Genomic DNA, 57,671 nt, shown 5'->3' with positions numbered 1-57,671 from the left:
CAGCTTTGTTCATGCGGTGTTGCAGAGCATGCAGGCCGGCACGGTATTGTCATCCGACGGTGGCGAGATCCGTTTCGAGCCCACCGACGCCCTGACCAGGCTTGGCCTGACCGCCGAGTCGGAGGTGCGCTATTTGTCCGCCGAGCAATCCAACAGTTCAGTGGTGATCGGCGGCAGCCTGGTACTCAAGCTGATCCGCAAGGTCGCGCCAGGGGTGCACCCGGAACTGGAAATGAGTGCGTACCTGACCCATGCCGGTTTCCAGAATATTTCGCCGCTGCTGGGCGCGGTGACCCGTCGCAACGCGGCAGGCGAGGACACGCTGCTGATGATCGCCCAAGGTTACTTGAGCAATCAGGGCGACGCGTGGGAGTGGACCCAGAACAACCTCGAACGGGCGCTTCGCGACGAGCTCGCCGATGCCGTCTCGGAACAGGAACAGCATTACAACGCCCTCGGCGAGCTGAAAGATTTCGCCGGCATGCTCGGCCAGCGCCTGGGGGAAATGCATCAAGTGTTGGCAGCCCCGAGCGCCAACCCGGACTTCGCACCACAAATCACCACCCAGAAAGATGCCCTCGCCTCGGCCAAGGATGTGGCGGCGCAGCTGGAACATGCCCTGAAGTTGCTCAAGCAGCATCAAACTGACCTGAGCTCCGCGGATCAGGCATTGGTCAGTCGTTTGCTGGACAACAAAAGAACCATCCTCAGCCATGTTCAGGAATTGGGCAAAAAAGCGGCTGGTGGCCTGCGCATTCGCGTCCATGGCGACTTGCACCTGGGGCAAGTGCTGGTGATCAAGGGCGATGCCTACCTGATCGATTTCGAAGGTGAACCGGCACGGGGCCTGCATGAACGCCGAGGCAAACACAGCCCCTATAAAGATGTCAGCGGCGTGTTGCGCTCCTTCGATTACGCGGCGGCGATGACGCTCAACGTGCATAACGTCGATAACACCGCCGAGGCCCAGGCCGCGCGGCAACGGGTCGCCGATCGTTATCTGAAAGAAGCGCGGCATGCATTTGTCGACGCTTATCGGCTGGCGGCAGCTAGTCTTGCTCATGCATGGCAAGATCCTGAAGGCGAGGACGCCGCGCTGGCGTTGTTCGGTCTGGAGAAGGCGGCTTATGAAGTGGCCTATGAGGCTGAAAATCGACCCACCTGGCTGCCCGTGCCGTTGCACGGTCTACACGGTTTATTGAGTGGGCTCAAACCCTTTTCCGATCTTGGTGGAGAGTAGTCATGAGTATCTCGAACAAGGAACAGGGGCACGTTGAACAGGCGCTGCTGCCCAGGGCGCGGGATATCGATGCGTTGGTACGCGCCGAGCACCAAGACCCCTTTGCAATTCTGGGCCCGCATAGCGATGGCGCTGGCGGGCAATTCATTCGCGCCTATCTGCCGGATGCCTTGAGTGTGCAAGTGGTGGACAAGGAATCCGGGGAAGAGCTCGGCAGCCTTGAGGCCACGCAAACCCCGGGGCTGTTCGTCGGGCACTTCGAGCGGGCTCGGCCCTATTTGTTGCGAACCCGTTGGGCGGGTGGCGAGCAACTTGCCGAGGACCCTTACAGCTTTGGTCCGTTACTCGGCGAGATGGATTTGTACCTGTTCGCCGAGGGCAATCACCGGGACTTGAGCAGTTGCCTCGGCGCGCAGCTGAAGACGGTCGATGGTGTAGAGGGTGTGCGCTTCGCCGTGTGGGCGCCGAATGCCAGAAGGGTTTCGGTGGTTGGCGATTTCAACGTCTGGGACGGTCGCCGCCATCCGATGCGATTGCGCCATCCTTCCGGGGTCTGGGAGTTGTTCATTCCGCGCTTGCAAGCGGGGGAAGCCTACAAATACGAGATCCTCGGTGCCCACGGCATTCTGCCGCTCAAGGCCGACCCAATGGCCCTCGCCACCGCACTGCCACCGGACACCGCATCGAAAGTCGCCTCGCCGCTGAAAATCGACTGGAAGGATCACGACTGGATGCAGTCGCGGGGCGAGCGTCAGCGAACCAGCGCACCGTTGTCGATCTATGAGTTGCACGCCGGTTCCTGGCAATGCGAACTGGATGACCTGGGCGAAGTCGCCCGTCAGTACACCTGGCCCGAATTGGCCGAGCGGCTGATTCCTTATGTGAAGGAGCTGGGTTTCACTCACATCGAACTGATGCCGATCATGGAGCATCCCTTCGGTGGCTCCTGGGGTTATCAATTGCTGTCGCAATTCGCCCCAAGCGCCCGTTACGGCACGCCGGATGAGTTCGCCGCGTTCGTCAATGCCTGTCACCAGGCCGAGATCGGTGTGATCCTCGATTGGGTGCCGGCGCATTTCCCCACCGATACCCACGGCCTGGCGCAGTTCGACGGCACGGCGTTGTATGAGTACGGTAACCCGCAGGAAGGTTTTCACCAGGACTGGGACACGCTGATCTACAACCTGGGCCGCACCGAGGTGCACGGCTACATGCTGGCGTCGGCGCTGCACTGGCTCAAGCATTTCCACGTCGATGGCCTGCGCGTGGATGCGGTGGCGTCGATGCTGTATCGCGATTACTCGCGCAAGGCCGGTGAGTGGGTGCCCAACCGTCACGGCGGTCGGGAGAATCTGGAGGCCATTGATTTTCTGCGTCATCTCAATGACGTGGTGGCTCTGGAAACACCGGGCGCGCTGGTGATTGCCGAAGAATCCACGGCGTGGCCGGGCGTCAGCCAGAGCACGCAACAGGGTGGGTTGGGTTTTGCCTATAAATGGAACATGGGCTGGATGCACGATTCGCTGCATTACATCCAGCAGGACCCGGTGTACCGCGCCCATCATCACAACGAGCTGAGTTTCGGTCTGATGTATGCCTGGTCCGAACGCTTCATCCTGCCGATTTCTCACGATGAAGTGGTGCATGGCAAGCATTCGCTGATCGACAAGATGCCCGGCGACCGCTGGCAGAAGTTTGCCAACTTGCGGGCTTACCTGAGTTTCATGTGGACGCATCCGGGCAAGAAACTGTTGTTCATGGGCTGCGAATTCGGCCAGTGGCGGGAATGGAATCACGATCAGCAACTGGACTGGTATTTGCTGCAATACCCGGAACATCAAGGGGTGCGCAAACTGGTCGGTGACCTCAATCGGTTGTATCGCGAAGAACCGGCGCTGCATGACCAGGATGACGCCCCGCAAGGCTTCCAGTGGTTGATCGGCGACGATGCGACCAACAGCGTCTACGCCTGGCTGCGCTGGAGCAAGGACGGGCGGCCTGTGCTGGTGGTGGCGAATTTTACCCCGGTGCCGCGACAGTCTTATCGCATCGGTGTGCCCTTCGCCGGGCGTTGGGTCGAGTTGATCAACAGCGATGCCGACACTTATGCCGGGTCCAATTACGGTAACGGCGGCGGGGTATCCACCGACGAACAACCGAGCCATGGCCAGGCGCTTTCCCTGGATTTGAACCTGCCGCCGTTGGCGGTGTTGATTTTGCGTCCGCAGGGTTGATCCAAAATCGCGTCCTGATCGTTCCCACGCTCTGCGTGGGAATGCAGCCCGGGACGCTCCGCGTCCCAAGAGCGGACGCAGAGCGTCCATTGAGGCATTCCCACGCGCAGCGTCGGAACGATCATCGGCCAGGCTTCACCACCGCATCCGCACCCCAAGGCTGCCAATCAACCCGTTCAAATCATTGTCATCCACATCGCTGCTGTAATCGGCGCTGATGTACAGGCTGACCAAAGGCGTGACTCTGGCGACCAGTCCCAAACCCACATCCACCGTCGAGGATTTGCGGCTGCTGCTGATTTTGTCGACCTGATCCAGGCTCACGGTATTGCCGGTGTATACCGTGTGCCACACGTTGGTGCGCACATAGGGTTCGACCGGCAGGCCATTGATATCGTAACTACCTTTCAAGCGGGCACCGACCCGGCCGCTCCAGGACGACATGTCGCTGGAGGAGCCGTTAGCGGAGCCGGCATAGGGCTTATCCAGCGTAATACGTTGATTGATCAACTGCGCCTGGGGTTCGATCACCCAGTTATCACCCAAGCCAATCGGGAAACCGCCTTCCACCGACAGCGTCACCGCGCTGCCTTCGGCGGCTTGTCGCGCGCCTTGGTCATTGCGGCTGTAACCGTTGACCCGGCCGCCGCTGGCGCTCAAGTCTACGTGCCAGCCTTGTGGGCCGGTCAGGCTCCAGTAGGCGCCGAGACTCTGGCCTTGAAGATTGAGGGTGTCATGGTCGGGATCGGCGAGGGCGCGACTGGTCAGCAGACCGTTGTCATTGCCCTGAAATTGAGTGGTGCCGCCGATCAATCCGACCCGCTGGGTATGGCCGCTGTTGCTTTGGACGGTCAACAGCGCCGGGCTTTTGAATTCGCTGGCGCCAGGGATGGAATCGCCCAGGGCCTGATAGTCGGTTTGGGCTTGCCGTGAGGTCTTTCCATAGACATGGTCCCAGGCCGAAGGCGCGGCGTTTTCGACCGTCAGGCGTGAGCTTTGTACATCTGGATTGACACGTGAATGGCCGGGATACGTGGCCAAGCCGGCGGGCAAGGTAAGGGTCGGCAGTGCCTGGTTATACCAAAGCGTTGATTCATCCTCGGCAGACGAGGCCTGCACCTCCATGGATGAGCACAGCAGGAGTGAACTCGTGACGGTGCAGAAAGTGATTTTGATCTCTTGTGGGGTGAGTGAAGTCTTCATGGAGGTCTACCTTGCAGTTGCATGCGTATCTCGCTTTGGCGTCTCTCCTACCCCGAATGAGGGGCGACCGAATGGATTAGGGCAAGGTCAGACCCGCCTTTTCTTACAGGAGTCTGGTGGCTGGCCCCTGATAAATTTCCGGGGGTAGTAAGCACTAGCTAAGAAGACTGCAGGCGCTGCGTCAAGAAAGTGGCCGATAAGCGGTATGGCTATTTTATGTGTTGTAAGTGACTGATTATTGGCGCGTATCTAAGTTGTTGTTTGTGCAAAAAATCATCCAGAAAGGCGCGGGCCAGACACGTTTGGTAGGGCGCTATCAGTTGTTTGACCGAAGGTCGAGCGCAGGAGAAACCAACGACGTCGGTGTGCCATTACTGTCATTTTTTCTGTCATGGAGGGGATGACTGGCGACTGTCTCTTGACGGTGTTACAGGCGCACTTCCACCGCCAGCGGCAAATGGTCCGACAAATGCGTCCAGGGTTTGTGGCCAAGTATGCGCGGTTCATGACTGCTGGCATTACGCAGGTAGATCCGGTCCAGGCGCAGGAGGGGAAAACGTGCCGGGTACGTTTTTGCCGGACGGCCATGATGGCGTTCAAAGGCTTCATGCAAGTAATGGCGCCGGGCGAGGGCGGCATTGCCTTGCAACTGCCAGTCGTTGAAATCGCCGGCAATAATCACTGGGGCATCATCGGGCAACGATTCGAGCAACAGGCAGAGCAATTGCAGCTGCAGTTGTCGATGGCTTTCCAGCAGGCTCAGGTGCACGCAAATGGCATGCACTTCGGCATGCCCCGGCACATCCAGCACGCAATGCAACAACCCGCGCCGCTCGGGGCCGGTGATCGAGACATCGAGGTTGCGAAATTCGCGGATCGGGTATTTCGAGAGCAGGGCATTGCCATGATGGCCATCAGGGTAGACCGCGTTGCGACCGTAAGCGAAATCACTCCACATGCTGTCGGCCAGGAACTCGTATTGCGAGGTTTGTGGCCAATCGTTGTAACGGAAAGAATGCCGGTCATGCTCACCGACCACTTCCTGCAAAAACACCAGGTCTGCCGACGTGCTGCGTACCGCTTCTCGCAACTCCGGAAGGATAAAACGCCGGTTGAGGGCGGTGAAGCCTTTATGGGTATTGACCGTCAGCACTCTGAGTCGATGAACCGCCGCAGGCGTGTCCGAGGGTATGGATTCGATGGCTTGTCGTTCGGCATCACTGGTCACGTTTACTCCTCTTAATCAAGGCTGATGTATGCATGCGACTGGTGCAGGGGGCGAGCAGTTCAGCGTGATTGACAGCAAAGGAATTTTTGCCGCGAGGGCTTCCCTGCGGCGAGGGGACTTCTGTAACTGGGGAAGCTCTGTGGAACGAGGCTTTTGTGGCGTGGGGGCTTGCCCCCGTTGGGTCGCGAAGCGGCCCCAAAAGCTTTTGCGACTGCTTCGCAGCCGAACGGGGGCAAGCCCCCTCGCCACAAAAGCCCATCCACCACAGAAGCCCCTCACCAAAACATTCCCCGCATGATTCAGACAAACACCATTTCATACGGCAGTCGCATGCGCTCCAGAAGCACCCGGGGCAGTGATGGGGCGGCACCGATCATCGGCTCACCGTCAAGTTGGCTGGCGTAGGCATAGGTGGCGTGGCTTTTACGCGCCACGGCCCAGGGGTCCAGGCGTACCTTGCGTGCTCGATGCCAGGGGATCAGCGCGTGATCGCGTGAGGGCCAGTGCCAGGCCCAAACCGGTATTTCGTTGAGTGTTGCACCAACCAGCGCCGCGGCCCTGGCGCTGGCACGGCCAACGGCGTCGTGATCGACGTTGCCGTCTTCGCGCCAGGTGGTGAACACCACATCGCCTGGGCGCAGGTAGCGGATGATGAACCGGGTCAGTTCAGACTCTCTTTCGGTCAGCCCACTGTCAGGGAAGCCGGCGCGAATCCACTTAAGGCTGTGCATCGGCAACCCGAGTCGGCGCAACGCTTCAACGCTTTCCTGGGGGCGAATTACGCTCAGGCGTTTCTGTGACCACTGTGGTGAACCAAAATGGCTGTAGCTACCGTCGGTGATCGAGATCAATTGCAGAGGATGGTCAAGGGCGCACAACTGTTGCAGAAGGCCGCCGCAGGTCAACACTTCATCGCCTGGATGCGGTGCGATCACCACTGCGCGAGCACCGGCCGGGACCAGGGTTTCTGTATTGATGAAAGGGATGTCGTCCAGTTGCCGGGCGCTGTTCCAGATTTGCGCGGGCAGACCATTTTCGCTGATGGACACTGTATTCATAGGCACTACGTCCTTGTTCTGTCTGGCCCTCAGTCGTGCGCAATGCTTGCGAGGGCGCAAGCCTGGCAGACCCGTGAAGGCGGGGTAAATAGCAATTTGCAGCGCTCCGAACCCTGGATAGCCGCGGGCAGAGTATTGCTCATGGATCGCTATTCGTCGCCTCAGTCTTTGGTCTGATACGATTTTTTTAACCCAGGCTATGTCAGGTTTGGCAAATAATCAGCGAAACCGTCCCTACGGATTTCATGACGGCTTGCCCCCGAGGGCCCTGTTCACTCTTCTTCTTCGCGCTGCAATTCGAACAGCAGCAGCGAGCGGCCCGTGACGGAATATTCGTGACCGAACCCGAAGCGTTCCTGGCCACGAATCGAGGGTTGATTGGTATCGATCATGCAAGTCCAGAAAGCGCCGTCGGGCACTTCCGGGAGCAGGAAATTGACGACGTCATGGTGGGCGTTGACCACCAGCAGCAGGGTCGCGTCGGCGCCTTTGCGGCGAATGCCGGTTTCCTGGGCGCGGCCATCGAGCAACATGCCCAGGCAACGACCGTGGCTTTCTTCCCATTGTTCGGTGGACATTTCGCTGCCGTCCGGGGCCAGCCAGGTCACGTCCTTGACGCCGATGTCTTCATTGTAGTTGCCCACCAGGAAGCGCCCCCGACGCAGAATCGGATAGGCCAGGCGCAATTTGATCAGGCGTTTGACGAACTTGAGCAGGGCCTTGCCGTCTTCGCTCAGGTCCCAATTGACCCAACCGATCTCGCTGTCCTGGCAATAGGCATTGTTATTACCGTTCTGGGTGCGCGCGAACTCATCGCCGGCCACCAGCATTGGCGTGCCTTGGGCCAGCAGCAATGTGGCAAAGAAGTTACGCATCTGTCGTTGGCGCAGCGCATTGATCTCGGGATCGTCGGTGGGGCCTTCGACACCGTGGTTCCAGGACAGGTTGTTGTTGCTGCCGTCCTCATTGTTCTCGTCGTTGGCTTCGTTGTGCTTGTCGTTGTACGACACCAGATCGTTGAGCGTGAAACCGTCATGGGCGGTAATAAAATTCAGCGAGGCATATGGTCGGCGTCCACGCTGGTTGAACATCTCACCGGAGGCAGTCATGCGGCTGGCGAAGTCGGCGAGTTGGCCGTCGTCGCCTTTCCAGAACCCACGCACGGTGTCGCGGAATTTGTCATTCCATTCGACCCACCCCGGCGGGAAATTCCCGACCTGATAACCACCAGGGCCACAGTCCCAGGGTTCGGAAATCATCTTCACCTGGCGCAGCACCGGATCTTGTCGGCAGGCCACGAGAAAGCTGTGACGCTCGTCGAAGCCGTCGTGATAACGGCCAAGAATGGTCGCCAGGTCGAAACGGAAACCGTCCACGTGCATTTCCGTGGCCCAGTAACGCAGAGAATCGGTGACCATTTGCAGCACGCACGGGTGACTCAGGTCCAGGGTATTGCCGGTCCCCGAATCGTTGATGTAGTAGCGCTTGTCGTCGGGCATCAACCGGTAGTAAGAGGCGTTGTCGATGCCGCGCATCGACAGGGTCGGGCCTTGTTCGTTGCCCTCGGCGGTGTGGTTGTAGACCACGTCGAGGATCACTTCCAGATTGGCCTCGTGCAGGTGCGCGACCATCTCTTTGAACTCGGCGATCTTGCCGCTGGCCAGGTAGCGCGGGTCCGGGGCAAAGAAGGCAATGCTGTTGTAACCCCAGTAGTTGGTCATGCCTTTGTGCAGCAGATGCTGATCATTGACGAAGGCATGAATCGGCAGCAGTTCCACGCTCGACACGCCGAGCTTGCGGATGTGTTCGAGCACGTCATCGACCATCAACCCGGCGAAGGTGCCGCGCAAGTTTTCGGGGACGGCGGGGTGACGCATGCTGAAACCGCGGACGTGTGTTTCATAAATGATCGTTTTGTCCCACGGCACGCTGACCCGATGGTCATGGCCCCAGGTGTGCGCCGGGTCGATCACTTTGCATTTGGGCACGAAGGGCGCGCTGTCCCGTTCATCGAAACTGAGGTCCGCGTCCGGGTGGCCGATGGTGTAGCCGAACAACGCTTCGGACCATTTCAACCGACCGACCAATTGCTTGGCGTAGGGATCGATCAGCAGCTTGTTGGGGTTGAAGCGATGACCGTTGGCCGGGTCGTAAGGACCGTACACGCGATAACCATAGATCAGCCCCGGATGGGCGTCGGGCAGGTAGCCGTGGTAGATCTCGTCGGTGTATTCCGGTAACTCGATACGCTCCAGTTCCACCTCGCCGGAATCGTCGAAAATGCACAGTTCAACCTTGGTCGCGTGAGCCGAAAACAGCGCGAAATTGACCCCCAGGCCATCCCAGGTCGCGCCTAGCGGGAAGGGCAAGCCTTCACGGATTCGCGAGGCCTCGGCACGAGGTTCGGGCGCGGTTTTCTTTGGACTGCTCATAGTTGCTCCTGCATGGGGTGACGGCTCTCGACTGCGAACCCTGGCTCTGGTTTTTTTCGAGGGCGAGCGCGCCCTCGGTGGCGAAAGACACGCCACAAATCAAGCGAGGCGAGGCGATAAACGCGTCAGGTCGTTGGCGGTTTGCGCGCAGCGCGTGGCTTTTTTTCGACGCTCTTTTCGCCAAGCGGGGTCATTGTCGAAGCAGCGGGTTTGGCTTTGGTCCTGGCTTTGGGTTCAGCGCCTTTGGCACTGAGTTTGCCGTCGGGCTTGCCGGTCGCGGACTTGGCGCCGAGGCTTTTGCTGCCAGTCGTTTTTGCTGACTTGCCGGGTGCCAGCGCTTTGGCTTGGGCTTCAGCGTCGGCCAGTTTGCGAGCCATCTCCCAATGGCGCTCTTCCTGGCCCTCGGGCTTTCCTTCGGATTCCCAGATTTGATAGGCAAATTCGCGGATGCGTTTATCGTCGATACTCATCGCAATGCTCCTGAACTGAACTCAAGCTTGGGTAGTTTGGATAAAGAGATTGACCGGGAAATCCCCCAGCGCGGCACTGACCATCAGTTCCCTGTGTTTTGTGACTACGACGCTCGCAAAAAGTCCCTTCAGATTTTCTTCAGGCGTCGCAAACGGTAATTTGACCCGTGTATCGCTCCACAGTGGCGCTTCAATCTGTGGTTCGGCACTGTTTTCCAGCAGCTCGGCACAGCGTATCGGTACTATCACGATAGCCCGCTCTCCCTGCCATTCGCGAACAAATGCCAGTACCCGGTGAGCCTGGCTGCCGAGCACTTCCAGGGCTTGATACGTCCCTCTTTGAAACAGTCCGGCAAACTCGGTACGTCTTTGTAATGTTCGGGCGATCAGGATTTGCTTGATGCGCCCGTCCCGCCAGTTCGCCAGCAGATCGGGCAGATCCAGCCGTAGATGCATCGCCTGCTGACGACTGATGTAATCCACGGGGCGACGGTTGTCCGGATCGACCAGCGTGAAGTCCCAGAATTCGTTGCCCTGATAAAGGTCCGGTACTCCCGGTACGGTCATTCGCAGCAAGGTTTGCGCCAAGCCATTCAATGCACCCGGGGCGGCGATGCTCTGCGCCGCCGCACCGATGGCCGCGCGCAGTCGTTCGCCTTCGGGGCTGAGCAGCAGGCGTTCGAGAAATCCATGGGTCGCCTGTTCATATCCCTCGTTTGGCGCGCTCCAGTTGCTTTGCAACTTGGCTTCGCGCAGGGCTTTCTGTTGCCACTGCCAGAGGCGTTTGGCGTAGTCCTGGAGGGCCGCCTGATCATTGCTGCGCAGCTTCAGGGGCCAACTGCCGAGCATCACTTGATACAGAATCAGCTCGTCCCCGGCCGAGGGCGCGCCGGGTTCAATGCGCAGTTCATCGGCCAGGTTTCGCCAGTGCTCGACCTGGTCGGCGTACCAGGTGCTGCGCTCGCTCAACACTGCCAGCCGCGCGCGGGTGTCTTCGCCGCGTTTGTGATCGTGGGTCGCGGTGGTCAGCAGGTTGTCGGGGAACTCGGCCAGGCGATTGACGCAGGCAGCATGGAAGTCGGTCACCGGGGCACTGAACTGCTCGGTGTTGTAGCCGACATCGTTGCGCGACAGCAGCACGGCCGAGCGATAAAGCGCGGTGTCTTCCACCGCTTTGGCCGCCGCCGGTGAAGTCAGTTGCTGGAAACGCACGCAGGCATGCTTGAGCAATTTGCGTGAGCGGCCTGGCGGGTGCTTGCGCCAGGGTTGGCCACCAAGCCAGCCGGCCAGGCAATCGAGCACAGGCCAGTCGGTCTCGCCAAGGGTTTGCCGGGCGCCGTCCATGGCTTGCTGGAAAAACATTTCGTCTTGGGCGGCGCGGCCCAACGGGCTGATATAAGTGCGATACACCGGGAAGTGTACGATCAGTTCCTGCAAGGCCCGACGGATTGCGCCGAGGGTCAGGTCCCGGGTCATCAAGTCATCCCGGGCCACTTGCAACAGGGCGTGGGCGACACTTTCGAAATCTCCGGCAAGGGAACCGTTGAGAATCTGCTGGCGCGCCAGTTGCGCTTCCTGACGGAAATCGGCGGGCCGTTCGCTGTGACGGCTCCAGAGTTCACCCAAGGTCCGGGCGCCTTCAGGGGCGTGTTGCAGCAATGACAACTGGTTCATGAATTCGTAACCGGTGCTGCCATCGACAGACCAGTCACGGTGCAAGGTTTCGCCCTCGCCGAGGATTTTCTCGACGTAGATCGGCAGGTGCCGCTGCGGTGCCAGGCGATCGACTCTGCGCCGCAGTTTGCGGCAATAACCACGCGGGTCGGCGAGGCCATCGATGTGATCGACGCGCAGCCCGTCGACAAGACCTTCGGCCACCAGCTCGAAGATTTTTGCATGGGTGGCCTCGAACACCGCCGGACGTTCGACACGCAGGCCGCCCAGTTCATTGATATCGAAAAAGCGCCGCCAGTTGATGTCGTCCGCCGCCGTGCGCCAACTGGCCAGCCGATAACTCTGGCGCTCCAGCAGGTTATGCAGGCGCTCGAAACCCTGGGCCGTGAGCGAGTCGTAGGCGCCGAGCGTGTGCTCGATGGCGCGAAGAATGGCAGGATCGCTGGCCAGTTCGTGCAGTTCGGTTTTCAGCGCACTCGCCAGGTTGTACGCGTCAGTCTGGTAGCTCAAGGTACTGAAGCGGTCTGCCAGGGATTTGAGCTGTTCGGCCTGCTCGGCATTCAAGTGATCATCGGCCTTGAGCAGCTCGCCGTAATCTGATGGGGAAATGGGGAAGTGATGTTCGTAGTGCTCGACATGAAAGGCGCCGCTCCGGGCATCGAAACGCAAGGGCAGGGTGCCGTGCTGCAAGGCGATGCCGTAATCACTGCCCAAGAAAGGCAGCAGCAATTGGCCTTCCATCAACGGGTCGGGCGAGTGCCATTGGATGTCGAAGAACTCGCCGTAAGGGCTCAGTCGCCCCCACTCCAGCAAATCGAGCCACCAGGGGTTATCGCCACCGCCGACGGCCATATGATTGGAGACAATGTCGAGGATCAGCCCCATGTTCTGCGCGCGCAATGCAGCGACTAAACGGCGCAACGCAGCCTCGCCGCCCAGTTCAGGGTTGACCCTGGTCGGGTCCACCACGTCGTAGCCATGCATGGACCCCGCGCGGGCGGCGAGCAGCGGCGAAGCATAGACATGGCTGATGCCCAGGCTGGCAAAGTACGGCACCAGCGGCACCGCCTGATCCAGGGTGAAACCTTTATGAAATTGCAGCCGCAGGGTGGCTCGCGGCGGTGGGGTGAGCGAATGATTCATTGGTCACGCTCGGCCGCCTGAAGTCGCGCACAGGCGAGCAGTTCCAGGCGTCGGGCGGCGTCCGGATCATCGAGCAGGGTCTCGCTGTCGCCAGGCAACCTGCGCGACCAGTTGGGATGGGTGTCGGTGGTGCCGGGCAGGTTGGCCTGCTGTTCGATGCCCAAGGCATCTTCCATCGGCAGCAAGACCAGCGGCGCGCGGGTATGACCAAGGAAGCGGATGGCGGCGTCGAGCACCTGATCGGTTTCGTGGGACTCTTCGCGGAAATTCTGTGGGTCCTCGCTCAGCACCCGACGCAAGCCTTCACGCTCGCGCTCACGGTGTTGGCGCCATTCGATTTCCCCCGGGGCGTCGACCAGATTCAAGCGCGCGCTCCAGTCGATATCGCGGCCATGCCACCAGCCATTGAGCGTCGGCAGGTCATGGGTGCTGGTGGTTGCCAGGGCGTTGTCCGGCCAGTCGAGGATCGGCTTGAAGTGAGTATTGTCCTGTTCGAACAGCAGCACGCGCATGCCGAGAATTGAGCGCGCGATGAGTTTTTCGCGCAAGCCCTCGGGCACGGTGCCGAGGTCTTCGCCGAGCACGATGGCCTGATGTCGATGGGATTCGAGGGTCAGCAGGCGCAGCAGGTCATCCACCGGATAATAAAGGTAGGCCCCGTCGCTGGGTGGCGCGTCATTGGGGATCACCCACAATCGTTGCAGGCCCATGACGTGATCGATGCGCAGGCCGCCGGCATGGGCGAAGTTGGCCCGCAGCATTTCGATGAACGCGCGAAAGCCGTTGCGCACCAGACCTTCGGGGGAAAACGCGGAAATGCCCCAGCCTTGGCCGGAACGGTTGAGGATGTCCGGCGGCGCACCCACGGTCAGTGAGGCGAGCAGTTCGTCTTGACGACTCCAGGCCTGGCTGCCGCCGCCGTCGGCGCCCACCGCCAGGTCCGCAATCAGGCCGATGCCCATGCCGGCACTGCGGGCGGCGGTCTGGGCGCGTTCCAGGCAGCGTGCGATCAGCCACTGGCAGAACGCGTAATAGCCGATGCGGGCCGAATGTTCTTCGGCGAAATGCGCCAGAGCGGTGCTGCGCGGATCACGCCATTGTTCGGGCCACTCGCGCCAGTCGAGGCTTTCACCACGCCGTGCACGGGCTTCCTGGATCGCTTCGAAGCGGCAATGATTTTCCAGCGCTTCGCCACCGGCATGGCGGAAGCTGCTGAAATCCGGGTGCAAAGGGTGTTCGCCGTGGGTGAAGCCTTCGTACAAGGCTTCGAGCAAACGGTGCTTGGCTTCGGCGGCGGTGGGCCAGTCGATCAGCGGCAACGCTTCGAGGTGCTTGAGCTCAGCGGCAAGACCGGTGGCGTCGATAGCAGTGCGCAGGGCACGCTCACCGAGAATGGCACCGGGCGCCGCGTACAGGCTGTTGAGAAACAAACGGCTGGACGGCGAGTAAGGACTGTAACGCTGGGTGTCGCGGCTGAACATCGCATGCAGCGGACTGATCGCCAATGCTTCGGCGCCTCGTTCGCCCGCCACCCGGGCCAGATCTTCGAGGGCCTGGGTATCGCCGAAACCGCCATCGCCGGGACGGCGCAGCGAATACAACTGCACGCTCAGGCCCCAGGTGCGCGGGTGTTGACTGCCAACGGCATCGCCCACGCTGTAGCAGCGCAGGGGGGCTACCGCCAGGGTGAAAGATTGATCGTCGATGCTGACGTGCTGATAACCCACCGGCACCAGCCCGGGCAACACAGCGTTGTCATCGAGCTTCAAGTTGATCCGCGAGCCGTCTTCGAGATGGATTTCACACGGGGTCTGCGGTTCGAAATAGCGGGACAGATCAAGGCCGGCACCCACGTCGCAGGTCAGCAGCGGTGGCAGGTGCCGGGTTTGTTGCACCTCTTGCAACTGCAGCAGGCTGGCGTCGATCTCCTGGGCCGTACTGGCGGGATGGCCAAGCCCACTGAGCACCGAACGCAACACCGCCGGAGCCACTTTCTGCGGACGGCCATTGGCATCGATCCAATCGACGGCCAGGCCTGCTCGGCTGGCCAGTATTTCCAGTTGCGCATTGCTCATGGGCGCTCTCCATCCGGGGGTAGCAAAGGGGCTGCGGCCGTGAGGCTGACTAGCGCGCAATAGGGGGCAAGTGTGCCCTGATTCAACAGACTGGCCGATTGTGGCGGGTGTTCGAACAGCAATGTCGCGTCGGACTGTGGGGTGTGGACCACAGGCGCCTCGCTGAGGTTCAGGTCAATGCGCAACTGACTGCCATCGCCCAGCCGCCAGCGCGCCGTCACCGCGCCCTGGGCCAGGACCTGCGCACCCAGCGCCTGGGCGCCGGGCAAGTGCGGGATGATGTGTCGGTGGCGGATTTGCAGCAGTTGGCGATACAGCTCATAAACCGGCGATTGGTGGCTGGCGGTCAGCTTCGGCCGTGAAGCTTCGAAGGTCTGCGTCGCGTTCGGGTCGGGAATCTGCTCGCGTTTGTGCGGATCGGCAAAAGCGCTGAACGCCGCGAATTCATTGCGTCGCCCTTCGCGCACCAATTGCGCCAATTCGCCATGGTGGCTGGTGAAGAACAGGAACGGTTGTTCGGCGGCGAATTCGTCGCCCATGAACATCAGCGGGATCATCGGTGACAACAGCAGCAACGCGGTGGCGGCGTAAAGGGCATCAGGATGGGCCAGCTGATGCAGACGCTCGCCAAAGGCGCGATTGCCGATCTGGTCGTGGTTTTGAAGAAATAGCACGAAAGCCGTGGGCGGCAAGTGACCGCTCGGCTCACCGCGCGCCGTACCGTGGCGGGTGATGTGGCCCTGAAACACGAAGCCCTGGCTCAGGCAGCGGGCGAGTTGTTCGGTGGGCTGTTGGGCATAGTCGGCGTAATAGGCATCGGTTTCACCCGTGAGCAGAACGTGCAGGGCGTTATGGCCGTCGTCGTTCCATTGCGCGTCGAAACCTTGCTCCAGCAGGCTGGCCTGGTTGTGCTCGTTTTCCGCCATCAGCCACACGTGCCGCGCCGGATCGGTTTGCTGGCGCACCCGTTGCGCCAGCTCCTGAAGGAAGTCCGGATCGTCGATGGCATGCACCGCGTCCAGGCGCAGGCCGTCGAAGCGGTACTCCAGCAACCACATCAGCGCGTTGTCGATGAAGAAGTCGCGCACCTCGCGCCGCCTGAAGTCGATCGCCGCGCCCCATGGGGTGTGTTTGTCTTCGCGGAAAAAGCCTTTGGCGTAGCGATGCAGGTAATTGCCGTCGGGGCCGAAATGGTTGTAGACCACGTCGAGAATCACCGCCAGGCCGTGGCCGTGGGCCGTGTCGATCAGGTGTTTGAGTTGTTCGGGCGAGCCGTAGGAGGCTTGAGGCGCGTAAAGCAGAACCCCGTCATAGCCCCAGTTACGTTCGCCGGGAAACTGCGCCAGCGGCATCAGTTCGATAGCGGTAATACCCAGCTCAACCAGGTGGGCCAGGTGTTGCTCAACCTGGCTGAAACCACCGAGTGCACCGACGTGCAGTTCGTAGATCACCGCTTCATTCCACGGTCGGCCCCGCCAGGCAGTGTGTTGCCACCGATAGGCGAGCGGATCGACCACCACGCTGTGGCTGTCGATATCGCCCGCCTGGGCGCGGGAGGCCGGGTCCGGCACTTCCAGCTCGCCATCGATGTTGTAGCGGTAGCGGGTACCCGCGGGACAGCGGGTCTTGATCACAAACCAGCCATCGGCCTGAGGCAATAACGGCAGGGATTGTCCATCTTCCAGTTCGAGACTGACAAAAAACGCATCGGGCGCCCACAAGGCAAAACGCGTGTGTTCTGCGTCCAGCATGATTGCGCCGTGGGGCCAGGTCTCAAGGGTCCGTAACGGCATCGTTGAAAGCCTCTTACTGTTTGCCCGATTTTCCCAGCGCTTTAGCCACCAGTTGTTCGTAGAGTTCGGCGTAGGGTTCGACTGCCTTGCACCAGTTGAAAGGCGCCGCCATGGCTCGGCAACGCATCGCGTTGAGCAAGCCGGGGAAGGCGAACACCTTGAACGCGCGGCTCAGGGCTTCGCGATAACTTTCCACCGTGGATTCGTCGAAGAGGAAACCGGTCACGCCGTTTTCAATGGTGTCGGCCAGGCCGCCGGTATTGCGGGCCACCGGCAATGAACCGAAACGCTGGGCGTACATCTGGCTCAGGCCGCAGGGTTCATAACGCGAAGGCATCAGCAGGAAATCACTGCCGGCAAACATCCGGCGAGCGTCGGTTTCATTGAAACCGATGTGCACGCCGATTTTCCCGGGGAAGCGCAACGCCAGTTCACGCATGGCTTGCTCTTCTTCCGGTTCGCCACGACCGATGATCGCGATCTGCCCGCCGTTGGCGACAATGTATTCGGCCACCGCTTCAGTCAGGTCCAGGCCTTTCTGGTAGACCAGCCGCGAGACCACGGCGAACAACGGACCTTCAGAGTCGTCGAGGTCGAACAACCGGCGAACATGCGCCGCGTTGATCGCTTTACCTTCCCAGTCGCCGATGCCGAACGGGTGGAACAGGTGCGGATCGGTGGCCGCGTCCCAGCTTTCATCGATGCCATTGGGGATCCCGCTGAGCAAGCCTTGCTGAGTCTTGGCGGCGAGAAAACCATCGAGGCCGCAGCCGAAGGCCGGCGTGGTGATTTCCTGGGCATAGGTCGCGCTGACGGTGGTGATGTGGCTCGAGTAGGCCATGCCGGCCTTGAGGAACGACATCTTGCCGTAAAACTCCATGCCTTCCTGTTGCAAGGCATGCATGGGAATACCGAGTTCCGGGCAGGAACCGAGGCTGATGACGCCCTGGTACGCCAGGTTGTGAATGGTGAAAAGGGTCGGGGTGCGTTGACCACGCCAGTGCATATAGGCCGGCGCCAGGCCTGCGGGCCAGTCATGGGCGTGCACCAGGTCCGGGCACCAGTGAATCTGGGCAAGGTTGGCGGCGATATCGGCTGCGGCGAGGCCGAGCCGGGCGAAACGGATATGGTTGTCCGGCCAGTCGCGGCCGTTGTTGGCGCCGTAGGGTGAACCTTCGCGCTCGTACAATTCAGGGCAGATCAACACGTAAATGACCAGGCCGTCGGGCATGTCCATGCGCCCGATCTTGCAGGGCGGCAATGCGGCGTGCCCGCCCAGTTCACCGATGATATGAATCGGGTTTTCGCTATTCATCACTTGCGGATAACCGGGAATCAGCACACGGACATCATGCAGATGCGCCATGGCCCGCGGCAGTGCGGCGGAAACGTCACCAAGACCTCCGGTCTTCACCAGATCGGCAATTTCTGAGGTAACGAACAGGACTTTCTTTTTGTTGGGATTCTGGCTGACTACCGGTACCAGTGTCTTGGGGATCGGCATATTCACCGATTTGGCACTGAGGACACCGACGGTGCTCGTTTCCCCGACCTGCTGATGAGCACGTTCTCCCTGGATATCTAAAGCCGCACTAATCATATGAATCTCCCGTGTTGTTGATCTAATTCTAGGCCTGGCACAAACGGTATTCGTGGCCAAATCCTGTGGCCGGGCGCAAACGCGCTACGCATCGGTGAGCAAGTGCTGCCCATGCGTTGAAGCAGAATGGGGTGAAGTGGCTGTTGCAAGGAATGCACCAGTCGCTGTGGCCCTACCTTTAACCTGACACGAGGCCAATACCAAAAGTTTCGATTATTTTCACCGAATGACCAGCCGGTTTTACTCCGCGAAAAGGAGTCTAGGCCAGAACCTGAAGGGGGATGGTCGAGGGTCGGAATTGTTCGACAACCGGTTGGCCTGCGCCCACAAACACGAGGCTTCGCGGGGAAGATTGCACCGACGAAGGGCTGGTTGTGTTTGGCCCTGGGTCAAATCGAGACCAGGAAGTCACGATAATCGGGCGCGATGGAGGGTGGGTTGCACCATTGCGGTGCGCAGGGTTTGGGAGGTTTAGTGGATTTCAGGGCCTCTTCGCGGGCAAGCCTCGCTCCCACATTAGGTTTGGCGTCGTGCTTGTTGCGGCGTCCAACACAAATCCTGTGGGAGCGAGCGGTGCGGCGATCCGACTTGCCCGCGAAGAACGATAACGCGGTCTCAGCTCAGAATCCGAATCGGCTTCCCCGCCGTCCAGGCCTGTATGTCCTCGATCATCTGTGAAAAGAACAGCTGGTAATTCTGCCGGCTGACGTACCCGACATGCGGCGTGGCCAGCACATTGTCCAGCGTTCTGAAAGGATGATGGCGGGGCAACGGTTCATGCTCGAACACATCCAGCGCCGCGCCCGCCAGGCGTTTTTTTTGAAGAACCTTGATCAGCGCGGATTCATCGACAATCGGCCCGCGGGCGGTGTTGACCAACCATGCCGTGGGTTTCATCCAGTCCAGTGCCTGAGCGTCCACCAGCCCTCGGCTGCGCTCGCTTAGCACCAGATGGATCGACAACACATCGGCCTGCTCGAACAGTTCCTGCTTGCTGACATAGGTGACGTCGACCTCGGCAGCCCGTTCGGCGGTCAGGTTCTCGCTCCAGGCAATCACCCGCATGCCGAACACCTGCCCGAACCTGGCTACCCGTTGACCAATGCTGCCCAGGCCGAGAATCGCCAAGGTCTTGCCCTGCAGGTCGCCGCCCAACCCTTGTTGCCAATAACCTGCGCGCAAGGCATTGGCTTCGGCCACCAGATTGCGGGTCGCGGCCATGATCAGTGCCCAGGTCAGTTCAGGGGCGGCATGTTTGTAGCTGTCGGTGCCACACACCTGAATGCCCAGCGCAGCGGCGGCTTTCAGATCCAGGGCCGCGTTGCGCATGCCGCCGGTAACCAGCAGTTTGAGTGCGGGCAAGCGGCGCAGCAGGTCTTCGTCGAACCGGGTGCGCTCGCGCATCACGCAGATCACCTCGAATGCGCCAAGTCGTTCGGCCAGGGTTTCGTTGTCGGCAGGGTAGTCATGGATAAAACTCACCTGACCGATGCTCTCCAGCACCGACCAGTCCACCACGTCGCGAGCCACGTCCTGCCAGTCATCGATCACCGCAATCTGCATCAGCCTTTACCTCATCAAGGAACGGTATTGGTTTGGTTCAGCCAGCCGAGCAACGCCTGATGGAATTTCGCCGGTTCTTCCATTTGGGGGGCGTGGCCAAGGCCCGGGAATTCAATCAATGTCGACCGGGGAATCAGTGTCGCCACTTGCTTGCCGAGTACGTCGTAATGACCGATTTTCGCCTTGACCTCGGGCGGTGCGATGTCTTTGTTGATGGCCGTGGTGTCGCGGGTGCCAATCAGCAGCAGGGTCGGTACTTTCAGGTCCTTGAACTCGTAGTACACCGGTTGGGTGAAGATCATGTCGTAGATCAGGGCCGAATTCCACGCCACCGCTGTTTTGCCTGGCCCTTTGGCCAGGCCTGCGTACATGTTCACCCAACGATCAAACTCCGGCTCCCAGCGCCCATCGTAATAGGTGCTGCGTTGGTAGTCGTAGATACCTTGCGCCGTGACTTTCAGCTCACGTTCGTACCATTGATCAACCGTGCGATACGGTACGCCGAGGGCTTTCCAGTCTTCCAGGCCGATCGGATTGACCAGCGCCAGTTGTTCGACTTGATCGGGGTATTGCAAGGCATAACGAGTGGCAAGCATGCCGCCGGTGGAGTGGCCGAGCAAAGTCGCCTTCTGGATGCCCAGGGTTTTGAGCAGTTGCTGGGTGTTGGCTGCCAGTTGCTGGAAACTGTATTGATAGTGCTCCGGTTTGCTGGAGGTACAAAAGCCGATCTGGTCCGGCGCGATGACCCGGTAACCGGCCTCGCTCAGCGCCTTGATCGAGCTGTCCCAAGTGGCGCCGCAGAAATTCTTGCCATGCATCAGCACCACGCTGCGCCCATTGACCTTGCCTTGGGCAGCAACGTCCATGTAACCCATCTGCAGGGATTTGCCCTGGGATTCAAAGGCGAAGTGCTTGACCGTGTAGGGGTACTCGAAGCCCTGAAGCTGCGGGCCGTATTCCGGCGTTTCGGCCTGGTTCTGGTTCTGGTCTTGGGCGTAGGCGAGAACGGGGAGGGCTGCTGTCAGCAGCAAGCCGGGTAACCAGCGGGAGAGGATGGGCGACATGGGGGGAACTCCACAGGAAATCCGCCGATGCTGGATCGGCATGATTAGGGCGACATTAAACATAGGCCATCGCCCTGCATGATCGTTCAACCCATCCAGCCTCGCGTAGCAAGGACCCACACACTTTAGAATGAAATCAGCTTTCCACCGGCTTGTCGTAGCGACGCCTTGCCAGTGCAAGGCGCCGAGATGAACCGCTTAGAACCAATAATTCAGGCCGAGCATTAATGACTGGGCGCTGTATTCAGTGCGCACATCGCCTTGGGGCAGGCCTTGAATGTCACCGAAGTGCGCCTCGCGAGTCTTGAGGTATCGATAATCCAGGGACATGGACCATTGATCGGTGAGCTCGAAACTTACCCCAGCGCCGAGTTGATAGGCCGATACATCATCGCGATGAGTATCGCCGAACTGCACGCCCCCGGCTTCCAGGCCACTGACCGACAGGGTGGTGTAGCCCAGGCCGCCGCCAATGTAGGGAGTGAACCGACTGAAAGGGGCTGGCAGGTTCAAGACGTCATACCAGAGGTTGGCCATCAGGCTGGTGGCTTCCTCTTCGCCTTTGCCGTCAATACTCCCGCCGCCTTCGTAGACCCGGTTATTGAACTGGGTCAGGGAGTTTTTGCGATAGCTGAGTTCCACTTCAGGTCTGAGCCCGATGGGAAATCGCCAGCCCAATGCCAGTCCGGTGGCGTAGCCGGAGTGTAACGGTTGGTTGAACTCCATCTCGACGAAATCAAGGTTGTTCTGGTTAAGGTCCTGCGCAGCAACCCAGTTCAGGCCGCCCATGACACTGATGTAGGGGCCGAGCGTGCCGGCGGAACTGGACTCTGGGGCGATAAAGCCCATGCCAATGACGCCCATCACGAGATACTGAGGTTTTTTTAGTAGGTTCATGCTCGGTCCGAAGTGTGCCGTTATCAATAAGTAAGCCAAAGGGGGGCGGGAGCGAGCGTTCAACATTCGGCCTCCCGGGATATTTCATACGCGGTGCAAATGCGTTCCAGGTTTTTCGAGCCTTAGGGGACTGATGGCATTCGCTCGTTGTTCAGCCAACGCGCACAAATTGTCCAGTGCAGTGGTCATTGCCGCGGTCAGCATTTTGCGCAGCAGCCCGCGGTATAAAAAACTCAAGGGGCCAGCGATCCTGGCGGTATGGATGACATGGGTTTCATTGGGGGAAAGCCTGCGCATCTGGTGATCGAACTCAAGGTCGATCCAAAGCAGTCTTGCCGTGTTCCGATAGCTTTCATGCATCCTCACCTCTTCCAGTTTCAGCGGCATGTTCAGGCCATTTTTGAGGATGCATTTGCCTTGGGTTCCCGGTTGAAACGGGCCATTGAGTTCACAATGGCTGACGTCGGTATCCCATAACGGCGCTTCGGAAAAATTGCTCCAGATCTTCCATATTTCAGAAGGCGGCGATTTGACTATGACTTGCACTTTGACATCGTTCACGGCGACACCTGGGTTGTTGGGGGCGTGGTCATGCTGGAGAGGGAGATCCATTCAGTGCCTCATGCAGCGGGTGCGGATTGACTCAGCACTTGAGCGGTAATACTGGCTTGACCGATTTTTTCTCCCCGATTGAACAGGTCGATATAGATGCGGTTGGTTTTGAACGGCTGAAGCTGTGCGTCAAAACCGGCTTGCGGTGCCAATGACAGCGGACTGTTCCTGGGGATTGGCCGGTCCAGGGTGAAACTCAAGGCCAGCAGGTTCATCGGGGTATTGAGTGGAATCCGCAAATAACTATGGGCAATCTGCATGTAGCACTGACGGGCAACTTCGAGGAAATACACCATCGAATAGTGTTCGGGGTCGCCCTCCTGGAAGAAGTGCTCCTGCGGCAGCTTGAGCGTGTCCACGCTCAAACCCTGAGCGATGCCGCTCATGTCACTGACGATGACGTTTTCTTCTCTGGCCTTATGCAGCAAGGCCTTGTCGCGGCAGCGAGTGGCCGTGAACTCGCCGGCGGGCGATGCCTCGAACGCCGAGCTATAGGCCATCCCAAGGATGCAGGTGCACATCAGCTTTCCGGCCTGCATGACCTTCGCATTGAATACCTGGGGGTCTTTGCCTTGTTCCAGATGCAGATCAATCACGCCCTGCTTTTGTACGTATTGCTGGAACTTGATAGTCAGGGTTTTTACATAGGCGACTCGCCCACTCAGTGGAGGCATGGCGAGTTCAATCAGTTGCAACACGCCTTCAAGCAATAAAATGCCGGGGATGTGATCAAGAGGGTGATCGAAGAAATAAGGGTGCGCTTCATTCACCACGAGCTGGGCGTGCAGTGACTGGGGGTTGCGCTGCACGTTGGCGATCACGATGTTTTCCGGGCAACGTTGCCAGTGCGCCGGGCGCTGGACTTCGGCGCCACGGTGCAGGGCAAAAAGGCTCTCCATCGCGCGAACCCTGACACGCAGCCCGCAGAGCAGGGTGCTGGTCAGCGTGTCACTGAGTTGCAGCACGTCGACGCCGTCGTGTTGCGGCTCGCGGACAAGGCTGACGGGGCGGGCAGGCGCAATGACCGGCTGCAATTCGTGGGGTGCCGAGTGAGCAAAACGCAACGTGAAGGGATGCTTGATGGCCGGGGCGGGCTCGGCCGCCGGGCTCCATTCCTGAAGCTTTTCAGTAAATAACCACATCACGGCCTTGCCGGCTTCGCGCACCTCGATCACCGTGTGAGCCGATGCACTCAGCATCACCGCCAGTAGGGTTTCGATACCGCTGGCTTCAGCCAGGAAGCCGGTCATCTCCTGCAGTGATCCGCTTGCATGAGTTGCGTCAGGCTGCAGCTCGCAGACTTCAATGTTCTGGTAATGACTGCGCGCTTTGCCCAGCCGTTGGCAAGCCTCATCCAGCGAGTTCGCGGCATGGGCAAGCACCGCTGCGCGGATCACCAGCAAAGGTTTGTCGCTGGAATCCGGTTGATAAGGACGCAGCGCAATCAGCCCCAGTCCTTCACCTTGCACGGTCGCCGAGTGTCGGGCGCGTTCGATCTCGATTTCAGCACTGATAAAGCGCCCTGCACCGAGCAAGAGCGTGGTTATGCCCTCGTTGAACCATTGCCGGGATGCCAGCAACGTCTGCCAGAACAAACCCGGAGTGCCGACCAGTGTCTGATGGAAACCCTTGAAGTCAAAAATCTGCGTCGGGTAGCCGGATAACATATTCGGCAACATGGTTGCCACATCCGTCACCTCCACGCCCGGTGGCATGCCTTGAGCCTGGCCGTAGAAGTTGTGAGCGCTGCTGTACGCATTGCTGAAGCGTTCGCCTCCCATGTTGCAGCACATGACCATCGCAGTGCCGGATGAACCGGCCACACCCGGCAGGCGTCGCAGTAAATGGTTGACGCGATCGGTGATCAACAGCTTGAACGGATCGACATGGGCCAGAGGCTTGGGGCCCATGCCGAAACCGTCGATATCAATGATGCGATCCTGCGCCAGGAATTTCCCCAGTAAAGGCTGAACTGGAGCAGTGGCGTAATCAACGAAACGCCCATAAGGGAAAATGACTGAGGGTGCTGCTGGCTGATCGAGCTGTTGCTTGAATGACTGCAATGAGCAATGACTGCCGATCGCCGCTTCAGCCTCGACAATGGCCAAGTCCAGCATCAACACGCCGGGAGTGGCTAAAGGAACCGCCATGGGTACGACGGGGCGGTTGTCGGGAATGTACTCATCCACCACCAGATGCGCATTGGCACCGCCAAAACCAAAGCTGGAGATGCCGATCCGGATTGCCGATTGACGATCAGCAAGGGGCTGTACGTGCTCGGTGGCCAGCTGCAGGCAAGTCTCATCGACTTTTGCGCTGGGACGGTAGTCGGGCTGAGGCGGAATTCCTTTGTGACGCAAGATCATCAACGCCTTGGCGAGCGAAGCGCCTCCGGCGGCGGCCAGTGGGTGACCAATGACGGACTTGATCGAACCAATGGTGATTTTCTTGCCGTCTGTGCGGTGAGGGGCGAAGAAGCTGTTCAACGAGCCCAGCTCTGTCGCATCGCCTAGCGGTGTACCGGTGCCATGGGTCTCGATGTAATCCACATCATTGGGGTCAAGACCGACATAGGCACGCTGGTAAGCCGTGTACTGGGCCTGTTTGCCAGGGGCAAACACGGAGCCTTCGGCGCCATCGGCGGAAAGCCCCAATGCCCGCAAAACGCCCAAGGGGCGGCGCTGCGCAATCAGGGCCTGGGATAGGGGTTCGATCAGAAAGGCGACGGCACATTCGCCCGGCACAATGCCGTCAGCGTCCTGGCCGAACGCCTGCATTTGAGCCCGGGAAGAAAAGGCGGTCAACTGCGAGAACCCCAGGAACAGCGCCGGTGGCAGCACGGTGTTCAGTGCCATGACAATCGCGTTATCCGCCTGTCCGCTCTTGACCAGGGCCTGAGCCATATCGATTGCATAGGGGAACGAACTGCAGGCGGTGTCTACCGATAACGCCGGGCCACCGAAGGCAAAAGCCGCTGCCAGCTCAGCCACTTGTTCTCCCGGCGTATAGCCTTGGAATGAAGAGCCCCTTGGCGCATCGGCTTTTGCGGACATTCCTGTGACGAAATAACTCTCATCACTCCACGATGTCGCGACCACCAAGGCGGTGCGTTTCTTGATCAGTGCCGAGCCTTGTCCGGCAAGCTGGCCAAGGAGTGTCTGGAGTACTTTCTTACCGATCGCGACCTGCCGTCCCTCATGCCGCGAAGGGGTCGATGTGTCATCGGTAAGGCAAAAAGCACTGTCCAGGTAAGTGCGATCCTTTTCTCCTGCCTTTGCCGAATAGATCGACGCCTTATTCAGTTCCCAACGTGTCAGCATCGAATGGATGGGCGCTATCTGTCCTTGCGAAAGCAAGTGCCAAAGCGCATCCGTTGACGGTGCCCCAGGAAACTCGCCAGCCATTGCGCTGAAGCAAAAATCGTCCTCTGTTGTTGCCGCGCCACTCATACCCTGTCTCCTGGTTGCCAAATGCTGGGTGATCTGCTCGATCACCCGGATTCCATGCCATTTTTTTCAGCGGCTCAGTGTTCAGCTCAGTCTTGTCAGAAGCGACAAGGCGTCCTGCGGCGTACGACGCGACATCAGCGCTTCACCGGCAAACTCGCTGGCGGAACACTGTTGCGCCATAGACTGGCAGAGTGCTTCTCGGGCGAAACCGTTGAGCCCCAACTGTGCAAACGGCGTCTCAATGTCGATCGACTGTGGCGCGTCCGGGATCAGGGGTGACAGGGTGTCGAAAAGCAGATGGCTGATCTGCCCTTGGGTGTCCGCCGGGGCAGATGATTGCACTTCGAAAGGTGTTGCTGATGTTGCCTCGGAGCTGGCCAGGGAGGCTTTAATCAGGGCGATGGTTTCCTGTGGCAACTTGGCGTTGGCCAGTTCAGTGCTGTTGGCCTTGAGTTGCGGCCACAACGCGACGACCGACTCCAGGAAATCCAGCTGCACCAAGGAGTCCAGGCCCAGGCTTTCATAGCTTTGTTTTTGGTCGATCTGGTCAACGGTAAAACCGGTGATATTCGCCAGTTGTTCAAGTACCCATGCTTCGACATCCACGGCAGGCGCCTGCGGATCGGCTTCAAGCCGCGCCAGCAAAGCGGCAGGCGTCGGGGCATTAAAGAGCTGCGAAGTGAGTGCTTTCTTTTCCGGAAAGTGCTGGCCCAGGGATTCGAAAATATCGACCAGCCCGAGAGAGTCGATACCCAGACTCTCGAAACTTTGATCGAAGTCGATTTGTTCCTTTTTGAATCCGGTGACCGAACTTATTTCGGTGCGCAACCATTGCCCGTAGCTCAGTGCAGGCGTTTGTTCGGTAACAGGTGCCGATGCCAGTATTACCGAGTTCGAATGTACAGGCTCCAGCACTGGAAGGTTCTTGGCAGCGGGAGCTTCAATCCCATGGGCATAAATGCCCTCGAGGACTTGTTGATGAGCATTGAAGTAATGCGCGGTGACGGATTCGGCTTGCTCCAGCACACGCATCAATATTGATTCTTTTGCTACATTGGATTCGCAAAGTGAATCAATGATCTTTTCTGAAAGAGAGAAATAGCTATGAGCTATTTTTCCATTGGACACGATGAATTCCTGCACAACATCGTTGAGTTGGAAGCGCATGAGGTTCTCCTAACCAAAGCCGGTATACGTTTTCTATAAATAAGAAATCAAAAGTCATGGCCCACGGGTGGGCCTTGAGTGAATCAAATGAACCAAACTGGACGTAGCCAATAGAGACTTAGAGTTGGAGTTGCACTGCGTCAATCTCGAAAGATGTTGTTTTTCTGGCGCCCTTGAGCAGCCCGGATCTTACGTTCAGATAAGTGAAGAGCGTCATTGCATCGGCGCCCTGAAAAGCGATGTAGCCGTCAGGACGAATCAGCATCAACGTGCCCTCTTTGGCATGGTAACGCTTGTGCAACCGCCAATCGGGATCCAGCAACGTCGAGTGCCAGGAAGGCATCTCGGCGCTATTGAGGGCATCAATAACGCAATAAGCCTTGATGCCCGGGTAGTCCTTCTCCACCGACTCGGCCAGCGAGTAAAAGCCCGGTAACAAAGGAGAAAACTGATCGGCTGCGCTGAAAATCAACAACGTGAACGTTCCGTGGAACAAGTCGATCAAGCGTTTTGGCGGCATACCTTGCAGTTGCCACAACTCGACATCGGGAGCCAGTTGACCTGCGCGAGGCACAGAGGACTGAAATTCGGGTTTTTTGCCTTTTTTGTTCCAATTCTTGCGCTGCTTTTTCGTCAGCGATTCTTGAATGTAATCACTTTTTCCATAGTGATACTGATGACCGGAAATCATCGAGGGCAGTTTGCGCTGAACCTTGCGCCGGTTGCTCAGCAGTGGCAGAACATTGTCGCGCAGCCAAACGAGGGCGCGGTGCTTGACGGTAATCAGGCCGGTCAGTCGGTGTGCCGTGTTTTCGACTTCCAGGGCAACCGGATAGCGCTCTTCGTTGTAGCTCTCCAACAATGACTGATCCGCCAGGCCCTGATCGACATAGGCTATTTTCCACGCCAGGTTATACGCCTCGGAAACCCCCAGGTTCATCCATTGGCCACCGATCGGGCTGCCGATATGTGCTGAGTCGCCCACCAGGAACACGGAGCCCTGCTGTAGCGTCTGCACGCGGCGATGTTGAAAAGAGGCGATGGTTGTCGATGAAATATTGGACAGGATCATCTTTTGCCCGCGTCCTTCGCACAACCGCTGAAAGTTCTCCAGACTCAAGGAAGGGCGCTCACCTTCAGGTGGCAGGTTGTAGGGCATCTCGATGAAAAGTCGATAACGGGATTGCTCGCTGATCGGCGCGACCGCCACATAACCGTCCTGTGCACCCAGGAAGAAAGCGCCTTCATCCTTGCTTCCAGACCACTCGATGTCGGCATCGGCGAGCATGAAGAACCGGTCGTAGGACGATCCTTCGAAGGTCATATCAAGGCGTTTTCTGATGGTGCTGCGAGCACCGTCGCACGCGACCACCCAGCGACTGGAAAAGGATTCGTCGCTGCCGTGCGCATGATGAAGTGTCATCCGCACTGATCCTGGCTGGTTTTCTATATCGACCAGCTCGGTATTCCACTCAACATCTGCGCCCAACGCGTTCAGTCGCTCGAGCAGAATCTTCTCTGTTTGCGGCTGTGGCAGGCTGAGAAGCAGGGGATAGGTAGCGTCCAGGCAGGAGAAGTTGTAGTTCAATACCCGTTTGGCGTTCGACTGCACCGAAAACTGGTTGATCGTGAACCCGTCGCTGATGGCCTGATCGGCAACTCCCAGATCCCGAAAAATTTCCAGGGTTCTGGAATGGATGGCCATCGCTTTGGTAGCGGTCGAGGGACCGGCGTTCTTTTCAATAATGCGAAAAGAAACGCCCCACTTTTTCAGCATGATTGCCAGGGACAGGCCAACAGGGCCGGCGCCTACGATCATGACGGTCGGGTTGTTGCCGGGTTGCCTGAAGTGCTTGGGGGCCAAAGTGCTCAGCGTGTTCATCTGTCAGTACCAGTTTCTGTAGAAGGGAGAGTTGGCAATGCCCAGAAGTGCATCGTCACCCGATGAATCTCCGTAGGCATAAATGTAAAAGTCATCAAGGTTGCTCAGGCAGCTTTTAAGCCGTGTGACTTTTTCTCTCTCAACACAGTTGGTCCCGGATATCCCGCCCGTCAGTTTGTTCTTTGCAGTCGCCAGGCGGGTGCCGCAGATATAGTCAAAACCCGCTGCCTGGCCCCAGGGAATCAGGTAGTTCTCTGGCGAGTTGCTGACCAGCGCAGTGACATGCCCCATGGATTGATGCCATTGCAGCCGGCGCAGAGCTTCGGGCCTGAGCCAGAGTGGGAGCTGCTCGGTGATGAAGTACTTGGCATGCTCGCGCTCTTGCTCAACTGACAGACCGCCCAGATAACAGGCGATGAACGCCAGTCGGGCTTGCATCAACGGCGTGATGCCAAGGATCACACTAAGCATTTTGGGCAGCAGGGGGATGATCCTGAGCCAGAACGATCGGGTTCCCACGATAAAACGCATGTAGCGCCAGAACGTGTGTCGGTCGGTCAATGTGCCGTCAAAGTCGAAAACGGCCAGTACCGGTTGTGTGCCATTAGCTTGCATGAATCTCTTCCTTGAGAGAGATGATCTCGATGGTTTTTGGCAACTTGAAGCCCGAGAGGTAGCGCGAGAGCAGGGTAGAGATAGCGCTCTGGTTCAGGTCACCGCTCCCTTCAACGCACAGGTGCAGTACGTTGACCTCCTTGTTGTCCGGGACGATGTACGCTTTCGCGCGCACCACGTCCGGATGCTTCAACGCAATGGATTCGATTTCCGTCAGGTCGACCATTTGCGCTTTGATCTTCGAGATTCGCAGGCGTTGGCAATAGAAGAACACATGCCCATCGTCGTCCCGCCAGACCAGATCACCCGTGTGCAGCCAGCCATCACGGAAGAACCGGGCGTTGGCGTCAGCTGCATCGTCATAGCCGTCAATCACCATCGAGCCACGTATCAGCAGTTCGCCGATACGGCCGGGTGCGACATCCCGCCCCTTGGCATCAACGACCCGCAGTTCTACGCCACTGATTGGTTGGCCCATGGCGCCGCGATGGACCTTGCCAATCGAGCTCTGGACAATCACCGGCATGCTCTCGGTCAAGCCATAGCCTTGCAGCACCGGATTGCACCCCAGCAGCCGACCTAGTTTCTCGGCTTCGTCTGCCGGTAGATGGCTGCCACCCGAATAAATCATCAGTTGCGGGTGCATCGGCAAAGGTGCGCCTTTGCGTTTAGCCAGTCGCGTATTGAAGTAGCGAATGACGTCCGGCACCAGGCAGGCAAAGGTGACCTTATGCTGGGACAAGACTTCCGCCAGATCCCTGTTGAGCAGGGTGTTGGTCATTAACAGGGTGGCGCCCACGCTCAATGGGAAAACCAGCATTACGGACAGTCCGAAGATGGCATACAGCGGCAGCGTCACCAGATGAACGGACCCCACGCCTTGGAGGTGAAACTGCTCATGCAGCCCATCGCTCGATTGCGTCAGGTCAAGGTAGCGGTGAGAAACGGCCAGCGGTTTGCCGATGCCCCGATAGGTGAACTGCACCGCGACAATCGGATTGCCCTCGGGCAATAACAAAGGCTCGGCCTGTCGAGGAAGCCGGGAATCGGCCGTTGCGTTGTCGGGCAGGGGCGATGACGGCTCGCTTGCGACGTTCAACACCAAGGAATGCTGAACGCCGTGGGCAGGCTGAAATGTCTCGCGATGCTGCTCGAATAGCGTCTCGGTTGTCACGACCAGCGTCGGTCTGGCGATGCTGATGACGCTGTTCATTTCGAATGGCGTCAGTTTGTAGTTGAGAATGACCGGAACCGCACCGCGCCCGATGATCGCCAGATAGTAGGCGATGAACTCCACCCCATTGGGTAGGACAAGCGCTACTTTGTCGCCCGGCAATACATCTAATGCTTTGAGGATACCGTTACACTCTTCAGCTCTTATTCTCAACCCTCGGTAAGTGATAGTTTCTTCTTCTGCGTCCAGATTCCTGATAGCAATGTGATCAGGGAAAGACTTTGAAAAACCGACGAACCGATGCAGAAAACCTTCTTTATATGAAAGGCTTTTCATTTACCAACCTCTCTCAATCCTTGAATTTAGGGTTAGACAAAAAGTATTACAGAGGCAGGTTGTATATGAACTTTTTCAATTACGCATCTGTGTAGTTGTTTTTCCGATACCAGTCCAGAGTATCGGCCAGTGTTTCAGCAACAGGGCGAAATTTGCACTTCAGTTCCTTAAGGCTTTTGTGGTGACTGAAATGGGTGCGCCCTTGCTCTTGCTCCATGAGTTTGACCGTGGAGGTACTGATGAGCACCGGTTTTTTCGTGACGCGATAATAGGCTTCATATACCAAGGCAATGATACGCAGCATGAACAGTGGTACTTTGCGCTCCGGTGCTTTAACACCACTGACACTGGAGAGTGCCTGGAAAATACTGCTCATGTCCATATGATTGCCGGCTGCCAGATAACGTTCTCCGGACCTGCCGCGGGTGATGGCCGCGAGTTGATGTTCCGCTACATCCCTGGCGTCTACAACGGAAAAACTTCCAGGCAGTATGCCGGGTAATTTCTTTCCGACAAAGTCGAGCAGGAACTGTCCTGATGAGGTGGGGCCGATATCCCCGGGGCCAAACATCCAGCCCGGCAATACCATGGCGATGAACATATCCGGGTGCTGCAACAGAAACTCCTGAACTTTTTGTTCAGACATTATTTTGCTCAAGTAATAATCGTCAGCCTCCGACTCATTGCGAGACATTGTTTCATCGATCACTTGATCTTTATTGCCCTTCAAAACAGCAATGGATGAAGTATGCACTGCGCGACGAATGCCAGCCGCATAAGCGGCTTGCAAGAGTCGCTCAGTCCCGGTCACATTAGTGTCATAGAGTTTCTGCCAGTGCTTTCCGCCTTTGTAACTGTCGCGGAAATAGGCGGCCGTATGAAACAACGCATCACAGCCTTGCAAAGCATGGCTGAAAGCATCGACATTGAGCATATCGCCTTCGACAAATTCGACAGGCAGATTGCCGAACTGCTTCCTGGCTTTTTCGACGGAACGGACCAGCGCTTTTACTTTGATATTTCGCTTTAAAAGCGCATGAACCACATTATTACCGAGCAGGCCTGTAGCGCCTGTAACAAAGGCATATTCCATTAAAAATCCAGCTCCTGTGAGTAACCTGTTACCGCATTGAGATTGATGTCACCGGGTTAGATGCTTGATCAGGCACTGGTTACATCAACGGCGGCAAGTAAAAACCATTTGGTATCTGAAAATCAAGTGGTATTTCATTGTCGACGCAAGGTCCACGTCCTTGAACCCGACCTAAAACTGGAAAATCCTGCGATTTAGAGCGTTGCACCCATCGCCTGCCTCCTTGGAGCCGTCACAAGACAACCATTCCAGAGAAGGCCGGCGTCAGGCTGGATACCGGCCGCTTCAGGAGTTGTAAACGCTTGCAATGCCAACGAAAAATCATCGGTTCAGGCCCATTTGGATCCTTCCTCGCCTGCCCCTATACATGGCACTCCTTAAAAGTTTAAGCGTAAAGTTATTAAGAAGGCCTAGTATAAGATATGATAGTTAAAACAGGTTTTGCTCAGCCAGTAGCAGATCTGTTGCATCCAGTTACAGATAGATTTTTTGGTTTGGCTAGAAGGAGCCGGAAGCGTGATTAAAAAGAGATTGGGTCGAGAAGAAAGTCAGCAAGTAACAAGAGATAAATTATTCGACACTGCCACTGACCTTATGGTGAGAAAAGGCTTTCACGCGGCCAGCGTCAACGCTATTTCCGAGGAGGCCGGCTTTTCGAAAGGGGCATTCTTTTCAAACTTTACAAGTAAGTCAGACTTGCTTCTGCAGTTGACTCAGAGGTTCAAGAGAGTTGAAATAGATCGGTTGAGCGTTACCCTGAGTTCGGGGTATTCATCTGAGCAGCTGACCCATGGATTGAATGCTTATATTGACACACTTAAAAATAATACCAGTTGTGCAATCCTTGATGCTGAGTTGCAATTGATCGCCTTGCGCGATGAAGAGTTCTCAAAGCATTACTACGATCTGCATCAGGAAAATAGTGAAGCCTTGGGCAAGCTGATTACCATCATATTCAATCATGCAGGCAAGAAACCTCCTTTGGCATACGCCGCTCTTGCAAGAACCTTCACCGCTTTGTCGGAAGGTTTGATACTGCAAGGACATAAAGATCCGGCCTCTGAAATTAAGCTGGTATTGAACTCGCTTATCCGGACAGCGGAGCCTTTATAGCGCTGCCTGTAATATATCCGGCATGTCCGGGGCTCAGACCTCGGACAGGATGCAAATAGGCCCCTCTGTGTTCATGCCCAGAGTTTCAGGCCATCTTCTTTACCCGCGCCGAATATCAATGGGCGGGGTAGTCCGCCACCACCACGTCAGTGCCATCCTTTTTCAGACCAATCACCTGGTAGGCATCGCTCATGCCGTCCGTTTCCATGCCGGGCGAGCCCACTGGCATGCCAGGTGCGGCAACCCCCAACAAATCATCACGCCGGCTCAAGGCCAGTACTTGATCGGCCGGCACGTGGCCTTCGACGAATTTACCGTTGATAAGGCCGGTGTGACACGACGCGAGGCGCGGTGGTACGCCATGTTGTTGCTTGAATTGGCTCATGTCGGCTTCAACATGGTCGGTGACCTTGAAACCGTTGGCTTCCAGATGGCTGACCCATTTTTTGCAGCAACCGCAGTTGGCATCGCGATGGACTTCGATGGGTATCAGCTCGGCAGCCTGGGCCAGGGAAGAGATGAAAAGGGCGCTCAGGGCGGCCAGACGCAGGTGGTTTCGCATGGGGCTCGTCTCGGGTTGTGGCCAAAAAATGCATTTTGACCCGTTTACCCAGCAAATAGACAGGGGTTGTTTCGAATCTGTGGCGAGGGGGCCAGGCCAGCCTGTTGCGATCAACGAACATTAAGCACCAGCAAACTGGTTTGCCGGGCACACATAAACAACTAACCAAGGAGCTTGATTAGTAATCTGCGCCTCTATCGAAAAGTTCAGGTAAACCAAAGAAACAACGCGCTTTGCGCTATGTACCGTAAATGTATGAGAATTGTAAAAAAAGGAAATATCTGTTGGTGACGTCAGAGCACACATCGATACTCGCCCACACTTAACTCGGTTGAACAAGGAACTTTTATGGTCGCCTCACAAGGACGTCTGTGTGTTTTGGATGATCGGCATTCCGTCACGCAGCCGGGAGCCCGGTCATGACAATCGGCTATACAGGCGCGTGGACGAGCAAGGCAGGTTTGCTGGTCAAGGATACCGGCAACGGCAAGCCTGTTACCCACAGCGCCAGGGTCAAGCAGATGCTGGCACTGGTGGGAAGCAATCCCAATGCGCTGAATACGGCGAAAATGGACGAGCAGAAACTGCACAGGAACATCAAAGGCTTCGATCCGGAAAATGTCTCCGCCAAGCAACTGGGCAATCTCAGTGCTTTCTTGAAAAGCAAAGGTCTGATTTCCGATATTACGTCAATGACCTTGCTTAATGCCGGTGACAAGTTTGATCGTTTTGGCGTACAGAAAGACCCGGATGCGAAGTTCAATGCGCTGGAGTATTTCGCCACGCAACTGGACACCATTCAGAACAACAGTATCAAGGGTGACAAGTACGCTGTTGGCCTGATTCCTGAGTACAAGACGGCGATCTACGTCCTGCAGAACTTGCAAGCTTACGGTAAGGGCAATGGCACGACCCCGACTGACAAGGGCGTCCAGGCCAAGGCGTGATGTCTGGCCGCGCTGGCCCGCTCGAACTCTCGAACGGGCCGGATGCCCTGCTATCGATCAAGCAACTTCATGACTTCTTCCGGATAACGCAGCCCTGCCGTGGCATTGGCCGGGAATATCGCTTCCAGGGCCTGCAATTCTTCGTGGCTCAGCTTCACGTCCAGCGCGGCCATGTTTTCTTCCAGGTATTTGCGCTGTTTGGTGCCTGGAATCGGGATCAGGTAATCCCCTTGGGCCAAGACCCACGCCAAGGCCAATTGGCCCGCCGTTACACCTTTGTCCGTGGCCAGGGCTTGCACTTGCTGCACCAGCAACAGGTTTTTAGCGAAGTTCTCCCCTTCAAAGCGTGGACTGAAGCGACGGTAGTCGTCGGCCGCGAAATCATCCGGACTTCTTAGCGCTCCGGTCAAAAAGCCCCGGCCCAACGGACTGTAGGGCACAAAAGCAACACCCAGGCGCTGGCAAGCTGCCAGGCAACCGTTTTCTTCCTGGTCGCGGCTCCATAACGAGTATTCACTTTGCAGTGCGCTGATCGGGTGAACCTTGTTCGCTCGCTCCAGCGTGGAGACCGATGCTTCACTCAATCCCAGATAACGCACTTTGCCGGCCTTCACCAGTTCCGCCATGGCGCCAACGGTTTCCTCGATGGCCACCTGCGGATCGATGCGGTGCTGGTAATACAAATCGAGGGTCTCCACGCCAAGGCGTTTGAGGGTGCCGTCGATAGATTTGTGTATGTATTCCGGGCGACCGTTGACGCCCCGTGCACCGGGGTTGGACGGGTCACGGACAATGCCGAATTTGCTGGCAAGAAACACCTGGTCACGCTTGCCGGCGATGGCCTTGCCAATCAGTTCTTCATTGGTATGTGGGCCGTACATGTCAGCCGTGTCGAGCAGGTTGATTCCCAGTTCCAGCGCGCGGTGCAAAGTGGCCGTGGCTTCGCGGGTGTTCACGCCGGTGGTGTAGAAATCGGTCATGCCCATGCAGCCCAGACCGATCGCGCTTACCTGCGGACCGTTTTTGCCCAGTTGACGTGTTTGCATGAAATAAGCTCCCTGTGAATTGAAGCCCATTGTTGACCTCGACAGAAACGAGATAAACCGGCTAAAACTGCTATCACTATTTGTAATTTCTAAACAATCAGTCGGTAAGCCAAAGCAATGGACCGTTTCAATGCCATGCGCGTATTCACCCGAATCGTCGAACTGGGCGGCTTCGCCAAAGCGGCGGACAGCCTGCAATTGCCCCGGGCTTCGGTCACCATTCTGATCAAGCAACTTGAGGCACATCTGGGCGTGCAACTGCTGCAACGCACCACCCGGCAGATCAGCCTGACGCTCGATGGCGCCGCCTACTATCCGCGTTGCGTACGGCTGTTGGCGGATCTGGAGGAGACCGAAGCGGTGTTCTCCGCTGCTCGCCACAATCCCAAGGGGCTGCTGCGAGTGGATATGCCGGCGGGAGTGGGGCGTTTGATCGTGATTCCGGCATTGCCGCAATTCACCGCCCGGTATCCCTTGATCGAACTGGAAATCGGGTTGAACGACCGGCCAGTGGATTTGATTCGCGAAGGTGTCGATTGCGTATTGCGCGGCGGCTCGGCCCTGGACGATTCACTGGTCGCAAGGCCGTTGGTCATGATGGACCAGGTCACCTGTGCGAGCCCGCAATACTTGCAACGCCACGGGACGCCTCAGTGTCTGGCCGATCTCGACGGCCATCGGATGGTGGAGTATTTCTCCAGCAGCACCAGCAAGCGTTATGGGCTGGAGTTTGTGGTTGATGGTCAGGTGCAGCCGATTGATCTGCCCAAACAGGTTTCAGTCAATAGCGCCGATGGATATCTCGCCGCTTGCGAAGCGGGCTATGGACTGGTCCAGACCCCGTTTTATCACGTCGCACGACAACTGGAGGAAGGCCGTTTATGTGAAGTGCTAAAGGCAGTGCCGCCACCGGCGTTTCCGTTGACGGCGCTCTATCCACCGCACCGCCAGTTGTCTCGACGGGTGAGGGTATTTGTCGATTGGCTGGTGGAGCTTTGCGCGCAGCCGAGCGCTGACTTTTATAGAAAACACTCAAGCGGCTGAGCGGGAACCGATACGGGCGTCGACGTACTGGTGGGTTCTCATGGCATTTGCGTTTTGCTGTAAGTCGTCATGCAGTCGTTGCATGTGCGCGCAGTGCAGGTTGAGGGAACGAGGCTGGACGCCTCGATGAAACAGGGCGAACCAGCCATTATCACCTGGCGTGGGCATCAAGCCGGTGAAGGCAAAGCCCAGAGCCGAAAAACTGTGCAGGTCCCGGGCGAAGTGCCGGGACAATTCCAGTCTTGCAGAGATCAGCCAGTGCCTGGGCAATTGGCTGATTTGCTCAAGCAGACGTTTGTTCAAACGTTGAATGACAATATCGAACCGATGCTGATGTTGCTTTATTTGCAAGGGCGTCACGGGCGGTGATGCATTGTCTTGCCGGGTTCCAAACACCGAGCACAGATGCTGCATAAACCTGCGACAGCTTGCGGGCCAAGGGATGTCGGGGAGCGGACGCGTGTGTCCGTCAATCAGGTGACAGCCCATGACGATGGTTTCCGGAAGTGGTTCAGCAAATGGCGAAGGGACATAATCGGGAAGCAGTCCGGTGCTGTGGAAGCCGATTTTTCCTGCCATGCGCTGAGTGTAGGGATGATGCGTCACTTGCTTGATCGAGATGTTCTTGAGGCCCAGAAAAGCGGACTGCCTCAGTAGCTCAAGGCCCAGGTAAGTCGCGAGATTCTGCCCCTGAGCGGTGGGATTTACCACGATGAGGGCCAGTTCCGCGGTATTCGAAGGCGAGTCGCGGCACAGCGCGGCATGCCCGAGCACCCGCGTGTCATCCACAGCCAGTATCGATCGCCAGCGGCCTTCGGCGTTGTGCTGACTGATCATGTTCGGCAGGTAAACATCCGGCTGAGCGTAGATATCGCCGTAGACTTCCCGAAACAACCGGCTCACGGCATCGGCATCGGAAGGACGATAGGGGCGGCATATCAACCGGGTCATCACGCGGGCTCCTGCGAGCAAACATCGTACACGCGCAAATCCTGTACTCGCAGTTGCTTGCCTGAGCGAGGGTGAAGCTGCAGGTCTGTAGTTGCGCAGCAGAGTACTCGAAACTCCAGCAGACCCTCTCGACTCAGGTCGTCGATGGCCGGGTAGTGGACGAGTAACGCTTCACGCAATGCACGGAGCACTGGTTCGACGGCTTGTAATTGAGGCTCGGGCACCCACTTCACGCTCAACAGATCCTTGGCGCCTGTCTGTTCGATCAGCAATTGCCATTGCTCGCTGTGCGCTATGCGCTGAATGATCTCGTGTATTTCTTCGGTAAACAGCGACAGCACGCCTACGCGTACCCGCTGGCTGTGGGCGCTACGCCCCTTGAGGGCGAATTTACGCATCGGGGTTGCGGTCGGTTCACGCCAACACGCACGGTCGCCCACGGGATAACGCAGCAGCGGCATGAGCCGGCGGGTCAGATTGGTCTGCACTAGCATTCCGATATGATCGCATTCTTCAATCACTTCACCGGTGTCTTCATCGATGATTTCCAGCAAGGTTTGCTGTTCGAAAACCCGATGCTCGCCCAATGCACAATCGCGAGTGCTGGCCCCTATGAGCCCGGCGTCTACACTGGCGTAGCCGATAGAGGCAATGCGGGCGTTGGGGAATACTTCGCCGAGAATTGCCAACTGCGGGGCAAACAGGCTTTCGCCGCCGTACAGCAGTGTCTCGACCCCGCACAGCACACGGCGATGCTGCATCAGGTAGGCCGCGAATCGAAGCAACTGTGCAGGTACCCCGGTCAGAACATTGATTCGATGTCGAGCGATCGCAACCGCCAGTACGTCTGGTTCAATGTCTCCGGTAAACGGAAACTCACAGATGGATCGTCCGACATGGGCCAGGGAATCGTGGATAAACAGAAAACTGGCGTAGAGATCCCCTGAAAAGAACAGATTGGCGACGCGGTCGCCATTGTTCAATTGAGAAGAAAGACTGTTTCCGAAGGTACTGACCAGTGTTTGCCATTCCTCGTAGGCGTAGACCGCAAGTTTTCCCTGACTGGTCGAGCCGCCGGTTTTAAACACCAACGCATCTTCGACGTTTCCAGTCAAAACCGGCCAATGATTCAAATCACTGCTGCCGGCCCAATAGTCAGTTACATTGGTTAGCGGTAAGTCTTTTAAAACAATACCTGCAGCGGGTAAATGTTTCAGATGCTCGCTGTAATAGCTTGAGTGTTGTCGTACAAAAGGCACGAGTTGTTCGAGCGAATGAATGAATTTCACTGGATTCTCTTTTCAGGTATTTTTATTTGAATAACACGGTCGTTGAGATGTTTTGTTTTTATATTCGTTGATCGACAATCAGTGGGACTTTTCCACTGTGTTTGTTTCGTATGAATTCATGTTCAGCGCAGGCGGTAACTTCGACAATTAACAGGGCTGCGGCGATGGCATTTGCCAATGCTTCATGGGTCAGCAATTTTTCTCGTACCCAGGCTGTATCTGCCTCCGTTCGAACTTGCATTCGTTCAACGCCATCGGCGGTATGGTCCAGAACGACTTGAATGGGGGCTCCAACGCTGTGTTCCAGCGCCGAGGGTGAGATGAATTCTGTGCCAATCCGCACCAGCTTGCCGTGCCGTTGCAGCAGTTCGAATCGCGGCGTTGGCAGTCCGCAAGGACAAGCTCCGGGGAGCCAGCGGCCCGTGTCGCCGATGTCGTATCGGTGAACCTGCTGACCTTGCCGGGCGCGGGAAGTAAACAGCAGGCGGCCGATCTCATTGGCTTGCACCGGCACATCCTGTTCGAGCTGAACGATCTCCAGGTGCTGGGTCTCGCACATCAAGTGGAACACGCCGTCCGCGGTCGCCCGGCAGGCATGACCCAAGGGGCCTGCATCGACGGATCCATAGAGGGCAGAACGAATCGTCGACACTGCGCAACTTTCCATCAGGCGTCTGCTGGCCTCGCCTGGATGCTCGCCGCCAAGGAACACTTTGCCAATACCGGCATAGTCGCGAAGTCGGGCCTGCTCTTTGAAAAACAGACGATGTAGCGTACTGGGCATGCCAATCAATACGGTGACCCGTTGCTCCACGATCAATCGGGCGATCTCGCTGAAATCGTCGTCCTGCGCAGCCCCCATGGGCAAATGGGTAACGCCCATCTGTTCAAGAATGCTCGAAAAACTGAAAAAACCACCGTACAGGTTCCCGCCATAGAACAGGTTCATCACCCGGTCCTGTGACGGATCGAGCCCGGCGGCGAACATGCCATCAGCCGCGGCGCGCATTTGTCGCTGGAAATCCCGGTAGCTGAAACCTGCCAGGGCCGGAGTACCGCTGCTACCGCCGGAGCGAAAATACAGCTGTGCCAGGGGGCTGATCGGCTGGGTCATGAAGGTGTCTTTGTCCATGATCGGGCCACGGGCTGTGTCAGGGGCAGGCGGCACCGGGTCGAGCGTTGAGCGGCCAATCGAGACATCAGCGGCCAGGCTCACGGAGAGGCGACGACTCAGACGCGACAGCGCATAAACACCATCGTGAGGCTCGCCGGCGTAGCCATCATGAATCGTCTGGCAAGGCGCGATGCGCGTGACGCCGGCGTTGACCAGTGTACGAACAAGCTCGGGTGTCCCTGCCGGGGACGCTATCAATGCGCAGCTTTGCAGGACGTTTCGCCAGGGCAACAGCGATTCGGCGAGCAAGTGCTGTGGGACTGGCTTGAGCAGCACTGTACGAAACAGCGGCGATGGCGCGAGTGTCTGATGATGCTCCCAGATGACACGCCATCCGGCGCCCGTCCATACCTGACCAGTCTGATCGTTGAAGCATTGGTCAAGCTGCGCCATGGCGGTGTGCGTGGTGATTTCCGACGCTTCACGATCTGTCGGCACCAGCGCCGGCCACTGTTGGGCGCGACGCTTGAAGGCTTCGGCCAGACGGTCTCCAAGCTTGTGCAGGACCGCCGGATCGTTGCTGTCCACCAATACCCATTGAGGGCTGGAGCACGCTTGTTGATCCAGCCGACAGACTTCATCTGCCAAGGCATCGAGCGCGGCGGGCTCCGCCGCTTCAGGTGACAGATAGGCGAAGCTGATTTTGTGTCCCCAGTCGATCCAGCGGCACCCCGCAGGAATCTGCTGACGAATCGCCTTGAGCGCTGCCACACCCCCCCAGGCCGATACCCCGTCTGCCGTGGCGCAAAGTTGCGCTATCTGCGAGGTATCAACCGGCAGAACCGCTACGAATTCGGCCAGCTTGCCGCTGCTGTCGCATTGCACAAGGGCGGCCAGCAACTGCGCGGTCAATCCCTGATCGCTGGCACTGGGGCGCAACCAATTGACATTGCCGGCCAGCAGGCTTTCGAGTATTGCGCAGAAGGCCAGTAACGGCGCATTGGCCGGGGTGATATGCACCACCAACCCTAATGGATGCCAACTTTCGAAACATGGCTGTCGATAGTCGATACGCCGCAGCGAACGCGGTTGCAGGCCCAACTCTCGCTCAAGTTTGCTGCTCAGGTTGCTGCGCTGGCAGAAATCGATCAGCCCCTGATATTGCTCATCATCAAGGGACAGACCCTGGCTGCGAGATTGCAACTTCGTGGCAAAGCGGGCAGCAGACTCGATAACGGTCTCACTGTCGATCGGTGAAGAAAGCAGCCGGGGCAATGGTTTCTTGAGGCGTTCGAGGGCACTTTCCGGGGTGATGTCATCGTGCAACTGGCCATTGATCAGATACATATCAAGCGCCTCCGATCAGTTCGGATGCGGCCATGGCACAACTGCGAGTGGCGGAGGTGCCGGCACGTCCATGGAGCTCGAACCAATCGGTTGGCAGACCGCATCCGCAACTGGCACCGGGATGCAACGTTGCCAGATCGCCCATGACCACGGCATGGGCAGGGCTCGACGAAATGTACGGCGAGACGAATTCCAGCAAGCCGCGCTGGCCGTATGGCTGGACAGTGAAATCGGATGGGTTGCGCACGAAAACCTTCGAATAGATCGGTACATGAAAATGATGGTGGGCACACTGGATATAAGGCACTGCATGCTCTACGGCGCCATAGCCGTCCCGACAGCGGGGCAGGTCGATACCCAACTGCCGATTGATTCGGGCATACAACCGATGCAGGGGAATTTCCTGTGCCTCCTGGGTTTTCCAGCCACCCCCCAGAAACACCAGTGACTGGGCAGGCAACTGCAAATCAGCCACGCCGGTGTCTTCCATGCATTGAAGGGCATGCGAAAGGAACGCCGGAAAACCGAGAATGCGAACCGGCAATCCTTCCTCGGCAAATTCCTGCAAGGTCCGAATCACACCAAAAAGATCGAACTCATGACCTTTGCCGGTAAGACGCAATCCGTAAACGACACGGTTGATGGGGGCGTAGCTGCAAAGAAACTGATCGGTATAGGCAGTGCCCAGGGTAATGGCCGCTTCGGGTTCATAGCTCAGGAGCAGATAGTTGCAGGGGCTGTCCGGTGTATCCCAGCCGTAATGCCGGAAAATGTGGTTCACCATGCCTTGTGCGGCGGCCATGCTGCGATGGTCGTAGCGCATGCGACTTTTTTGGCCGCTGGTGCCGGATGATGTCAGCTCCAGCGCGCCTTCGCCTGTGGGGCCGTACACCAGATGACGCTTGAAGTAATTGGCGAAAATCGGCGGCAACCTTGACCAGTCATCCAGCGTCTCCAGGGCGTTGGCGTCAAGACCATTGGCATTCAACCAGCGTTCATATCCGGGCGTGTGATGACAATGAAACAGGCTGATTTCGCTCATGGCCCGGTCGAACAGACCGTCCGGCACGGAATCCAGGCAATAGGGTTGCGTTAACGCGCAAAGCGCATCGGTATGGGGTAGATGGATCATCAAAAAACCTACTGATTGGTGTCAGATCGCAAGCGGGATGCGAGAACGACGCAGAAACAATTTCAAGGGCGCCAGGCACAGTAGCCCCATGAGACAGGCCATCAGAGCGAAGGCCTCAAGGCTGTCACCGGCACCCAGGGCCGCGATAATCGAGCCGCCACCACCCATGACAGCAATGGAGATCATGCCGATCGCGGCTGAGACCAGCCCTTTACTGTCATCGCTGGAAAACAGCGCGAGCCGGTACAGCGCGGCGTTGCTCATGCCAAGACCGATGGCGTACAGCGACAAGCAACTGACCAGCAGGAGCGTCGAAGCACCGGTGAAAGTGATGGCGGCCAATGCGATTAGCCCACCGCAAAACGGCCACAGCGCGTATCGAATCAGTTGGGGCAGTTCAGTGTTGGCAATCAAACGGTTAAGTATCAGATTGCCGAGAATGACCGCCGCGAACACCGGGATCTGCCACAGGCCGTACTGCAAGGTGGAAAGTCCCTGGTTCTGGATCAACAGGAGTGGTGCCAGCCCGATCCAGGCAATCAACGGCAGGCTCATCAGTCCCAAGGCGATGCTGGCGCGCAGGAATTGAGTATTGGTGAGCAAAGCGGTGTAGCGGCGCACCGTGCCACCCCATTCAAAGGGGACGGCAGCCAGTCGTTGACCGTCCTGACGCAAAGTGCCCACCGTTTCCGGCATATACCAATAAAGCCCTAGCCAGACCATCGCGCCGCCGACCCCTAATGCAAAAAACAGCTCCCGCCAGGAGAGCCATTCCAGCATCAGACTGCCGAGCAAAGGACCTAGCAGCGGAGAGAGCAGTGCCACGTTGCCCAGCAATGCCATGATCTTTACAGCGTCGGCTTCACAGAAGACTTCTTGCAGGGCTGGATAACTGACCGCGATGACAAATCCCAATCCCATGCCCTGAATCAGGCGTAAACCATTGAAGACAAAGATGCTCTGCACGTAAAACGCCGCAGCGCAGGCTAGAGCGAATGCCGCACAGCCGATGAGCAGTATCTTGCGACGCCCGAAATGATCGGACAGTGGACCGATAAACCACTGCAATAGAATGCCCCCGGCCAAATAAAGATTAAAGGCGTAGGGAACATGACTCGCGGGGGCATTCAGTTGATGGGTTACGGTCAACATGGCCGGCATGATCATATCGCTAGCCATATACGTCAGAAGTTCAAAAAGAGTGATTGCAAGGCAGAAACCAAGTAGGCGAGGCGAACTTATATCTATTAACGGTTTATGCATGATGTTCCTGTGGTGCCGGTAAGTTGGTAGGGCGGCAGAACAAGAATATCCATGGCTCATGACGAATTTCATGTGCTTATTTGGGGCAAAAAGTTTCAGTGTTTTTCGTGTTGTGTCGAGTTTGGAGTTTCAGAGAAAACAGATTGTAAGTTTGTAATAAATTCCCGGTTTATTCAGAATTGTCCTACACAAAAAATGCCTGTTATAAAACCGGCATTTGTAAGAGGCTCCCAGGACAGATTTTCGATCCATAAATAATTCGTTTATGCAGCAGCCATAACCGCGATCGCTATGCGAAAACGTTGCAGCCACTCAATGTCAAGGGAGCAGCCGACAGAGATTCGGCGAGATCTCCAAAATTCTCTTGGTTATCGCCGTAATGAAGTCAAATCGTGTCATCGGCTGTAACATAAGACCTCCTTTGCGGCCCCCATTCTCACGAATCGGTAGTGGCTTGACAGGCAATGGATACACATCGGATACATTTTTTGGTTCAGGAACCCGCAATGACCCAGTCGCAACGTTTGAAATACTCGATTCTGATTTCCCTGGTGGTACTGGGGATCATGTTCGGCCTTTCCTGGCTGCAAAATGCAGGGATCATTACAGAGCAGCTGTTCCAATACATCGCCATTGGCGTGGCGGTGCTCGTGGTGGTGATCAATGGCGTGATGCGTCGCAAGGTCAAGCCTTGAGCGACGCTCCCTGGCCGGATTACTCGCTATTCAGGACGGCGGCAGCCTGTGGATGCAGGCTGTAGCTTTTGTCTGGATTGAGGGTGATCACGCCTTCACCGCACAAGCGTTTCAATACTTCACGGACACTGAGAAAGGACAGGGGAATGTCCAGGTTCAGCAAGTGACTGTGCACGCCACGCACCCCCAGGCTGCGGTTGCTTTGCGCGGCCGTCAGCAAGGCGTCGATGACTTTCAAGCGAATCAGGCTGGTTCGCAGGCCAAAGCTCTTGAGCAGAAACTTGATCCGTTCGTTGCCGTGGCGTTCGGCGGGTTGATTGAAAACGCCCAAGCCAGGGTTGCTGGCTTTTGGCGCATGGCTACCGTCCATTGGCAATTGCCGGTTGTACATGCAAAAACTCCTTTTCAGAGCATGATCATGAAAAATGTGATGGGCGCTCTCAATCAATAAGACGAACGAGCAGGCAAATAATGAAGCCCCCTATGTAGAAAATTTGTCGCCAGCACGTCAGCGGCCCGTGAGCCGGGCGTGAAGACCGCCCTCAACGGCTTAAATTTTTGCTGGTTGCTTCGTTTCAGGAGAAGGCGCATTGCGTGTCATACGTCTTTTCGATCAGGAGCGAGCGTGATTATTTCCAGGCAGTTAACCAGGTTGAGCCTTGCGGGTGTGTTGCTGGGGCTGAGTCTTGCGGCGAACGCGCGCAGCCAGCCAGAGCAGGCGACGGCCGAGATTCGTCGAACCAGTTTTGGCGTGCCGCATATTCGTGCCGACAACGAGCGCGGCCTCGGCTACGGCATTGGCTATGCCTACGCTCAGGACAATCTGTGCCTGCTGGCCAATGAGATCGTCACCGTCAATGGCGAGCGCTCACGGTATTTCGGCCCGGATCAGTCTACGGTCGAAGAGCGAGGGAACCTGGCCAGCGATGTGTTTTTCAACTGGCTGAATACACCGCAGGCAGTCGCCGCTTTCTGGCAGGCGCAAACGCCTGAAATTCATGAACTCATCGATGGTTATGTGGCCGGTTACAACCGTTCGCTGACAGAACGTCGGGCCCAGGGTTTGCCTCAGCAATGCGCGGGAGAATGGGTGCGCGCGATCACTGCGCAGGATCTGGTCAAGCTGACCCGGCGCTTGTTGGTCGAAGGCGGCGTGGGTCAGTTTGCCGAAGCATTGGCCGGCGCTACTGCGCCGAAAAGCGTGGCCCATTCGGCGGGCGAGCCGGAGTCTTTCCAGCTGGCAGACTCACGCATGCAACGTTTCGCTCTGGATCGCGGCAGTAACGCCGTGGCGGTCGGCAGCGAACGTTCGTTCAACGGCCGCGGGATGTTGCTGGCCAATCCGCATTTTCCCTGGGTTGGCGGGATGCGTTTCTATCAGATGCACCTGACCATTCCCGGCAAACTGGATGTCATGGGCGCCGCGTTGCCTGGCCTGCCCATGATCAATATTGGTTTCAACCAGCACCTGGCGTGGACCCACACGGTGGATTCGTCCAAGCATTTCACGCTGTACCGTTTGCAACTCGATCCCAAGGATCCGACCCGTTACCTGCTGGATGGCAAATCCTTGCCGATGAAAAAGCAGACACTGGCGGTGAACGTGAAGCAAGCCGATGGCCAGATCCGGCAGATTTCCCATGTGGTCTACAGCTCGCAATTCGGCCCGATTGTGCAATGGCCCGGCAAGCTCGACTGGGACAACCGGTTCGCCTATAGCCTGCGCGATGCCAATCTGGAGAACGACCGGGTCTTGCAACAGTGGTATGCGATGAACCGTGCTGGCAGCCTCAAGGATTTTCAGGCATCGGTGCACAAGATTCAGGGGATTCCGTGGGTCAATACCCTGGCGGTGGACGATCAGGGACAGACGCTTTACATGAACCTGTCGGTGGTGCCGAACGTCAATGCCGACAAGCTGGCCAAATGCAGCGATCCACGGGCCGGATTACGAATGATCCTGCTCGACGGTTCCAACAGCGACTGTGCCTGGGACATCGACCCGCAGGCTGCGCAAAAAGGTATTTATGCGGCAGACACGTTGCCGCAACTGTTGCGTAAAGACTTTGTGCAGCATTCCAACGATTCGGCCTGGATGGCCAACCCGGCACAACCGCTCACCGGTTTCTCGCCGCTGATCAGTCAGGACAATCAGCCATTGGGGCTGCGCTCGCGCTTTGCACTGGAACGCCTGGGAAGTTTGAACACTGTCGCTGCGGCAGATCTGCAACACATGGTGATGGACGATCAGGTGTATCAGGCGACCCAAGTGATGCCGGACCTGCTGCAATTCTGCGCCGCGGATCCTGGCGCCGATGCGCCGACGCTTACGCCGTTGTGTGCCAGCCTCAAGGTTTGGGATCGCCGGGTGAATCTGGACAGTGGGCTGGGCTTTGTGCATTTTCAAAATATCATGGAGCCATTGCAGAAAATCCCCGGCATCTGGCGTGTCCCGTTCGATCCGAAAGATGCGCAGCACACACCACGTGGCCTGGCCATTGACCGGCCGGACGTCGCCACAGCGGTTCGGGCGGCGATGCTGGCCTCGGTAGAACAGGTAAAAAGCCTTGGACTGAAGGCCGATAGCCGCTGGGGTGATATCCAGGTGGTCAGCAGTGGCGGGCAGCAAACGCCCATTCACGGCGGGCCGGGCACGCTGGGTGTGTATAACGCGATCCAGAGCGTGCCGGGAGCTGACGGCAAACGCGAAGTTGTCAGTGGCACCAGCTATTTGCAAGTGGTGACTTTCGATGACAAGGGGCCCCAGGCCCAGGGCTTATTGGCGTTCTCGTTGTCCAGTGACCCGGCATCCAAGTACTCCCGGGACCAGACACTGGCCTTCTCCAAGAAGCAGTTGAGTGTGTTGCCGTTCACCGAGCAGCAGATCACGTCCGATCCGCAATACCAGGTCCAGACGATTCGCGAGCAGGATGAAAAAGCAGGGAAGATCGCCGCGCAGTAGTCGCGATCGCGTTTGAATAAAAGTGAAGGCCGCATCCCGAAAGGGTGGCGGCCTTCAGCTTTTTGGGACTTGTTGCGGAATCGAATTGACGACCGGATTGCCGTCCTTGTTGCGGGTCAGGTACACCGGCAGCACCTTGGGCAACGAGGCCACCAGACTATTGAGTTCTTTGATGTTGTAGATACCGCCGAGGCGAATCGAGCCGGTGCTGTGATCCGCGATCATGACAGGCTTGTTCAGATAACGATTGATCAGGGGCAGGGCATCGCTCAGCGTCAGATCATCGAGCACCAGTTTGCCGCTGCGCCACGCCAGCGAATGGTCATCGGCGGAGACCTGGCTGATTTGCGGCGTAAAGTCGCCGTATCGATAACGTGCCTGCATGGCAGGTTCAAGACGTGAACCTTCGCCGGGCAGGGCACTGTTGCTGGTCACCAGCACGGACCCTTCGATCAGGTTCACGCGTACCTGGTCTTCATACTTCCAGACATTGAATCGGGTACCGGTGACGCGAATGCTGCCATCGGCTGCCTTGACTATGAATGGATGCTGCAGGTCATGACTGACGCTGAAGAAGGCTTCGCCTTTTTTCAACGTGACACGACGCTGATCCTTGTAATTGCTGAACGTCAGTTCAGTGCCCAGATTCAGTTCCACCTGACTGCCATCGCCCAATGTAACCTGACGAACATTATCGGTCGCCTCGAAATGCTGATAGGCATTGGGCAGCCAGCCTAGGTTCCATCCGGTATAGGCCGCCAGCGGTAACGCCAAGGCGCAGACAGTGGCGGCAATGCCGAAAGTGCGCCAAGGCGTTGTCGGTTTGAGGCGAACCGTCGGCGCGCAGGATTGGGGACGAGGCAAATCGCCCGCAACCTCCCAGATTTCCAGCATGGCTTGGTATTCGAACGCGTGCAGAGGATGGGCATCATGCCATTGCTCGAACGCCTGACGCTCTTCAGCCGTGCAGTCGATGGCATGCAAACGCATGCACCAGTGCGCAGCGGCATCGGTGATGGCGTCGTATTGAACTTGGGAGAGAGAGTGGTCGGTCATTGACTCATCCTGATTTCCTGCATTCTAACCTTGAGGGGAAGTCTGCGAGAACAACCGTCATGGCATTTGCCCATCAAAGTACAACTTATTTTCACGTGGGCGCCTGAAAACCGGGTGCCGCCGCCCTGGCAGTATCCATACAGGGCGTGAAAAAATGGTCAACATCTCCGACTGGCTATCCCGGACCGTAGCAGCTGTCGAGCCTGAGCGAGGCTGCGTTCGGGCTCGGCAGCTGCTACGTCCGGACATCAAGCCGTGGGCGAGACCGGCACCGGATCCAGCTGTCGACCCATTTCACAGATCAAGTGAGCGATCGAGTCGGCATTGCGCAAAATGGTGTCGGCTCGCAGGCCCACATTTCGTGGATTCAGGAACGCGTTGCGGGCTTCCTCCATGGTTTTGCAGCCCGTCGTTCTGAGGATGTCCTTACCCACGTGTTCCAACCCTTCGATCGAATCCAGATTGATCCACGACTGCTCGATTTCGCTCCAGTGGGCAAACAGTTCTTCCCTGGGGGTGGCCAATGACAGTGCCTGTCGCTGGAAGTCCTGTTGTCTGTGCTTGGTTGCAGTACCGAAGCCGGTCACTGTGGCGATGAGATCGGTGAACGGACGCCTCGCCTCAAGCGAGGCAATATCCACGGTATTCGAAAAAAGATGGGAGAACTCATGAATCAACGTAGCGGCCCGGGCGTGGTCGTTGACGTTGAAAGGCTCAGTCAGGCAGGACTTGTACCAATCGAGCTGTGGATCAAAAAAAAGCTCCGTGAAATGCACACGCTGCTGTGCATCGTTATGCACCACAAAAGCGATCGTGCCACTCATTCCGTATCGGCTTGAACCGACTACAAAACGCTCGGTATTCATAAAGTCTACCGTGGGATCCACCAGCGCTTTGCAAATGGGCACGATGACGGTTTTTATTTTGTTCAGGAGGCTGGCGTCGAGGTCCTTGGCATCAAAAAAAACTTTAAGGAAAGTATTCAGCCGTGTACCCGGCGTCAGGTGTTTGAGTTGTGCCAGGTTATGCAAGCTGTTAAACGCATAGAAACGGGCCATGTCGATCGCTTGCGTGATCATCCGCGCTTTTCCCGGGTATTTTGTCCGGATATCTTCCATGCCCCGGGCTTCGACGTTCAAAGTCTCTCTGACCACCAGGCTGGTAGCGATTTGGTTGTGCATTTTTGACAGGGCTTTACCGTAATGAATCGTGTGGACGTCCGGATCGACCACCCACTGCTGACCGGCAGCTGCCATCAATGCTGGACCTTGGCGTTGATCCTTGGTCATGCGCCAGACTGGCCCGGTTTTGGCAACGGGATAGACCTTTCCCTCGACCGGGGCGTATGTGCGATTGTTGACTGAATCCAGGTATGTGCCATCGGCGCTGTTCTTCTTCAGGTTCTTTAATGCAACGTCCGAGCTCTCGAAAGGCTGCAATAGCGTGCGCGCCGGTGCCGTCGGTTTCACTTGCGACCATGGCGGGGCGACCACCGGGCTGACAACCGGTGCAGCGTCGGAAGTTGCTTGCTCAGTGGCCGAAGCCTCTAGCGACAACCTGCCCACCGTCACCATCTGCGCGGCCCCGTCAATAAACGCCTGCAAAGCCCGTTTCCAGTGGTGATCCTGCAGCGCTTGGGCAGAGTTCTTGAAGTCCTTGTAGCTTTGCCACAGAAACTGCCCATAGGCGAGCTTGCCCGGCAATACACCGGCGATCAGCTTGATGCCAGCGCTGAACAGGTTTTTGGCGGTTTGCCAATCGGCCTGACCGTTGATTTGGGAATGGCTACCGAGCATCGTCGATAAAAGCCCCATGTTATCGCTGAACAACTGTACAAGCAGGTTGCCGCCGATGGGGGAGGACGCGAGGCTGATTTCGCTTGGCTGTCCGACGGTGGACTTGAACAGGTTGCCGAACAGGTACCGCTGATTTTCGGGGAGCCGCCGAATGATCAGATTTTGCAGTGCCCCTGGTGTATTGATCGCTGAGATAACGTTGGCCTCGCTCTCAAACTCGGAAAATACCGAGGCCGAATGATAAGGCGCATACAGGATTTGCGGCCCGTCATGCCCGGCACCAGGACCGATCAGGTACAGGCCCAGGGTTTTGACGGCCGCGGCGCCTGCGGTCTTGATCAATTCCAGCGGCCTGACGATAGCGTGGGCACCGGCTACCGCCATGCGGGCCATGGCGTCCGGCATGTCGAATACCTGCAGGATCAAATCGAAAGCGCGGGCGGAAAGATGTTGCTGCAGTTTCAGCGCGTGAGCGTGTTGCAGCAATTGCCACGGTAATTGTCGAATGTAGCGTTGCTTTCGTTTGTCGGCATCGGTACCGGCCCTGGTCAATGCGTCTGTCACCCGCTTTACATAATCGCTCTGGATATTCAGTGACTGTATGAGCTGGCGCACGGCATCCTGATTCAACCGATCGGGCAGCGTCCGGGAAATGCTCGACGCTATTTTGAACCCGATACCTTGAGCCACGCTCGCAGGATTCAGAGCACACTCGGTGAGGCTGCGCGAGGGGCCGGCCAGGGTCAGGTCGGGTGTGATTCTGATGTGATCAGGGTCAAGCTGCGCTCCGGGGAATCGACTGCCGAGCAATGACGCCAATCGCTCATGCACGTACGACCTCAGGGGCTGGATCCCATGCAAGTAGTCTTTGTCATCGGTGACGCTGTTGCGATATTGCTCCAGCAATTCAATGTGCAGCTGTTGTTCTTCGACTGGGGCCATGGCGAGCCATGCAGGCAGAGACTGCTGTCGAGTGATGGCTTGCGAGATCAATTTGCCCCTGCGCAAATTGGTGTCGATGACTTTTTGCGTCATCTTTTGCAAGGCTTTGACCTGTTGCATGTCACTCAGTTTAAGGCTGCGCAGGTGTTCGCAACGGGCCAGGAAGTGATCAATGGCGGATTGCGCAAGGTGCCGCAAGACGTTGCCCTCAATCAGTCGCAGCGAATTGAGCGTATAGCGCTGGTGGAAGGTGTGCTGGGCAGGGGAGAGGTTTTCCAGCAGTTCCAGGCGTCTGTTGGCGTCGAGCAAGCGCCGGTTCAATTCCATCGTTGCGTTGCTCACCGTCGCGAAGACTTCCAGCCCCGCTGCCGGTGTCCACAGAATCGCCCGCCCCGAATGCCGGACATCGAGCCCGCCACGCTCGGTCAACAGCAGGCAATTGGCCAAGGGCCGCACATCGTTCTGCCCGGAACAGTCCAGGATCAGCGAATAGGCGTCAGGCCTGAAACCGTTGAGGGCGAGGCGGGTTTTTCGATCGGGTTGATCCGGGTTGAGTGCCGTCTCGACAATGGCCCGGTCGGCGCTGCGTAGCGTTGCGTTGAGCGCTCTAAGGCTGGCTTCCCCGCGTATTCCCACGGCCAATGCGTGGGCCAGCCGGGGTTTGAGTTTCTCCAGATAAACGCGCTGAAACGCCAGCGAGGCAATCGGCTGAGACGCGAATTCCGTGCTGATCAGCGATTCGACATCGTTGAAGGTTTTTACGAACGCTGCTGCCGTGTCCGCCAACACCATGGAGGGTCGTTGGTTGCCGGATAATACCGGCCGGGTACTCCAGCGTCCCTGAGCATCCAGCAACAGCAATTGCTCGCTGATCATGGCGCGTATATCCAGCGCCTTGTCGAACAAGGCATGGAGGTCCACGGTACCGTCGCTGTGACGAAAAACCTGCAGCACGTATTCAATATTTTGCAGTTGCTTGGTGATGATCGCCTCAAACAGCGTCTTGAATATCGACCCTGAAATCACTTCGCCGGAGACCTGCGGGTGGCTGAAGCCGATGAACCGGTTACGTTCATCCAGACCCAGAAGACCGTAGAGTTCGTCTTCGTGGCCTGCGGCGCTGAATTTGCTGAGCAAGGTATCTTTGAGGTCCTGATAGTCCTTCAACACCTGGAGTCCTTGCGTCGGCGTATATAGAAAGGCATTGGCGTGATCAATCATCAGTGCGCCCGCCAGTTCGACATAATTGGCCGCGTGTTCCCAAAGTCGCACCGTCTCGGTCTTGAGTGGCAAGGAAGCACCCGCCGTTGGCTGAATCAATGAGTGCAAGGCCAGGCTCTGTTCAGGGCTGATGATGCCAGCCTCGCGTTTGAGCAGGCATTCTGCGCGCGCCTTTTCAAGAATTGCCCGACCGAAAAAAGCGCGACGGGATGCACCGTCGGCTGCCGCATTATCCCAATAGTGCTGCAGTTTTGTGCCAAGAAGGCTTCCCAGTTTGCTGGCAACGGTCTTTACCGCGGTTTCCCAGTGGTATTGGTCGGTGGTCGCCGGTTGTTTGTCTGGGTGGGAGTATTCCTGAAGTTGCCCGGTCGGCCATCGCTGATGACGGTAATACGACAGCACCGCCTCGCTCAGGGACAGGGAGTTGATCCAGCGTCGGGAGGCGGCATTGTTGTCGTGGGCTGGTGCAACAGCGTAGATGTTAAGCCGCGTCTGGCTTTGATCAAGGCTCGGGAATGGCGACTGCAAACACTCATCGAGCAATGTGTCGAGCAACGAAGTGAGTGTTGGCAATTTGATCAACTCCTCCAGCATGGCTTGCTCGTTCATGCGCTGGTTATGGGCGATGACGGTGCGCTGGTCTTCGAATATGTCGCCTTCGATGGCTTGAAAGCTCACTTGAACGGAGGTCGCGGCTGCCAACGTTTTACGCGCGGACAACGACATGAAGGCCAGCAGGTCGTCGTCCTCGGTCGCACTGTAAAGTTGACGTTCAAGTTGTTCGGTCAAGGCTGTGCGGCTGTCGAATTTTTTTATGCCGGCGTATGGGGTGTAGAGAATTTCACCGCGGTCATCCGGAGTGAGGCTCAACACGAAGCTGCCGGCCAGGGGAGTGGGGTCAAGAGCATCTGACTTCAGCAGGATTTTTTCGGCAAACATCGGCGGGGTCTGTTGACTGCGTAATGCCTGGCTGGCCAGTTCCAGATGACTGAACCATTCGAAATCCTTGCGCGTCAGCCCGTGGGTTTTACCCAGATCATTCCAGTGGCCGGGCGAGTGCAAGGCCTCGGGGAAAAACAGTGGAGCGGGGGGTGTGGGCATCGTCGAGTCTCGTTCAGGGCGCGGTTGAATGCGCCAGTGGATTGAGGCTCAAGACTAAAAGTCGCGGCTGAGTCGACGGTGGTAGATAGTTACCGCATGGCTGCCCGATATTTATGCAAGCATGCGCCAAAGCGTTTTTTCGGCTCAATCGGTTCTGATCAGATGCACCCTTTCAAGCGAAGGGTTGACAGGCTGCTCGTTGCCCGTTGTTAATCGGTTGGTTTTCGTACGCTGTTGCCCCCTCCAATAATTACTCTGGAGCTTCAGATGTCTGCGTCTCACGATCATGTATCTACTGCGGTTTCGTCAAACGTGTCCTTCGAAGCGCTGACGGCGTTGCTCGAGCAAATCTTCCTGCGCCACGGCACCTCAGCCGATGTCGCCAGAACCCTGGCCCTCAACTGCGCCGGTGCCGAGCGCGACGGGGCTCACAGCCACGGTGTATTCCGCATTCCCGGTTACGTATCAACATTACAAAGTGGTTGGGTCAATGGTCAGGCGGTGCCGGTGGTCGAGGACGTGGCTTCGGGCTTTGTCCGGGTCGACGCCGGGAATGGTTTCGCCCAACCGGCGCTCGCGGCGGCGCGGCCATTGCTGGTCGAAAAAGCCCGCAGTGCCGGCATCGCGGTGCTGGCCATTCGTAATTCCCACCATTTCGCTGCCTTGTGGCCGGACGTCGAACCGTTTGCCGATGAAGGGCTGGTGGCGCTGAGCGTGGTCAACAGCATGACCTGCGTGGTGCCACACGGTGCCGATCGTCCGCTGTTCGGGACCAACCCGATTGCCTTCGCCGCGCCCCGGGCCGACGGTGCTCCGATCGTCTTCGACCTGGCGACCAGCGCCATCGCCCATGGCGATGTACAGATCGCTGCCCGCAAAGGCGAGCGTTTGCCAGTGGGAATGGGGGTGGACAGCCTCGGTCAGCCGACCCAGGACCCGAAAGCGATTCTCGAGGGCGGCGCCTTGCTGCCGTTTGGCGGGCACAAGGGCTCGGCGCTGTCGATGATGGTGGAGTTGTTGGCGGCGGCGTTGACGGGGGGCAATTTTTCTTTCGAGTTCGACTGGTCGAACCATCCGGGGGCGAAAACACCCTGGACGGGGCAACTGCTGATCGTTATCGACCCGAGCAAATCAGCGGGGCAGAATTTTGCCGAGCGCAGCCAGGAACTGGTCCGGCAGATGCACGGTGTGGGGCTCAAGCGCTTACCGGGTGATCGACGTCACGGGCAGCGCGCCAAAGCCAAGGTCGAAGGCATTGCGCTTGATGCCCAGACGCTGGCAAATCTGCGGGAACTGGCCGGGCTCTGAGAGGAGCAGTGTTTTTTGTAGGAGCCAGGCTTGCCGGCGAAGGCGATCTCAAGTCCGCCTTCGCCGGCAAGCCTGGCTCCTACAGGTTCGGTGTTTCCCAATTAACGCCGGCCTAACAACAACCCCACCACCAAACCGAATCCGGCGCAGATGGCCACGGTTTGCCAGGGATGGCCACCGATGTAGATTTCACTGGCCTCGACCGCAGGCCTGGTCCGGTCACGCATACTGGCGACTGAACCCCGTGCCTGTTTCAGTTTCTGGGCGATTTGCCCACGAAGGGTTTCCGCTTCTTCACCGACCAGTGAAGCACTGCTCTTGAGCAGTTTTTCCGACTCTTCGATCAGGGCTTGAAGTTCGCTGAAGACCTGATCCTTGATTTGATCCTCGGCGACTTGATCGATGATTTTGCGGGCCATTAGAGTACTCCTTGCAGATAAATGGGCAGTGAACAATGGAGTCTGGCGCTATGGCAAAAGTTGCAGTCATTTTGCCTGGCGACTCCACCCTGAAGAAAAATCCAGGGCAGGACATTTCCTCCTACAGTGTAAGATGTCGCCTATTTTATGCAGCAGGTAATCCTCCATGAGCTTCAATCTGGCCGACAAACCCCTTGCCGAGCGCGCGGCGCTTGAAGATGAAAAATCCCGTCTGTTCGAACTCTGGCAAAACAACCTGGGTAAATCCAAGGGCGAAGCCGCACGGTTGTTCGCTGAGCGTGCCAAGCGCAAAGGCAAGTGGGCCGAATGGGTGCGCGCCGAACTCGACGGCATGTCGCCCCCGGAATTCGCGAATATGGTACGCAGCGAAGTCAATCGCCTGATGGCCGCTAAATAAGCTTCCAGACACCCTTCCCCTGTAGGAGCTGCCGCAGGCTGCGATCTTCTGATCTTGCTCTATTGCCGGTGTCGAAACCGCCAAAACTCAAAAGATCGCAGGCTTCGCCAGCTCCTGCCTTTGGGAAAAGGTCGCGATGATCGCCTCGCGCACTTTCAACACCACCGGATCGAGCTGCGTGCTGGTGCGCCAGCCCAGCTCGATCGGATAGCGTGGCAGCGCCAACGGGCAGGGCAGCAGCGCCAATCCGCTGAGCGTGGCGATACTTCGAGCCGCATGGGCTGGAATGGTTGCCACGGCCTGACTGCCCTTGAGCAGATGCGGCAACGCGGCAAAGTGCGTGGTCGAGGCGCATACCCGCCGGCTCAGACCCAACGCCGCCAGGCCTTCATCGGTAATCCCGATAAAACCGCCCGATGACACCAGAATGTGCTCGCGGGCGATGAACGCCTCAAGGCTGAGAGTCTCTTGGCCCTCGGCCAGGCTGAGGGGGTCGACCAGGCACAGATAATCCCCTTCACCCAGCACCTGACGACTGAGCAAACGTTCGGCAAACCCGCCCGCCGTGATCGCCAGATCGATGCTGCGTTCCATCAAGGCCCGGGCGACGATCTGGCTGTGGGTCTGACGAAAGATCAGCCGCAGTTTCGGTGCGCGTTCCGCGATCTCTTCAATCAATCGTCGCCCGTAGGCGATTTCGAAATCATCCGATAAACCCACCGTCACCGAACGTCCGTCGTAATGATTCGCCGCCGGATCGACCATCGCCAGGCTCTGGCGGCATTTGTTCAGCGCATCGCTGACCACCGGTTTCAACTGATTGGCCTTGAGCGTTGGCGCAAGACCTCGGCCAGTGCGCACAAACAATTGATCGCCATAAACCTGGCGCAATCGGCGCAACGCCGCGCTGACCGCCGATTGCGTCACGCCCAGACGTAAGGCGGCACGGCTGGCGCTGGACTCCTCATGCAGGGCTTCGAAGACTTTGAGCAGATTGAGATCGACGGTGGCGATATTCATTTGGTTCATATCATTTAGCAGTGAGTCGGGCTTTATTCATGATCCTGTGGCGCCGGACAATGAGCAACACCTCATTACTGACGGAGTCTTCAGATGCCCAAGTCCATTGTTGCTGCCCTGCAAATCGGTGCCTTGCCCGGCGGCAAGGCTGAAACCCTCGATCAAATCCTCTGCTGGGAAACCGCCATTACCGAATCCGGCGCCGCGCTGGTGGTCATGCCGGAAGCGTTGCTTGGCGGGTATCCCAAGGGCGAGGGTTTCGGCACGCAACTCGGCTATCGACTGCCGGAAGGCCGTGAAGCGTTTGCGCGGTATTTCGACAACGCCATCGATGTGCCCGGTGCCGAGACTGAAGCCTTGGCCGGATTGGCCTCACGCACGGGCGCCAACCTCGTGATCGGGGTGATCGAACGGGCGGGCAGCACCTTATATTGCACCGCGTTGTATTTCGATCCGCTGGCCGGGCTGGTCGCCAAGCACCGCAAATTGATGCCCACCGGCACCGAACGGCTGATCTGGGGCAAGGGCGATGGCTCGACCTTGCCGGTGATTGACAGCCAGGTCGGGCGAATAGGCGCCGTGGTGTGCTGGGAAAACATGATGCCGCTGCTGCGCACCGCGATGTACGCCAAAGGTGTGGAGGTCTGGTGCGCGCCGACGGTGGACGAGCGGGAAATGTGGCAGGTCAGCATGCGTCACATCGCCCATGAAGGACGCTGCTTTGTGATCAGCGCCTGTCAGGTCCAGGCTTCACCGCAAGCCTTGGGCGTGGACATCGCCAACTGGCCGGCGCAACGCCCGCTGATTGCTGGCGGCAGCGTGATTGTCGGGCCCATGGGCGACATTCTCGCCGGGCCGCTGCGTGACGAGGCGGGTTTGCTGTGTGCCGAAATCGTTACTGACGACCTGATCCGCGCCCGTTA

Annotated in this window: 41 protein-coding genes (2 of these 41 running past the window's edge); 10 read left to right on the top strand and 31 right to left on the bottom strand. The window is 57.7% G+C overall.

Annotated elements, in window-relative coordinates; genetic code table 11:
* Positions 1 to 1,240 carry the end of a maltose alpha-D-glucosyltransferase gene (gene treS, locus FHW68_RS00485; protein ID WP_183678086.1) on the top strand. 2,102 nt of this gene lie to the left of the window's left edge, so the window shows 1,240 of its 3,342 coding nt (coding positions 2,103-3,342); its start codon lies beyond the left edge, outside the window; it ends in the stop codon at positions 1,238 to 1,240.
* A 2-nt stretch (positions 1,241 to 1,242) separates the two neighbouring features.
* Positions 1,243 to 3,474, top strand: coding sequence for a 1,4-alpha-glucan branching protein GlgB (gene glgB, locus FHW68_RS00480; RefSeq protein ID WP_183678084.1), 2,232 nt, complete (start codon positions 1,243 to 1,245; stop codon positions 3,472 to 3,474).
* Between the two features lie 135 nt (positions 3,475 to 3,609).
* Here glgB and FHW68_RS00475 read toward each other — a convergent pair whose 3' ends face one another.
* The 19 genes from FHW68_RS00475 to FHW68_RS00385 all read right to left on the bottom strand — a co-directional run bounded on the left by FHW68_RS00475 (position 3,610) and on the right by FHW68_RS00385 (position 32,002).
* Positions 3,610 to 4,677 (bottom strand): autotransporter outer membrane beta-barrel domain-containing protein, encoded by a 1,068-nt coding sequence (locus tag FHW68_RS00475; RefSeq protein ID WP_183678082.1) that lies wholly within the window; start codon positions 4,675 to 4,677, stop codon positions 3,610 to 3,612.
* 427 nt (positions 4,678 to 5,104) lie between these two features.
* A complete protein-coding gene (locus FHW68_RS00470; protein WP_095631455.1) occupies positions 5,105 to 5,905 on the bottom strand; it encodes an endonuclease/exonuclease/phosphatase family protein in 801 nt (266 codons plus the stop codon).
* Between the two features lie 299 nt (positions 5,906 to 6,204).
* On the bottom strand, positions 6,205 to 6,963 hold the full coding sequence (locus tag FHW68_RS00465) for a PIG-L deacetylase family protein (protein ID WP_095631453.1): 759 nt from the start codon (positions 6,961 to 6,963) through the stop codon (positions 6,205 to 6,207).
* 272 nt (positions 6,964 to 7,235) lie between these two features.
* Positions 7,236 to 9,395: a glycogen debranching protein GlgX gene (glgX, locus tag FHW68_RS00460; RefSeq protein WP_183678080.1), complete on the bottom strand. Its 2,160-nt coding sequence runs from the start codon at positions 9,393 to 9,395 to the stop codon at positions 7,236 to 7,238.
* Between the two features lie 125 nt (positions 9,396 to 9,520).
* Positions 9,521 to 9,865, bottom strand: a complete 345-nt coding sequence (locus tag FHW68_RS00455) for a DUF2934 domain-containing protein (RefSeq protein ID WP_183678078.1) — start codon at positions 9,863 to 9,865, stop codon at positions 9,521 to 9,523.
* Positions 9,866 to 9,886: 21 nt separating this feature from the next.
* A complete protein-coding gene (locus FHW68_RS00450) occupies positions 9,887 to 12,682 on the bottom strand; it encodes a malto-oligosyltrehalose synthase (protein WP_183678076.1) in 2,796 nt (931 codons plus the stop codon).
* Positions 12,679 to 14,757, bottom strand: a complete 2,079-nt coding sequence (gene malQ, locus FHW68_RS00445; RefSeq protein ID WP_095631449.1) for a 4-alpha-glucanotransferase — start codon at positions 14,755 to 14,757, stop codon at positions 12,679 to 12,681. The genes FHW68_RS00450 and malQ overlap by 4 nt, the downstream gene beginning before the upstream one ends.
* Positions 14,754 to 16,550, bottom strand: coding sequence for a malto-oligosyltrehalose trehalohydrolase (treZ, locus tag FHW68_RS00440; RefSeq protein WP_095631448.1), 1,797 nt, complete (start codon positions 16,548 to 16,550; stop codon positions 14,754 to 14,756). Before treZ ends, malQ begins: the two co-directional genes overlap by 4 nt.
* Before the next feature lie 13 nt (positions 16,551 to 16,563).
* The gene (gene glgA, locus FHW68_RS00435) at positions 16,564 to 18,150 is read right to left on the bottom strand and encodes a glycogen synthase GlgA (RefSeq protein ID WP_095631447.1); all 1,587 of its coding nucleotides are present in this window, start codon (positions 18,148 to 18,150) and stop codon (positions 16,564 to 16,566) included.
* Positions 18,151 to 18,765: 615 nt separating this feature from the next.
* Positions 18,766 to 19,713 carry a D-2-hydroxyacid dehydrogenase family protein gene (locus FHW68_RS00430; RefSeq protein ID WP_095631446.1) on the bottom strand — a complete coding sequence of 316 codons (948 nt, stop codon included), beginning with the start codon at positions 19,711 to 19,713 and terminating at the stop codon, positions 18,766 to 18,768.
* Between the two features lie 14 nt (positions 19,714 to 19,727).
* Positions 19,728 to 20,777: an alpha/beta fold hydrolase gene (locus tag FHW68_RS00425; RefSeq protein ID WP_183678075.1), complete on the bottom strand. Its 1,050-nt coding sequence runs from the start codon at positions 20,775 to 20,777 to the stop codon at positions 19,728 to 19,730.
* 198 nt (positions 20,778 to 20,975) lie between these two features.
* Positions 20,976 to 21,674 (bottom strand): outer membrane protein, encoded by a 699-nt coding sequence (locus FHW68_RS00420; RefSeq protein ID WP_183678073.1) that lies wholly within the window; start codon positions 21,672 to 21,674, stop codon positions 20,976 to 20,978.
* A gap of 84 nt (positions 21,675 to 21,758) precedes the next feature.
* Positions 21,759 to 22,286: an SRPBCC family protein gene (locus FHW68_RS00415; RefSeq protein ID WP_221216991.1), complete on the bottom strand. Its 528-nt coding sequence runs from the start codon at positions 22,284 to 22,286 to the stop codon at positions 21,759 to 21,761.
* A gap of 8 nt (positions 22,287 to 22,294) precedes the next feature.
* A complete protein-coding gene (locus FHW68_RS00410) occupies positions 22,295 to 25,735 on the bottom strand; it encodes a beta-ketoacyl synthase N-terminal-like domain-containing protein (RefSeq protein WP_183678071.1) in 3,441 nt (1,146 codons plus the stop codon).
* 81 nt (positions 25,736 to 25,816) lie between these two features.
* Positions 25,817 to 26,902, bottom strand: coding sequence for an acyl carrier protein (locus FHW68_RS00405; RefSeq protein ID WP_183678069.1), 1,086 nt, complete (start codon positions 26,900 to 26,902; stop codon positions 25,817 to 25,819).
* Between the two features lie 118 nt (positions 26,903 to 27,020).
* On the bottom strand, positions 27,021 to 28,784 hold the full coding sequence (locus FHW68_RS00400; protein WP_183678067.1) for an FAD-dependent monooxygenase: 1,764 nt from the start codon (positions 28,782 to 28,784) through the stop codon (positions 27,021 to 27,023).
* Positions 28,785 to 28,787: 3 nt separating this feature from the next.
* Entirely contained in the window at positions 28,788 to 29,399 is a 612-nt protein-coding gene (locus FHW68_RS00395; RefSeq protein WP_095631440.1) for an HAD-IB family hydrolase, read from the bottom strand.
* A complete protein-coding gene (locus tag FHW68_RS00390; RefSeq protein WP_183678065.1) occupies positions 29,389 to 30,909 on the bottom strand; it encodes a class I adenylate-forming enzyme family protein in 1,521 nt (506 codons plus the stop codon). The genes FHW68_RS00395 and FHW68_RS00390 overlap by 11 nt, the downstream gene beginning before the upstream one ends.
* 79 nt (positions 30,910 to 30,988) lie before the next feature.
* Positions 30,989 to 32,002, bottom strand: coding sequence for an SDR family oxidoreductase (locus FHW68_RS00385; RefSeq protein WP_183678062.1), 1,014 nt, complete (start codon positions 32,000 to 32,002; stop codon positions 30,989 to 30,991).
* A gap of 516 nt (positions 32,003 to 32,518) precedes the next feature.
* Here FHW68_RS00385 and FHW68_RS00380 point away from each other — a divergent pair.
* On the top strand, positions 32,519 to 33,115 hold the full coding sequence (locus FHW68_RS00380; protein WP_095631437.1) for a TetR/AcrR family transcriptional regulator: 597 nt from the start codon (positions 32,519 to 32,521) through the stop codon (positions 33,113 to 33,115).
* 115 nt (positions 33,116 to 33,230) lie between these two features.
* Here the strand turns inward: FHW68_RS00380 and FHW68_RS00375 are convergent, their stop codons facing one another.
* The gene (locus FHW68_RS00375; protein WP_095631436.1) at positions 33,231 to 33,677 is read right to left on the bottom strand and encodes a DUF411 domain-containing protein; all 447 of its coding nucleotides are present in this window, start codon (positions 33,675 to 33,677) and stop codon (positions 33,231 to 33,233) included.
* 419 nt (positions 33,678 to 34,096) lie between these two features.
* On the opposite strand from FHW68_RS00375, the gene FHW68_RS00370 reads away from it, so the two are divergent.
* Positions 34,097 to 34,624 carry a hypothetical protein gene (locus FHW68_RS00370; RefSeq protein ID WP_095631435.1) on the top strand — a complete coding sequence of 176 codons (528 nt, stop codon included), beginning with the start codon at positions 34,097 to 34,099 and terminating at the stop codon, positions 34,622 to 34,624.
* A gap of 50 nt (positions 34,625 to 34,674) precedes the next feature.
* On the opposite strand, the gene FHW68_RS00365 is transcribed toward FHW68_RS00370, so the two are convergent.
* Positions 34,675 to 35,670 (bottom strand): aldo/keto reductase, encoded by a 996-nt coding sequence (locus FHW68_RS00365; protein ID WP_183678060.1) that lies wholly within the window; start codon positions 35,668 to 35,670, stop codon positions 34,675 to 34,677.
* 117 nt (positions 35,671 to 35,787) lie between these two features.
* On the opposite strand from FHW68_RS00365, the gene FHW68_RS00360 reads away from it, so the two are divergent.
* Positions 35,788 to 36,714 carry a LysR family transcriptional regulator gene (locus FHW68_RS00360; protein ID WP_183678058.1) on the top strand — a complete coding sequence of 309 codons (927 nt, stop codon included), beginning with the start codon at positions 35,788 to 35,790 and terminating at the stop codon, positions 36,712 to 36,714.
* Here FHW68_RS00360 and FHW68_RS00355 read toward each other — a convergent pair.
* Genes FHW68_RS00355 through FHW68_RS00335 form a run of 5 tightly spaced genes read right to left on the bottom strand, consistent with a single transcriptional unit; the run spans position 36,703 to position 43,810 of the window.
* On the bottom strand, positions 36,703 to 37,665 hold the full coding sequence (locus FHW68_RS00355) for a GNAT family N-acetyltransferase (protein WP_183678056.1): 963 nt from the start codon (positions 37,663 to 37,665) through the stop codon (positions 36,703 to 36,705). The two genes, FHW68_RS00360 and FHW68_RS00355, sit on opposite strands and share 12 nt — an antisense overlap.
* Positions 37,665 to 38,954, bottom strand: a complete 1,290-nt coding sequence (locus FHW68_RS00350) for a phenylacetate--CoA ligase family protein (RefSeq protein WP_183678054.1) — start codon at positions 38,952 to 38,954, stop codon at positions 37,665 to 37,667. The genes FHW68_RS00355 and FHW68_RS00350 overlap by 1 nt, the downstream gene beginning before the upstream one ends.
* Before the next feature lie 58 nt (positions 38,955 to 39,012).
* Complete coding sequence (locus tag FHW68_RS00345; RefSeq protein WP_183678052.1) at positions 39,013 to 41,415, bottom strand: aldehyde dehydrogenase family protein; 2,403 nt, start codon at positions 41,413 to 41,415, stop codon at positions 39,013 to 39,015.
* A 1-nt stretch (position 41,416) separates the two neighbouring features.
* The gene (locus tag FHW68_RS00340; protein ID WP_183678050.1) at positions 41,417 to 42,547 is read right to left on the bottom strand and encodes an acyl-protein synthase; all 1,131 of its coding nucleotides are present in this window, start codon (positions 42,545 to 42,547) and stop codon (positions 41,417 to 41,419) included.
* Between the two features lie 21 nt (positions 42,548 to 42,568).
* Positions 42,569 to 43,810 carry an MFS transporter gene (locus tag FHW68_RS00335; RefSeq protein WP_183678049.1) on the bottom strand — a complete coding sequence of 414 codons (1,242 nt, stop codon included), beginning with the start codon at positions 43,808 to 43,810 and terminating at the stop codon, positions 42,569 to 42,571.
* A 506-nt stretch (positions 43,811 to 44,316) separates the two neighbouring features.
* Here FHW68_RS00335 and FHW68_RS00330 point away from each other — a divergent pair.
* Entirely contained in the window at positions 44,317 to 44,505 is a 189-nt protein-coding gene (locus tag FHW68_RS00330; protein WP_007901365.1) for a hypothetical protein, read from the top strand.
* A gap of 19 nt (positions 44,506 to 44,524) precedes the next feature.
* Here FHW68_RS00330 and FHW68_RS00325 read toward each other — a convergent pair whose 3' ends face one another.
* Entirely contained in the window at positions 44,525 to 44,896 is a 372-nt protein-coding gene (locus FHW68_RS00325) for a fe2+ zn2+ uptake regulation protein (RefSeq protein WP_095631427.1), read from the bottom strand.
* 234 nt (positions 44,897 to 45,130) lie between these two features.
* Here FHW68_RS00325 and FHW68_RS00320 point away from each other — a divergent pair, with 234 nt between their 5' ends.
* Positions 45,131 to 47,467: an acylase gene (locus FHW68_RS00320; RefSeq protein WP_183678047.1), complete on the top strand. Its 2,337-nt coding sequence runs from the start codon at positions 45,131 to 45,133 to the stop codon at positions 47,465 to 47,467.
* Positions 47,468 to 47,521: 54 nt separating this feature from the next.
* On the opposite strand, the gene FHW68_RS00315 is transcribed toward FHW68_RS00320, so the two are convergent.
* Both FHW68_RS00315 and FHW68_RS00310 read right to left on the bottom strand, forming a co-directional pair.
* Positions 47,522 to 48,523 carry a FecR family protein gene (locus FHW68_RS00315; RefSeq protein WP_095631425.1) on the bottom strand — a complete coding sequence of 334 codons (1,002 nt, stop codon included), beginning with the start codon at positions 48,521 to 48,523 and terminating at the stop codon, positions 47,522 to 47,524.
* A gap of 248 nt (positions 48,524 to 48,771) precedes the next feature.
* Positions 48,772 to 53,583 carry a dermonecrotic toxin domain-containing protein gene (locus FHW68_RS00310; RefSeq protein WP_183678044.1) on the bottom strand — a complete coding sequence of 1,604 codons (4,812 nt, stop codon included), beginning with the start codon at positions 53,581 to 53,583 and terminating at the stop codon, positions 48,772 to 48,774.
* A gap of 267 nt (positions 53,584 to 53,850) precedes the next feature.
* Between FHW68_RS00310 and FHW68_RS00305 the strand changes: the two genes are divergently transcribed.
* Entirely contained in the window at positions 53,851 to 54,891 is a 1,041-nt protein-coding gene (locus tag FHW68_RS00305) for an Ldh family oxidoreductase (RefSeq protein WP_183678042.1), read from the top strand.
* A gap of 101 nt (positions 54,892 to 54,992) precedes the next feature.
* Here the strand turns inward: FHW68_RS00305 and FHW68_RS00300 are convergent, their stop codons facing one another.
* Positions 54,993 to 55,310, bottom strand: a complete 318-nt coding sequence (locus tag FHW68_RS00300) for a YqjD family protein (protein ID WP_095631422.1) — start codon at positions 55,308 to 55,310, stop codon at positions 54,993 to 54,995.
* A 166-nt stretch (positions 55,311 to 55,476) separates the two neighbouring features.
* On the opposite strand from FHW68_RS00300, the gene FHW68_RS00295 reads away from it, so the two are divergent.
* Complete coding sequence (locus FHW68_RS00295; protein ID WP_095631421.1) at positions 55,477 to 55,728, top strand: hypothetical protein; 252 nt, start codon at positions 55,477 to 55,479, stop codon at positions 55,726 to 55,728.
* Between the two features lie 87 nt (positions 55,729 to 55,815).
* On the opposite strand, the gene FHW68_RS00290 is transcribed toward FHW68_RS00295, so the two are convergent.
* Positions 55,816 to 56,757, bottom strand: coding sequence for a LysR family transcriptional regulator (locus FHW68_RS00290; protein ID WP_183678040.1), 942 nt, complete (start codon positions 56,755 to 56,757; stop codon positions 55,816 to 55,818).
* A gap of 84 nt (positions 56,758 to 56,841) precedes the next feature.
* Here FHW68_RS00290 and FHW68_RS00285 point away from each other — a divergent pair, with 84 nt between their 5' ends.
* Positions 56,842 to 57,671: the 5' portion of a carbon-nitrogen hydrolase family protein gene (locus FHW68_RS00285; protein WP_183678038.1), read on the top strand. The gene runs 94 nt beyond the window's last position; 830 of the gene's 924 nt are visible here — the first part of the coding sequence; it begins with the start codon at positions 56,842 to 56,844; its stop codon lies off the right edge, out of view.

Source organism: Pseudomonas sp. Tn43, from assembly GCF_014192635.1.
Classification (GTDB): domain Bacteria; phylum Pseudomonadota; class Gammaproteobacteria; order Pseudomonadales; family Pseudomonadaceae; genus Aquipseudomonas.
The sequence above is the reverse complement of the archived record's forward strand: the minus strand, read 5'-3'. Positions and strand labels throughout refer to the sequence as shown.

Coding starts and splice junctions, on each gene's coding strand:
- glgB (WP_183678084.1), top strand. CDS start 1,243: ATGAGTATCTCGAACAAGGAACAGGGGCACGTTGAACAGGCGCTGCTG.
- FHW68_RS00475 (WP_183678082.1), bottom strand. CDS start 4,677: ATGAAGACTTCACTCACCCCACAAGAGATCAAAATCACTTTCTGCACC.
- FHW68_RS00465 (WP_095631453.1), bottom strand. CDS start 6,963: ATGAATACAGTGTCCATCAGCGAAAATGGTCTGCCCGCGCAAATCTGG.
- glgX (WP_183678080.1), bottom strand. CDS start 9,395: ATGAGCAGTCCAAAGAAAACCGCGCCCGAACCTCGTGCCGAGGCCTCG.
- FHW68_RS00455 (WP_183678078.1), bottom strand. CDS start 9,865: ATGAGTATCGACGATAAACGCATCCGCGAATTTGCCTATCAAATCTGG.
- FHW68_RS00450 (WP_183678076.1), bottom strand. CDS start 12,682: ATGAATCATTCGCTCACCCCACCGCCGCGAGCCACCCTGCGGCTGCAA.
- malQ (WP_095631449.1), bottom strand. CDS start 14,757: ATGAGCAATGCGCAACTGGAAATACTGGCCAGCCGAGCAGGCCTGGCC.
- treZ (WP_095631448.1), bottom strand. CDS start 16,550: ATGCCGTTACGGACCCTTGAGACCTGGCCCCACGGCGCAATCATGCTG.
- glgA (WP_095631447.1), bottom strand. CDS start 18,150: ATGATTAGTGCGGCTTTAGATATCCAGGGAGAACGTGCTCATCAGCAG.
- FHW68_RS00430 (WP_095631446.1), bottom strand. CDS start 19,713: ATGCAGATTGCGGTGATCGATGACTGGCAGGACGTGGCTCGCGACGTG.
- FHW68_RS00425 (WP_183678075.1), bottom strand. CDS start 20,777: ATGTCGCCCATCCTCTCCCGCTGGTTACCCGGCTTGCTGCTGACAGCA.
- FHW68_RS00420 (WP_183678073.1), bottom strand. CDS start 21,674: ATGAACCTACTAAAAAAACCTCAGTATCTCGTGATGGGCGTCATTGGC.
- FHW68_RS00415 (WP_221216991.1), bottom strand. CDS start 22,286: ATGGATCTCCCTCTCCAGCATGACCACGCCCCCAACAACCCAGGTGTC.
- FHW68_RS00410 (WP_183678071.1), bottom strand. CDS start 25,735: ATGAGTGGCGCGGCAACAACAGAGGACGATTTTTGCTTCAGCGCAATG.
- FHW68_RS00405 (WP_183678069.1), bottom strand. CDS start 26,902: ATGCGCTTCCAACTCAACGATGTTGTGCAGGAATTCATCGTGTCCAAT.
- FHW68_RS00400 (WP_183678067.1), bottom strand. CDS start 28,784: ATGAACACGCTGAGCACTTTGGCCCCCAAGCACTTCAGGCAACCCGGC.
- FHW68_RS00395 (WP_095631440.1), bottom strand. CDS start 29,399: ATGCAAGCTAATGGCACACAACCGGTACTGGCCGTTTTCGACTTTGAC.
- FHW68_RS00390 (WP_183678065.1), bottom strand. CDS start 30,909: ATGAAAAGCCTTTCATATAAAGAAGGTTTTCTGCATCGGTTCGTCGGT.
- FHW68_RS00385 (WP_183678062.1), bottom strand. CDS start 32,002: ATGGAATATGCCTTTGTTACAGGCGCTACAGGCCTGCTCGGTAATAAT.
- FHW68_RS00375 (WP_095631436.1), bottom strand. CDS start 33,677: ATGCGAAACCACCTGCGTCTGGCCGCCCTGAGCGCCCTTTTCATCTCT.
- FHW68_RS00370 (WP_095631435.1), top strand. CDS start 34,097: ATGACAATCGGCTATACAGGCGCGTGGACGAGCAAGGCAGGTTTGCTG.
- FHW68_RS00365 (WP_183678060.1), bottom strand. CDS start 35,670: ATGCAAACACGTCAACTGGGCAAAAACGGTCCGCAGGTAAGCGCGATC.
- FHW68_RS00360 (WP_183678058.1), top strand. CDS start 35,788: ATGGACCGTTTCAATGCCATGCGCGTATTCACCCGAATCGTCGAACTG.
- FHW68_RS00355 (WP_183678056.1), bottom strand. CDS start 37,665: ATGACCCGGTTGATATGCCGCCCCTATCGTCCTTCCGATGCCGATGCC.
- FHW68_RS00345 (WP_183678052.1), bottom strand. CDS start 41,415: ATGTATCTGATCAATGGCCAGTTGCACGATGACATCACCCCGGAAAGT.
- FHW68_RS00340 (WP_183678050.1), bottom strand. CDS start 42,547: ATGATCCATCTACCCCATACCGATGCGCTTTGCGCGTTAACGCAACCC.
- FHW68_RS00335 (WP_183678049.1), bottom strand. CDS start 43,810: ATGCATAAACCGTTAATAGATATAAGTTCGCCTCGCCTACTTGGTTTC.
- FHW68_RS00330 (WP_007901365.1), top strand. CDS start 44,317: ATGACCCAGTCGCAACGTTTGAAATACTCGATTCTGATTTCCCTGGTG.
- FHW68_RS00325 (WP_095631427.1), bottom strand. CDS start 44,896: ATGTACAACCGGCAATTGCCAATGGACGGTAGCCATGCGCCAAAAGCC.
- FHW68_RS00315 (WP_095631425.1), bottom strand. CDS start 48,523: ATGACCGACCACTCTCTCTCCCAAGTTCAATACGACGCCATCACCGAT.
- FHW68_RS00310 (WP_183678044.1), bottom strand. CDS start 53,583: ATGCCCACACCCCCCGCTCCACTGTTTTTCCCCGAGGCCTTGCACTCG.
- FHW68_RS00305 (WP_183678042.1), top strand. CDS start 53,851: ATGTCTGCGTCTCACGATCATGTATCTACTGCGGTTTCGTCAAACGTG.
- FHW68_RS00300 (WP_095631422.1), bottom strand. CDS start 55,310: ATGGCCCGCAAAATCATCGATCAAGTCGCCGAGGATCAAATCAAGGAT.
- FHW68_RS00295 (WP_095631421.1), top strand. CDS start 55,477: ATGAGCTTCAATCTGGCCGACAAACCCCTTGCCGAGCGCGCGGCGCTT.
- FHW68_RS00290 (WP_183678040.1), bottom strand. CDS start 56,757: ATGAACCAAATGAATATCGCCACCGTCGATCTCAATCTGCTCAAAGTC.